At 59.0% G+C, this 55,591-nt stretch carries 59 protein-coding genes and 1 tRNA gene (1 of these 60 cut by a window edge); 25 read left to right on the top strand and 35 right to left on the bottom strand.

The features are described from left to right. Together NL64_RS21825 and NL64_RS21830 are read left to right on the top strand one after the other, a co-directional pair. Positions 1-2,932, top strand: a 2,932-nt coding sequence (locus tag NL64_RS21825; protein WP_034150132.1) for an RHS repeat-associated core domain-containing protein, incomplete at its 5' end; no start/stop codon positions are given. Then, positions 2,929-3,318, top strand: coding sequence for a hypothetical protein (locus NL64_RS21830; protein WP_034150133.1), 390 nt, complete (start codon positions 2,929-2,931; stop codon positions 3,316-3,318). The genes NL64_RS21825 and NL64_RS21830, both read left to right, overlap by 4 nt. 493 nt (positions 3,319-3,811) lie before the next feature. Here the strand turns inward: NL64_RS21830 and NL64_RS21835 are convergent, their stop codons facing one another. From NL64_RS21835 to NL64_RS21870, 7 genes are all read right to left on the bottom strand, one after another. After that, entirely contained in the window at positions 3,812-4,030 is a 219-nt protein-coding gene (locus tag NL64_RS21835) for a hypothetical protein (protein WP_034150134.1), read from the bottom strand. 106 nt (positions 4,031-4,136) lie between these two features. Further along, the gene (locus NL64_RS21840) at positions 4,137-4,319 is read right to left on the bottom strand and encodes a hypothetical protein (RefSeq protein WP_034150135.1); all 183 of its coding nucleotides are present in this window, start codon (positions 4,317-4,319) and stop codon (positions 4,137-4,139) included. 127 nt (positions 4,320-4,446) lie between these two features. After that, entirely contained in the window at positions 4,447-4,815 is a 369-nt protein-coding gene (locus NL64_RS21845; RefSeq protein WP_437176932.1) for a glycine zipper domain-containing protein, read from the bottom strand. A 206-nt stretch (positions 4,816-5,021) separates the two neighbouring features. Continuing rightward, a complete protein-coding gene (locus NL64_RS21850) occupies positions 5,022-5,390 on the bottom strand; it encodes a hypothetical protein (protein ID WP_034150136.1) in 369 nt (122 codons plus the stop codon). Positions 5,391-5,701: 311 nt separating this feature from the next. Continuing rightward, entirely contained in the window at positions 5,702-5,890 is a 189-nt protein-coding gene (locus NL64_RS30680) for a hypothetical protein (protein ID WP_034150184.1), read from the bottom strand. 147 nt (positions 5,891-6,037) lie between these two features. Continuing rightward, positions 6,038-6,358, bottom strand: coding sequence for a YbjQ family protein (locus tag NL64_RS21860; RefSeq protein ID WP_034150137.1), 321 nt, complete (start codon positions 6,356-6,358; stop codon positions 6,038-6,040). 440 nt (positions 6,359-6,798) lie between these two features. Then, a tRNA-Ser gene (locus tag NL64_RS21870) sits at positions 6,799-6,888 on the bottom strand. Between the two features lie 307 nt (positions 6,889-7,195). Here NL64_RS21870 and NL64_RS21875 point away from each other — a divergent pair. The 3 genes from NL64_RS21875 to NL64_RS21885 all read left to right on the top strand — a co-directional run bounded on the left by NL64_RS21875 (position 7,196) and on the right by NL64_RS21885 (position 9,953). Next, positions 7,196-7,885 carry a crotonase/enoyl-CoA hydratase family protein gene (locus tag NL64_RS21875; protein ID WP_034150139.1) on the top strand — a complete coding sequence of 230 codons (690 nt, stop codon included), beginning with the start codon at positions 7,196-7,198 and terminating at the stop codon, positions 7,883-7,885. A 214-nt stretch (positions 7,886-8,099) separates the two neighbouring features. After that, on the top strand, positions 8,100-8,822 hold the full coding sequence (locus NL64_RS21880) for a lysophospholipid acyltransferase family protein (protein WP_034150140.1): 723 nt from the start codon (positions 8,100-8,102) through the stop codon (positions 8,820-8,822). Positions 8,823-8,981: 159 nt separating this feature from the next. Beyond that, on the top strand, positions 8,982-9,953 hold the full coding sequence (locus tag NL64_RS21885; protein ID WP_034150141.1) for a magnesium and cobalt transport protein CorA: 972 nt from the start codon (positions 8,982-8,984) through the stop codon (positions 9,951-9,953). A gap of 113 nt (positions 9,954-10,066) precedes the next feature. Here the strand turns inward: NL64_RS21885 and NL64_RS21890 are convergent, their stop codons facing one another. The 3 genes from NL64_RS21890 to NL64_RS21900 form a co-directional block, all read right to left on the bottom strand. Continuing rightward, entirely contained in the window at positions 10,067-10,795 is a 729-nt protein-coding gene (locus NL64_RS21890; RefSeq protein WP_034150142.1) for an amidotransferase, read from the bottom strand. 94 nt (positions 10,796-10,889) lie between these two features. Next, complete coding sequence (locus tag NL64_RS21895) at positions 10,890-13,034, bottom strand: 3-hydroxyacyl-CoA dehydrogenase NAD-binding domain-containing protein (protein WP_034150143.1); 2,145 nt, start codon at positions 13,032-13,034, stop codon at positions 10,890-10,892. 24 nt (positions 13,035-13,058) lie between these two features. Continuing rightward, positions 13,059-14,264, bottom strand: a complete 1,206-nt coding sequence (locus tag NL64_RS21900) for an acetyl-CoA C-acetyltransferase (RefSeq protein WP_034150144.1) — start codon at positions 14,262-14,264, stop codon at positions 13,059-13,061. A gap of 648 nt (positions 14,265-14,912) precedes the next feature. Between NL64_RS21900 and NL64_RS21910 the strand changes: the two genes are divergently transcribed. Then, positions 14,913-15,734: a c-type cytochrome gene (locus tag NL64_RS21910; RefSeq protein ID WP_034150146.1), complete on the top strand. Its 822-nt coding sequence runs from the start codon at positions 14,913-14,915 to the stop codon at positions 15,732-15,734. 124 nt (positions 15,735-15,858) lie between these two features. On the opposite strand, the gene NL64_RS21915 is transcribed toward NL64_RS21910, so the two are convergent. The 4 genes from NL64_RS21915 to NL64_RS21930 form a co-directional block, all read right to left on the bottom strand. Then, entirely contained in the window at positions 15,859-16,668 is an 810-nt protein-coding gene (locus NL64_RS21915; protein WP_034150147.1) for a transglutaminase family protein, read from the bottom strand. Next, entirely contained in the window at positions 16,665-17,615 is a 951-nt protein-coding gene (locus tag NL64_RS21920) for an alpha-E domain-containing protein (RefSeq protein ID WP_034150148.1), read from the bottom strand. Before NL64_RS21920 ends, NL64_RS21915 begins: the two co-directional genes overlap by 4 nt. 12 nt (positions 17,616-17,627) lie before the next feature. Continuing rightward, positions 17,628-19,037, bottom strand: a complete 1,410-nt coding sequence (locus NL64_RS21925) for a circularly permuted type 2 ATP-grasp protein (RefSeq protein WP_034150149.1) — start codon at positions 19,035-19,037, stop codon at positions 17,628-17,630. A gap of 398 nt (positions 19,038-19,435) precedes the next feature. Continuing rightward, positions 19,436-21,109: a DEAD/DEAH box helicase gene (locus tag NL64_RS21930; protein ID WP_034150150.1), complete on the bottom strand. Its 1,674-nt coding sequence runs from the start codon at positions 21,107-21,109 to the stop codon at positions 19,436-19,438. 420 nt (positions 21,110-21,529) lie between these two features. Between NL64_RS21930 and NL64_RS21935 the strand changes: the two genes are divergently transcribed. Continuing rightward, on the top strand, positions 21,530-22,321 hold the full coding sequence (locus tag NL64_RS21935; RefSeq protein WP_034150151.1) for a crotonase/enoyl-CoA hydratase family protein: 792 nt from the start codon (positions 21,530-21,532) through the stop codon (positions 22,319-22,321). Positions 22,322-22,461: 140 nt separating this feature from the next. On the opposite strand, the gene NL64_RS21940 is transcribed toward NL64_RS21935, so the two are convergent. Beyond that, positions 22,462-23,217 carry a spermidine synthase gene (locus tag NL64_RS21940; RefSeq protein WP_034150152.1) on the bottom strand — a complete coding sequence of 252 codons (756 nt, stop codon included), beginning with the start codon at positions 23,215-23,217 and terminating at the stop codon, positions 22,462-22,464. A gap of 162 nt (positions 23,218-23,379) precedes the next feature. On the opposite strand from NL64_RS21940, the gene NL64_RS21945 reads away from it, so the two are divergent. Beyond that, on the top strand, positions 23,380-24,726 hold the full coding sequence (locus tag NL64_RS21945; RefSeq protein WP_034150153.1) for a class II 3-deoxy-7-phosphoheptulonate synthase: 1,347 nt from the start codon (positions 23,380-23,382) through the stop codon (positions 24,724-24,726). 123 nt (positions 24,727-24,849) lie between these two features. On the opposite strand, the gene NL64_RS21950 is transcribed toward NL64_RS21945, so the two are convergent. Beyond that, the gene (locus tag NL64_RS21950) at positions 24,850-26,079 is read right to left on the bottom strand and encodes a winged helix-turn-helix domain-containing protein (RefSeq protein ID WP_034150154.1); all 1,230 of its coding nucleotides are present in this window, start codon (positions 26,077-26,079) and stop codon (positions 24,850-24,852) included. 64 nt (positions 26,080-26,143) lie between these two features. Next, the gene (locus NL64_RS21955; protein WP_034150155.1) at positions 26,144-26,359 is read right to left on the bottom strand and encodes a DUF1127 domain-containing protein; all 216 of its coding nucleotides are present in this window, start codon (positions 26,357-26,359) and stop codon (positions 26,144-26,146) included. A 95-nt stretch (positions 26,360-26,454) separates the two neighbouring features. On the opposite strand from NL64_RS21955, the gene NL64_RS21960 reads away from it, so the two are divergent. Then, positions 26,455-27,309 (top strand): LysR substrate-binding domain-containing protein, encoded by an 855-nt coding sequence (locus NL64_RS21960; RefSeq protein ID WP_034150156.1) that lies wholly within the window; start codon positions 26,455-26,457, stop codon positions 27,307-27,309. On the opposite strand, the gene NL64_RS21965 is transcribed toward NL64_RS21960, so the two are convergent. Beyond that, on the bottom strand, positions 27,299-28,048 hold the full coding sequence (locus NL64_RS21965; RefSeq protein ID WP_034150185.1) for a sulfite exporter TauE/SafE family protein: 750 nt from the start codon (positions 28,046-28,048) through the stop codon (positions 27,299-27,301). The two genes, NL64_RS21960 and NL64_RS21965, sit on opposite strands and share 11 nt — an antisense overlap. A 115-nt stretch (positions 28,049-28,163) precedes the next feature. On the opposite strand from NL64_RS21965, the gene NL64_RS21970 reads away from it, so the two are divergent. The 4 genes from NL64_RS21970 to NL64_RS21985 all read left to right on the top strand — a co-directional run bounded on the left by NL64_RS21970 (position 28,164) and on the right by NL64_RS21985 (position 31,476). Next, positions 28,164-29,120 (top strand): LysR family transcriptional regulator, encoded by a 957-nt coding sequence (locus NL64_RS21970; protein WP_034150157.1) that lies wholly within the window; start codon positions 28,164-28,166, stop codon positions 29,118-29,120. Positions 29,121-29,188: 68 nt separating this feature from the next. Then, complete coding sequence (locus tag NL64_RS21975; RefSeq protein WP_034150158.1) at positions 29,189-29,650, top strand: MarR family winged helix-turn-helix transcriptional regulator; 462 nt, start codon at positions 29,189-29,191, stop codon at positions 29,648-29,650. Between the two features lie 359 nt (positions 29,651-30,009). Continuing rightward, positions 30,010-30,429, top strand: coding sequence for an organic hydroperoxide resistance protein (locus NL64_RS21980; protein WP_034150159.1), 420 nt, complete (start codon positions 30,010-30,012; stop codon positions 30,427-30,429). Positions 30,430-30,462: 33 nt separating this feature from the next. Further along, entirely contained in the window at positions 30,463-31,476 is a 1,014-nt protein-coding gene (locus NL64_RS21985; protein ID WP_034150160.1) for an alpha/beta hydrolase, read from the top strand. Positions 31,477-31,641: 165 nt separating this feature from the next. On the opposite strand, the gene NL64_RS21990 is transcribed toward NL64_RS21985, so the two are convergent. Both NL64_RS21990 and earP read right to left on the bottom strand, forming a co-directional pair. After that, positions 31,642-32,211, bottom strand: coding sequence for an elongation factor P (locus tag NL64_RS21990; RefSeq protein WP_007943632.1), 570 nt, complete (start codon positions 32,209-32,211; stop codon positions 31,642-31,644). A gap of 48 nt (positions 32,212-32,259) precedes the next feature. Further along, positions 32,260-33,402 carry an elongation factor P maturation arginine rhamnosyltransferase EarP gene (gene earP, locus NL64_RS21995; protein WP_034150161.1) on the bottom strand — a complete coding sequence of 381 codons (1,143 nt, stop codon included), beginning with the start codon at positions 33,400-33,402 and terminating at the stop codon, positions 32,260-32,262. A gap of 124 nt (positions 33,403-33,526) precedes the next feature. Here earP and NL64_RS22000 point away from each other — a divergent pair, with 124 nt between their 5' ends. Continuing rightward, the gene (locus NL64_RS22000; protein WP_034150162.1) at positions 33,527-33,937 is read left to right on the top strand and encodes a hypothetical protein; all 411 of its coding nucleotides are present in this window, start codon (positions 33,527-33,529) and stop codon (positions 33,935-33,937) included. 2 nt (positions 33,938-33,939) lie between these two features. Beyond that, positions 33,940-34,422, top strand: coding sequence for a GreA/GreB family elongation factor (locus NL64_RS22005; protein WP_034150163.1), 483 nt, complete (start codon positions 33,940-33,942; stop codon positions 34,420-34,422). A 6-nt stretch (positions 34,423-34,428) separates the two neighbouring features. Here NL64_RS22005 and cysB read toward each other — a convergent pair whose 3' ends face one another. The 5 genes from cysB to NL64_RS22030 form a co-directional block, all read right to left on the bottom strand. After that, positions 34,429-35,403 carry an HTH-type transcriptional regulator CysB gene (gene cysB / locus NL64_RS22010; RefSeq protein ID WP_007899921.1) on the bottom strand — a complete coding sequence of 325 codons (975 nt, stop codon included), beginning with the start codon at positions 35,401-35,403 and terminating at the stop codon, positions 34,429-34,431. A gap of 114 nt (positions 35,404-35,517) precedes the next feature. Beyond that, positions 35,518-36,021 carry a universal stress protein gene (locus NL64_RS22015; protein WP_034150164.1) on the bottom strand — a complete coding sequence of 168 codons (504 nt, stop codon included), beginning with the start codon at positions 36,019-36,021 and terminating at the stop codon, positions 35,518-35,520. A gap of 93 nt (positions 36,022-36,114) precedes the next feature. Further along, positions 36,115-37,020, bottom strand: a complete 906-nt coding sequence (locus NL64_RS22020) for a 5'-nucleotidase (RefSeq protein WP_034150165.1) — start codon at positions 37,018-37,020, stop codon at positions 36,115-36,117. Next, a complete protein-coding gene (locus NL64_RS22025; protein WP_052321281.1) occupies positions 37,001-38,002 on the bottom strand; it encodes a putative 2-dehydropantoate 2-reductase in 1,002 nt (333 codons plus the stop codon). Before NL64_RS22025 ends, NL64_RS22020 begins: the two co-directional genes overlap by 20 nt. Continuing rightward, entirely contained in the window at positions 37,999-38,385 is a 387-nt protein-coding gene (locus tag NL64_RS22030) for a thioredoxin family protein (protein ID WP_034150166.1), read from the bottom strand. The genes NL64_RS22025 and NL64_RS22030 overlap by 4 nt, the downstream gene beginning before the upstream one ends. Between NL64_RS22030 and NL64_RS22035 the strand changes: the two genes are divergently transcribed. Then, positions 38,384-38,827, top strand: coding sequence for a PilZ domain-containing protein (locus NL64_RS22035; protein WP_034150167.1), 444 nt, complete (start codon positions 38,384-38,386; stop codon positions 38,825-38,827). The two genes, NL64_RS22030 and NL64_RS22035, sit on opposite strands and share 2 nt — an antisense overlap. A gap of 128 nt (positions 38,828-38,955) precedes the next feature. Next, the gene (locus tag NL64_RS22040; RefSeq protein ID WP_034150168.1) at positions 38,956-40,032 is read left to right on the top strand and encodes a 3-deoxy-7-phosphoheptulonate synthase; all 1,077 of its coding nucleotides are present in this window, start codon (positions 38,956-38,958) and stop codon (positions 40,030-40,032) included. Positions 40,033-40,104: 72 nt separating this feature from the next. Here the strand turns inward: NL64_RS22040 and NL64_RS22045 are convergent, their stop codons facing one another. After that, a complete protein-coding gene (locus NL64_RS22045; protein ID WP_020800382.1) occupies positions 40,105-40,392 on the bottom strand; it encodes a GNAT family N-acetyltransferase in 288 nt (95 codons plus the stop codon). Positions 40,393-41,030: 638 nt separating this feature from the next. Here NL64_RS22045 and oprI point away from each other — a divergent pair. After that, positions 41,031-41,282 (top strand): outer membrane lipoprotei OprI, encoded by a 252-nt coding sequence (oprI, locus tag NL64_RS22050; protein ID WP_003199355.1) that lies wholly within the window; start codon positions 41,031-41,033, stop codon positions 41,280-41,282. A 124-nt stretch (positions 41,283-41,406) separates the two neighbouring features. Here the strand turns inward: oprI and NL64_RS22055 are convergent, their stop codons facing one another. The 3 genes from NL64_RS22055 to NL64_RS22065 all read right to left on the bottom strand — a co-directional run bounded on the left by NL64_RS22055 (position 41,407) and on the right by NL64_RS22065 (position 43,436). Continuing rightward, positions 41,407-42,378 carry a L,D-transpeptidase family protein gene (locus tag NL64_RS22055; RefSeq protein ID WP_034150169.1) on the bottom strand — a complete coding sequence of 324 codons (972 nt, stop codon included), beginning with the start codon at positions 42,376-42,378 and terminating at the stop codon, positions 41,407-41,409. Between the two features lie 102 nt (positions 42,379-42,480). After that, a complete protein-coding gene (locus NL64_RS22060; RefSeq protein ID WP_003226812.1) occupies positions 42,481-42,774 on the bottom strand; it encodes a hypothetical protein in 294 nt (97 codons plus the stop codon). A 56-nt stretch (positions 42,775-42,830) separates the two neighbouring features. Further along, positions 42,831-43,436 (bottom strand): arylesterase, encoded by a 606-nt coding sequence (locus tag NL64_RS22065; protein ID WP_034150170.1) that lies wholly within the window; start codon positions 43,434-43,436, stop codon positions 42,831-42,833. Between the two features lie 10 nt (positions 43,437-43,446). Here NL64_RS22065 and NL64_RS22070 point away from each other — a divergent pair, with 10 nt between their 5' ends. From NL64_RS22070 to greB, 3 genes are read left to right on the top strand one after another with little or no spacing between them, the layout of a single operon-like run. Further along, positions 43,447-44,130 carry an ABC transporter ATP-binding protein gene (locus tag NL64_RS22070; protein WP_034150171.1) on the top strand — a complete coding sequence of 228 codons (684 nt, stop codon included), beginning with the start codon at positions 43,447-43,449 and terminating at the stop codon, positions 44,128-44,130. Further along, entirely contained in the window at positions 44,130-46,634 is a 2,505-nt protein-coding gene (locus NL64_RS22075; RefSeq protein ID WP_034150172.1) for an ABC transporter permease, read from the top strand. The genes NL64_RS22070 and NL64_RS22075 overlap by 1 nt, the downstream gene beginning before the upstream one ends. A 34-nt stretch (positions 46,635-46,668) precedes the next feature. After that, entirely contained in the window at positions 46,669-47,166 is a 498-nt protein-coding gene (gene greB, locus NL64_RS22080) for a transcription elongation factor GreB (RefSeq protein ID WP_034150173.1), read from the top strand. A gap of 3 nt (positions 47,167-47,169) precedes the next feature. Here greB and NL64_RS22085 read toward each other — a convergent pair whose 3' ends face one another. The 3 genes from NL64_RS22085 to NL64_RS22095 form a co-directional block, all read right to left on the bottom strand. Further along, positions 47,170-47,478 (bottom strand): hypothetical protein, encoded by a 309-nt coding sequence (locus NL64_RS22085; RefSeq protein WP_034150174.1) that lies wholly within the window; start codon positions 47,476-47,478, stop codon positions 47,170-47,172. Between the two features lie 249 nt (positions 47,479-47,727). Beyond that, complete coding sequence (locus NL64_RS22090; protein WP_034150175.1) at positions 47,728-48,162, bottom strand: DoxX family protein; 435 nt, start codon at positions 48,160-48,162, stop codon at positions 47,728-47,730. A 44-nt stretch (positions 48,163-48,206) separates the two neighbouring features. Continuing rightward, positions 48,207-49,688: a transglycosylase SLT domain-containing protein gene (locus tag NL64_RS22095; RefSeq protein WP_437176931.1), complete on the bottom strand. Its 1,482-nt coding sequence runs from the start codon at positions 49,686-49,688 to the stop codon at positions 48,207-48,209. Positions 49,689-49,924: 236 nt separating this feature from the next. On the opposite strand from NL64_RS22095, the gene NL64_RS22100 reads away from it, so the two are divergent. The 3 genes from NL64_RS22100 to NL64_RS22110 all read left to right on the top strand — a co-directional run bounded on the left by NL64_RS22100 (position 49,925) and on the right by NL64_RS22110 (position 52,956). Beyond that, on the top strand, positions 49,925-50,734 hold the full coding sequence (locus NL64_RS22100) for a TatD family hydrolase (RefSeq protein WP_034150176.1): 810 nt from the start codon (positions 49,925-49,927) through the stop codon (positions 50,732-50,734). A gap of 205 nt (positions 50,735-50,939) precedes the next feature. Further along, positions 50,940-52,421: a methyl-accepting chemotaxis protein gene (locus NL64_RS22105; RefSeq protein WP_034150177.1), complete on the top strand. Its 1,482-nt coding sequence runs from the start codon at positions 50,940-50,942 to the stop codon at positions 52,419-52,421. Between the two features lie 169 nt (positions 52,422-52,590). Beyond that, on the top strand, positions 52,591-52,956 hold the full coding sequence (locus tag NL64_RS22110; RefSeq protein WP_034150178.1) for a terminase: 366 nt from the start codon (positions 52,591-52,593) through the stop codon (positions 52,954-52,956). Here the strand turns inward: NL64_RS22110 and NL64_RS22115 are convergent, their stop codons facing one another. From NL64_RS22115 to NL64_RS22125, 3 genes are all read right to left on the bottom strand, one after another. After that, positions 52,957-53,754 carry an acyl-CoA thioesterase gene (locus NL64_RS22115; RefSeq protein WP_034150179.1) on the bottom strand — a complete coding sequence of 266 codons (798 nt, stop codon included), beginning with the start codon at positions 53,752-53,754 and terminating at the stop codon, positions 52,957-52,959. 175 nt (positions 53,755-53,929) lie between these two features. After that, positions 53,930-54,688 carry a CHAD domain-containing protein gene (locus NL64_RS22120; protein ID WP_034150180.1) on the bottom strand — a complete coding sequence of 253 codons (759 nt, stop codon included), beginning with the start codon at positions 54,686-54,688 and terminating at the stop codon, positions 53,930-53,932. A gap of 120 nt (positions 54,689-54,808) precedes the next feature. Next, a complete protein-coding gene (locus NL64_RS22125) occupies positions 54,809-55,087 on the bottom strand; it encodes a hypothetical protein (RefSeq protein ID WP_034150181.1) in 279 nt (92 codons plus the stop codon). Between the two features lie 221 nt (positions 55,088-55,308). Here NL64_RS22125 and NL64_RS22130 point away from each other — a divergent pair, with 221 nt between their 5' ends. Next, positions 55,309-55,591 carry the beginning of a patatin-like phospholipase family protein gene (locus NL64_RS22130; protein ID WP_034150182.1) on the top strand. Its footprint extends 758 nt past the window's final position, so only the first 283 of its 1,041 coding nucleotides appear in the window; it begins with the start codon at positions 55,309-55,311; its stop codon lies off the right edge, out of view.

Raw genomic sequence — 55,591 nt, forward strand, 5'->3', positions numbered from 1 at the left:
CGCCGCAACCAACGCTGCCGGCGAAAGCGAACGCTACGACTACGACGAACAGCACGTCATCTTGCAGCGGCAATTGGCCGGTGGCGCGAGCTTCTATTGGGAGTGGGAACGTTCCGGCAAAGCGGCGCGCTGCATCCGCCATTGGGCCTCGTTTGCGCAAATGGACACGCGCTACACCTGGGACGACGACGGCGGTGTGCGGCTCAAACACGCCGACGGCAGCGAGGAAGTCTACGTCCACGACGGCCAGGCGCGCCTGGTGCGGCGGGTCGAGGCCGACGGGGGCGAACGACGCAAGGCCTACGACGCCGAGGGCCGGCTGATCGCCGAACAGGACCCGCTCGGCGCGGTCACCGAATACCGCTACGACGAAGTCGGACGGCTGGTGGCGCTGATTCCGCCGGAAGACGAGCCGACGTCCTACGAGTACCGCAACGGTTTCCTGCATGCGCGCTATCGCGGTCAGGCCAAGTGGACCTATCGGCGCAATGCCCAGGGCGACGTGACCTGGCTGATCGACCCGGACGGTCAGAGCACTTATCACGACTACGACGCGCAAGGCCGGCTGCGGGCGATTCGTTATCCGGATCACAGTCAGCATCTATTTGAGTGGAACGCATTAGGGCAACTGCTTGAAGAAACCCTGCCCGACGGTGGGCGCCGGCAGTTTGCCTACGATGCGCTGGGGCGGCGGATTACGGCGCAGGACGAATTTGGCGCGATTACCCGTTACCAGTGGGACGCGGTGGGTCGCCTGTTGCAGACCACGCTGGCGAACGGCGCCAGTCGCACCTTCAGCTACAACGCCTATGGCCGCATCACCGCCGAGCGTGACGAGCTGGACCGCGTCACCCGCTATGAATACGCCGACGATTTGCACCTGGTCAGCCGACGGATCAACCCCGACGGCAGCGAGCTGAAGTACCGCTATGAGCATGCGCAGTTGCTGCTCACCGAGATTGAGAACGAAGCCGGCGACTCCTATCGCCTGGACTACACGCCCGGTGGCTTGATCCGACAGGAAACCGGCTTCGACGGTCGACGCACGGCTTACAGCTATGACCTCAACGGCCAGTTGCAGGAGAAAACCGAGTTCGGCGATGACGGCTCGCAGCTGGTCACCGCTTACCTGCGCGATGCGGCCGGACGGTTGCTGGTCAAGACCTTGCCCGACGGCAGCAAGGTCGACTACCGCTACGACAGCCTCGGGCGTTTGGTCAGCGTTGACGATGGCCAGGACCATCCGCTGGAGTTTGAGTACGACGCCCACGACCGGCTGATTACCGAACATCAGGGCTGGGGCACGTTGCGCTACGGCTACGACGTCAGCGGCCAGTTGCAGCACCTGCGCCTGCCGGACAACAGCCGCCTCCAGTACCACCGCGCTCAGGGCGGCGCGCTGACTGCCATCGACCTCAACGGTTCGCGCCTGACCTCGCACAGCTTTGTCGGCGGCCGCGAGCAACAGCGTCAACAAGGTCTGTTGCGCAGCGATTATGCCTACGACGAACAGGGCCGCCTGCAAGCCCACGCCGTCAGCCAAAACCAGCATCCGCTGTATCGCCGCGACTATGCCTACAGCGCCAACGGCAACCTCCTGCAGATCGCCGACACCCGCCACGGCCAACGCCGCTACCAGTACGACCCGCTCGACCGCCTGACCCACGTGCGCCACGCCCGTGATCAGGACCCGGAACACTTCAGCCACGACCCGGCCGGCAACCTGCTGATCCACGACCGCCCCGGCCCCTGGCACCTCAAGGGCAACCGCCTGCGGCGCCACGGCGACCGCCATTATGACTACGACGCCTACGGCAACCTGATCCGCGAGCGCCGCGACCACAGCGTCACCGACTACCGCTACGACAGCCAGCACCGCCTCGTCGGCATCAACCTGCCCGATGGCAGCAGTGCAACTTACCGCTACGACGCCTTCGGACGCCGCATCGACAAAACCGTCGACGGCCAGACCACCCGCTTCTTCTGGCAAGGCGACCACCTCGTCGCTGAAAGCAGCCCGACTCACTACCGCAGTTACCTCTACGAACCGGGCAGCTTCCGGCCCCTGGCCCTGCTCGACGGCAAAGGCCCGAAAAAAGCCTGCCCGTTCTACTACCAACTCGACCACCTCGGCACGCCGCAGGAACTCACCGATTACAGCGGCGAAATCGTCTGGTCGGCCAAATACACCGCCTACGGCAAGCTCAGCCACCTGGCCCACGGCGGCGGCGAACAGCTGGACCAGCCGCTGCGGTTTCAGGGGCAGTACTTCGATGCGGAAAGTGGTTTGCACTACAACCGGCATCGGTATTACCAGCCGGATACAGGACGGTATCTGACGCCGGATCCGGTGAAGTTGGCGGGTGGGTTGAACGCCTATCGCTATACGCCGAACCCGACGGGGTGGGTGGATCCGTTGGGGTTGAATGATTGTCCGGGTGGGGATGGGTGTAAGAAGCCAGGGATTGCGGAACGGGATCCGGCTGGGAAGGTTAAGGTTGATGATGGAGAACCGAAAGCGCCCTCTCCAAAACCTCATAACCGTTATTTGTACCGGGGAGACTCTCGAGACTCCTGGGAAATTTTTGAGGCCGGTTTTGAGCCTCTAGGGGACAGTATGGATATTTACTTACACGCACATGACAACCGAAATCCTCCAAGCTTTTTTGTCAGCACGTCGACCTCGGAAACGGAGGCTATAAAATTTGCAACAGGATACGGTTTTGATGACGGCTTCGTTTACGTAATAAAAAATATTCGCGGGATAGATGTGAATAAAAAGCTCGGCATTCTATCGCCTCATAAGAAAGAGGTAGAAATAGCTATGCCGGGAGGAATAGATAGCAAAGATATTCTCGGTGTTACTCCTGTCCGTGCCGATGGTAGCTATGAGGGCTACTCAATCCCTAATCCTTATAGGAAGTGGCCATGAAAAAAGTCGAAATATCCATTCACACTAATGGGGTCACTCAGAAGACCTTAATCGAATGCGACCGTCAAAACCAGACGCTAGCTTTCATTATGGAAAATGGCTCAAAAAAGACCTACACAGCACATGACCTATATGCCTGCTTTGGATTGTTACGAGCCGACTTTCCAGAAACTAAATTTTTATGCAAAGGTGCCAAACTTAACGTTCATCCTTCACGAATGTCATCGCAAATGTCTGCAGGGGTAGTGGCATATGAACTCCACCTAGGAAAGCCATCCGAGGAGGATGATGTGGTGAACATATTCGACTATGAAGAAATCGATATTACAAACGACATTCAGCAACAACGGGATTTCTATCAGTGCTGGATAGACTCCTTGAGGTAAAAGAACTGCGTATCGGCTCGCGAACTAGCATGGGGTGCTAGCAGTCTGTAGAAAGCAAAACACTCAAAGCCCAGCAAACCGCTGGGCTCGAACATATAAATGTCATTCGCCACTCCCACCTCCAGCACGACCGGCCCCACCACCCGCACTCCCCGAACTCCCACCACTTCTCCCGGAACTACCGGACTCTCCAGACCCACTACTCCCCTTCGAATTCTCACCACTCATAACTCCACTCCCCGTCCCGGGGCTAGTACTACTCCCATTAGCATCACCACCATTCCCACCTTCAATAGTGCCAGGAGGCAGTGCATTCTCCGCCCCGGAACCGGCGTTCATTTCCGTCGAAGGCGGCATCCCGCCCTTATCCACTGGCGCACCGCTGCTACCGGCAAATGTCACCACTGCACTGAACGACAATAAAGTGACCACTGTCATAGCCGTGAGTTTTGACCTGTTCATGGTCCACTCCTTTCAAGGTTGTTGGACCGCATCAGCTGGGTTTGCCCGAGCCATCTTGGCCAGCTATATCCGGATCATCAGGTAAGGCCTCGACATCAGAATCAGCGCGCTTAACGTCTTCGTTGGGAACCTGCTCAACACCTGCATCATCATCGGGCGGACGTTGATCACGACTCAGAGGATCAGTCGGTGAGCGCAATGGATATTCAGGCGTTTCGTCGATATCAGCATCTTTCGGATCAGCATTCATGGTGCACCTCTCAAAGAGCCTGAAAGCAGGCCCTGAAGTTTCGAGTAAGGCGCGATGCTCGCGTTCGAGCCGGGAGACATCCGGTAAACCCGTTCGCAACCCTCGATCAAGCGTCGTCTTCATCCTCGTTTTCAAAATCAACATTGCCCACATCACCCGCATCATCGGAATCGTTAAGCGGAACAGTCGCATCGTCCATCAAAGAACCCGGATCCTCATTACCGGGATCGTTAATGAACGGCAGTCCGCTCGGGCCTTTTTCTTCTTTGCCTGCGGTCTCCGGTGTCATGGCGTGCCTCACATTATTCAGGGGTATATGAAGTTCGAGGGTTCACCACAGGTAAATGTTCCGGGACAAAGCACAGATATGAAAAACCCGGCGCTTGGCCGGGTTTGTGCGTCAGGGCGATGTCGAATCAGTGATGTTTGTTTTTGTGTTTATGCTTGTGTTTGTGGCCGCCACCGGAATGGGAGCTGTCATTGTCGCTCCCCAGATTGTTGCCGACCGCACCACCCGCAGCCCCGCCCAGGCCTGCGCCAATGGTCGAACCGGTTGAGCCGCCGAGGCTATTACCGATCACCGAGCCGCCCGCCGAGCCCAAGCCACCGCCGACCGCTGCTTCTGTGCGACTGCCCTTGGGCGCGCCGACCGCACTGCCTGCCGCGCCACCTACACCAGCGCCAATCGCTGCGCCCGTGCTGCCGCCCATTTGCCCGCCGACTACGTTGCCCAGCGCGCCGCCAAGGCCGCCGCCTACAGCAGCAGTGCCATCACCGGCGGCCATCGCCAGCGGCGTGAGAAAAAGTCCAAAAAATAACGTAGACAACGTCAAACGTACGGAGCCATTTACTTCCTTGCCTTTGGTAATCGCTGTCATAGCATGCCTCGTGTTCTTCGATGGGCTTAAAACTTTGAGCCGCTATCGGGAGAAACGTTCATAAACCAAAAAGCCCGGCATCGAGCCGGGCTTTTTGAATGGACCGTTCAGGATCAGTGACGCTTGTGACCTTTGGCCAGGTTGCTGCCAACGCCGCCGCCCAATGCGCCACCCAGGCCTGCGCCGATGGTGGAACCGGTCTTGCCGCCGAGGCTGTTACCGATCACCGAACCACCGGCAGCGCCCACACCGCCGCCGATGGCAGCGCTGGTACGGTGGCCTTTCTTGGCGGCAACAGCACTGCCTGCTGCGCCTGCCACACCAGCACCAATCGCAGCGCCGGTGCTGCCGCCCATGCTCTGGCCCACGACATTACCCAGCGCGCCGCCCAATCCGCCACCAATTGCAGCAGTGCCGTCGCCAGCCATTGCACCTTGAGCAACCAGAAGACCCAGAACCAGAGCAGGCAGAGTGAAACGCATGACAAAAAACCTCAAAAATAAGATGAAAATCAAAGGGGTCGCGATTGAATGCTTTAGAGGGAACAAAGTCCAGACATACGCGCTCAACCATCGCGGATGGCGACGGTTGGACAGCGTTTATGGAAAAGGTTTTATGACAGGCAAAAAAAAGCCCGCTGGGGAACGGGCAGGATGTTGCTTTCTAACGGATGAGTTGAGCCTACGTAGACGCCTGTGAAAACTTTGTGAAAAAACCCGGGGTTAAAAAATTGTTCACACATTCATCAGGCACAAAAAACCCCGCTCAATGGCGGGGCATGCTTGGGGATCCATTACTTCCTGGCCGGAGCCGTCACCCTGGGGAGAAATTTCCCCTTCTGCACTCGGCCCGCCCTGGTCTTGATCTTGTCGACCTCTGTCTGGTCCTCGCCGAAGCTGGCAACGTACGCAGTCTGTCCACACTGCACACAATTGTTGATCGGAAACTCTGCACCGTCGTCTTCGATATACGGATCAGCCATCTCTTCACCCCTCTTCAAAAGCGGGATCGACACCGGCAAGCCCTTTTGCCTGAATAAATATCGACCACCAAGGTTTTTGAGACTAGCCGGTCACGACCGGACTTGTAATTCACATATCAAAATGCCCGACGAAAGGACCTATCTTCATTACCTTAATTTGACCGCCGTACCGGTCACAAATACCACCACCATCCCGCCTTTGCCGGCCGGCATACTGATCTCAAAATCAAGTCCCACCACAGCATCCGCCTGAAGTGCCCGCGCCCGCTCCTTGATCTCGTCAGTGGCCTGAATACGCGCCTCCTTCAATGCGCGCTCCAGCGTCTGGGAGCGGCCACCGAAAATATCGCGCATGCCGGCGAACATATCGCGGATAACGTTGACGCCCTGCACCGACTCGGCGCTGACAATGTCCAGGTAAGCCGTGATTTGTCGGCCTTCGATTGTATGGGTCGTGGTAGTAATCATTGAGTTTCCTTTTTATGGCTCCGAGGGCTAAACCCACCCAAACCCTTTCGCCACTATCGCGGCCAGACCAAGCGTTTCGGTGATAAGTGCACTGAAGAGAATTCGAAATTCAGACCGGGTTTCGTTGCGATGCTCCCGAACATCTATACGAATGCCATCGAGGTCACGCCGGATATATTCCACATGCGTCTCAAGCTTGACTACTCGTGGCTCCATCCCGGGTTCTCCTTTTGAGCCTGATCGCGTTTTCATTGACGCTAGCGTACCCCGGTCCAGCTTCAGATGCGTCTCTATCCCAAGTAAGAAACTTCCACCCTTAATGGGCTAGCCAAGAGCGTCGTGGGAAAATACCCGGAGCGCTGAACATTCCAAAATCCAACACCCGAACGCACAAAACCCCTGGCTTCTTTCGAAACCAGGGGTTCTGTTTACATCGAATTTGGCGGTGAAGGAGAGATTCGAACTCTCGATACAGTTTCCTGTATACACACTTTCCAGGCGTGCTCCTTAAGCCACTCGGACACTTCACCGTATCTCTTCAAACAAGTTCTGTCTGTCGAGGCGCGCTAATGTAGTCGAAAGCTTTTCTGATGGCAAACATTTTTTTCAGAATTTTCATGCGGTTAACGCGATTAGTCGTTTCGGTCGCTACAGGGCATGACAAACCGGCCAATCTCCGGCTTCGCGCTCCCATCTATATAGACGGCGATTCGCGGCTGGCGTGGCTGGATGCGTTCGGAGGACGGGAAAACGGTGACTGGCGAGTCAGTCACGGCGCTTTACCTGGCCTTTAGTGGTGGGTAACGTCTGCCCTACTTTATTGAAAGGAATAGCGTCATGAGTGAGTTGATTTCCTACCATCTCGAAGACGGTATCGCGACCCTGACCCTGAGCAATGGCAAGGTCAATGCCATTTCTCCGGACGTGATTGCTGCCTTTAACGCGGCGCTGGATCAGGCTGTGACTGATCGTGCGGTGGTGATCATTACCGGTACGCCTGGGATTCTCTCGGGCGGTTACGATTTGAAGGTGATGACCTCCGGCCCTAAAGAAGCCGTGGCGTTGGTGACTTCCGGCTCGACGCTGGCCCGTCGCCTGTTGTCGCACCCGTTCCCGGTGATCGTGGCTTGTACTGGGCATGCGGTGGCCAAGGGCGCGTTCCTGTTGTTGTCGGCAGATTACCGCATCGGTGTCGATGGTCCGTTCAGCATCGGCTTGAACGAAGTGCAGATCGGTATGACCATGCACCACGCGGGTATCGAGCTGGCTCGTGATCGTCTGCGCAAGTCCGCCTTCCATCGTTCCGTGATCAACGGTGAAATGTTCAATCCGCAGACTGCCGTGGACGCCGGTTTCCTGGATGTCGTGGTCTCGGCCGAGGAACTGCAAGGGGCCGCGCTGGCGGCGGCGCGTCAGTTGAAAAAGATCAACATGACGGCGCACAAGAACACCAAGTTGAAAGTGCGCAAGGCGTTGCTGGAAACCCTGGACAACGCGATCATCCAGGATCAGGAACATTTGGTTTAAGCCCAAAACTGTTCCGCCGAAAAGCCCGACCATCGTGTCGGGCTTTTTCTTGCGCCTTACGTAGAAAAGCTTACAACCGCTCTAGATCGCGCCTGACCCATAGGTCGGAAACATGCGTACAAACATCGTCTATCTCCTACCTCTATAGTGGCAATTGCCGAAAACAGTGCACATCCGTACACTGCGCCACCTTTTGTCCCGGTGGGGCCTGAAAATGCTGTTTGTTTTACGTATGTCATTGATGGGCCTTCACTTTATTGTGGCGGGTGTGCTGGGTGTCATTCTCGGTCTGTGCCGCCCTTTCAATCCGGACAACAGTCGTTTGTGTGCCCGCCTGTATGCGTGGCCGGCGATGTGTATTTTGCGTTTGCGGGTGAAGGCTGATGTCGGACCGTTGATGGATAAACCCGACAGCTGCGTCATCGTTGCCAACCATCAGTCCAACTATGACTTGTTTGTGTTCGGCAACGTCGTCCCCCGTCGCACCGTGTGTATTGGCAAAAAGAGCCTCAAGTGGGTGCCGTTGTTCGGTCAGTTGTTCTGGTTGGCCGGCAATGTGTTGATCGACCGCGGCAATGCGCAGAAAGCCCGTCAGTCGATGTTGACTACTACCAACACCTTGCAAAACGAAGACACCTCGATCTGGGTATTCCCGGAAGGCACGCGCAACCTCGGCGAAGAACTGCTGCCGTTCAAAAAAGGCGCGTTCCAGATGGCCATCGCTGCCGGAGTGCCGATCGTGCCGGTGTGTGTCAGCAGTTACGTCAAGCACATGCGATTGAACCGCTGGCGCAGTGGGAAAATTCTGATCCGCTCGCTGCCCGCGATTCCTACCGCAGGTTTGAGCATGGACGACATGCCGATGCTGATTGCCCAGTGCCGTGAGCAGATGCGCGAATGCATCGACTCGATGGACCGGCAACTGCAACCCGCTTGAAAGAAACCCGCCTGGTGCGGGTTTTCTTTTGCCTGCAAACTTTTGCCTGCGAACTCGGCAGATTTCACTGACTCTCAAGTAGCAGACAAGGCTAAGCTCAACGCTGCCTGCCACGGCCATTCGCCATTGAAAGCTGCCAATAAGAAGTGAACCAACATCATGGGTAGAGTTGTTGCTGCTGCGGTTTACAGCGCTGGTAAGAAAGTCACCAATATCACCCTCGACGAAGGCGCGGCCTGGGCTGCAAAGCCTGGTCACTTCGTCTGGATCGGTCTCGAAGAGCCGAACGAAGAGGAACTGTACAACTTGCAACGCCAGTTCAACCTGCATGAACTGGCGATTGAAGATGCCTTGGAGAAACATAGTCGGCCGAAACTGGAAACCTTCGGCGATGCGCTATTCATCGTCACGTATTCGCCGATTATGGAGGACGGCAAACTCAAGTTTATCGAGACTCATATCTTTGCCGGCAATGGCTACATCATTACTGCACGCAATGGACATTCGGCGTCCTACGCCTATGTCCGACAGCGTTGTGAGGCGCGTCCACTGTTGCTGGAGCACGGGGAAGACTTCGTACTCTATGCGATCCTCGATTTCGTGATTGAAAACTATCAGCCGATGGGCGAAGCCATTCATGCCCAAATTGATGAGCTGGAGCGCAACGTCATGTGCGGCTCGCTGAATGAGCGCGATATTCAGAATTTGCATGGTCTGCGCAGGGATGTATTGCGGTTGCGCCGTTACGCGGCGCCGATGGTAGAGATCGGCGAGGAACTGCAAAAACTAAGCTTCCCGTTCATCGACAAGAACATGCGCCCGTACTTTCGCGACGTGCAGATTCATGTCACGCGACAGATGGAAGACCTGACGACGCTGGCGGACATTGCCAGCCAGACCATCGAGGTTGGGGTGCTGCTGGAAGCGTCACGTCAGAGCGTGGTGCAGCGCAAGTTTGCGGCGTGGGCGGCGATTCTTGCGTTCCCGACGGCGGTGGCCGGGATTTACGGGATGAACTTCCAGAACATGCCGGAGTTGACCTGGCATTACGGGTATTTTGGGGTGCTGGGGTTTATCGCGGTGGGGTGTGTGGGGTTGTGGGCGAGCTTCAAGAAGTCGGGGTGGCTTTGACAGCTGTTGTGGTGAGGGAGCTTGTTCCCGCTCGGTAGCGAAGCGGACCCTAAAACGGGCCTGCTGCGCAGTCCAGCGGGAGCAAGCTCCCTCGCCACAGTGCTGAATCGGGCTTATACCGACTGCGATTCCGGCTTGTGCGCCACAAACCGCATCATCCACTCGGCAACTGTAGTGCCGTGGTGCTCACTCTCCAGGCTCGCCATGCCTTTCGAATAAATCTGTTCGCCTAACGCCTGCTGTCGAATCTCCAGCAGCGCCCGCGAATAGTCGTGAATGAATTCAGGATGCCCCTGGAAGCACAGCACCTGATCGTTGATGTGATACGCGGCAAACGGGCAGAAATCGCTGGAAGCGATCACTGTGGCGTTTTCCGGTAGCGAAGTGACCTGATCCTGGTGACTGATCAACAGGGTCAGTTCTTCTCTAACCGGGCTCATCCATGGTGCCTTGGCGGCGAGTTTGTAATTATGGGTGCCGACGCCCCAGCCTTGCGTCGCACGCTCACTCTTGCCACCCAGCAGCAACGCCAGCAACTGATGACCGAAGCACACGCCCAGCAGCTTGTCGCCGCGCTCGTAGCGGGTCAGCAGATACGTCCTGAGGGTTTCGATCCAAGGGTCGGTGCCAAAGGAATCGGCCTTGCTGCCGGTGACCAGATAGGCGTCAAACGTCAGGTCATCGCTGGGATATTCGCCTTGCATCACGTTGTAGACGGTGAATTCAGCGGCGATGGGTTGCTGCGAAAACAGGTGTTTGAACATCTGCCCGTAGCCCTGATATTGGTCAACCAATTCCGGACGCAGGATGTCGGTTTCGAGAATGCAGATGCGTAACGACATAAAAAATACCTGACACGTGATGGGAATAATGCACACCTCAGAGCCTGCCTCGAAACACCGTGACAAGGCAAGCCCTGGAATGTGTCACTGATCCCTAAAACGCCTCCCCTTTTGCCGCTTTCTCCAGCAGCAACGCAGGCGGCGCGAAGCGTTCTCCGTATTCCCCGGCCAGATACTGGGCACGGGCGACAAAGTCCTTGATCCCATATTGATTGATGAACTGCAGCGCACCACCGGTCCACGCGGCAAAACCAATGCCGAAGATCGACCCGACGTTGGCATCCGCCGTCGAGGTCAACACGCCCTCCTCCACACAACGCACGGTTTCGATGGCTTGCACGAACAACAGCCGATCGCGCACATCCTTCGGTGAAATCTGTCCATCAGCCTTTTCAAAACGGGATTTCAGTTCCGGCCACAGATGCTTCTGGCCACCGGCCGGGTACTCATAGAAACCACCTCCAGCCGCCTTGCCCGGACGCTTAAATTCGTTGAGCAGCAAGTCAATCACCGCAAACGCCGGGTGCTCAATCAGCGGTTTCCCTTCTGCCTGAAGGTCTTTGGCGGTTTGCTGGCGGATATGGCTCATAAGGCTGAGGGAAACTTCGTCAGAAATCGCAAGCGGTCCTACAGGCATGCCCGCCTTGCGCGCCTCGGTCTCGATCATTGGCGCACTCACCCCTTCGCCCAGCATGGCGATGCCTTCGTTGGTGAACGTACCGAATACCCTCGAGGTAAAGAAGCCACGGCTGTCGTTGACCACAATCGGGGTTTTCTTGATTTGCAGTACGAAATCGAAACCGCGAGCCAGGGTTTCGTCGCTGGTATTGGCGCCCTTGATGATTTCCACCAGCGGCATCTTTTCCACGGGGCTAAAGAAGTGCAGGCCGATGAATTTGCTTTGATCCGGCACCGCCGTCGCCAGCCCGCTGATCGGCAGGGTTGAGGTGTTGGAAGCGATCACTGCGTCCGGGCCGACGACACGTTGCGCGGCCAGTGACACTTTGGCTTTCAGCTCACGGTCTTCAAACACCGCTTCAATGATCAGATCGCAACCGACCAGATCGGCATCGTTTTCGCTGGTGTGAATGCGAGACAAAACGGCTTCGCGCTGCTCGGCATTCATTTGGCCACGCGCGACTTTCTTGTCCAGCAATGCCGCCGAGTGCGCCTTGCCTTTCTCCGCTGCCGCGAGGTTGATGTCCTTGAGCACCACCTCGATCCCCGCCGAGGCGCTGACAAAGGCGATACCAGCGCCCATCATCCCGGCACCGAGCACACCGACTTTTTTCGTGACGTATGGAGCAAAGCCCTGCGGCCGCGAGCCACCGGCATTGATTTCGTTGAGCTGGAACCAGAAAGTACCGATCAGGTTTTTCGAAACCTGGCCGGTGGTCAGTTCGGTGAAGTAGCGGGTTTCGATCAGGTGCGCTGTGTCGAAATCCACCTGGGCGCCTTCTACGGCCGCGCAAAGGATTTTCTCCGGCGCGGGCATGCAGCCCTGGGTTTTACTGCGCAAGATCGACGGCGCAATGGCCAGCATTTGCGCCACTTTCGGGTTCGATGGCGTGCCGCCCGGGATCTGGTAACCCTTTACATCCCAGCGCTGCACCGCCGTCGGGTTGGCCAGAATCCACGCTCGTGCCTTAGCCAGAAGCTCGTCATGATCCGCCGCCAGCTCATCGATCAAACCCGCCTGCAACGCCTGTTGCGGCCGCACCTTTTTGCCTTCGAGCAAATATGGCAGGGCTTTTTCCAGGCCGAGCATGCGCACCATGCGCACCACCCCGCCACCGCCCGGCAGCAGGCCGAGGGTCACTTCCGGCAGACCGAGTTGCACGGAAGGATTGTCCAGCGCCACACGGTGATGACAGGCCAGGCAGATTTCCCAGCCACCGCCGAGCGCCGCACCGTTGATCGCGGCGACCACCGGTTTGCCGAGGGTTTCCAGGGTGCGTAATTGGCCCTTGAGGGTCAGCACCATGTCGTAAAAGGCTTTGGCTTCGGGCTTGCCGACCTTGATCAACTCATTGAGGTCGCCGCCAGCGAAAAAGGTTTTCTTGGCCGAGGTGATGATGACGCCGGCGATGGCTTCCTTGTCGGCCGCCAGACGAGCGACGCAGTCAGCCATGGCCTCGCGATAAACCGCGTTCATGGTGTTGGCGCTCTGGCCCGGCATGTCGATGGTCAGGACGACGATTTGGTCCTGGCCTTTTTCATAACGTATGGCTTGGGTCATGTCACTTGTCCTTGAATTCGGGGCTCAGAGGCGTTCGATGATGGTGGCAATGCCCATGCCGCCGCCGACACACAGGGTCGCGAGGCCATAGCGCAAGTGCCGGGCTTCCAGTTCATCGAGCAAGGTGCCGAGAATCGCGCAACCGGTGGCACCCAGCGGATGGCCCATGGCGATGGAGCCGCCGTTGACGTTGACCTTGTCCGGGTCGACCGCCATGTCCTTGATGAACTTCAACACCACCGAGGCAAAGGCCTCGTTGACCTCGAACAGGTCGATGTCCTCGACCCGCAGCCCGGCCTTGGCCAGCGCCTTTCGGGTGGCCGGCGCGGGGCCAGTGAGCATGATGGTCGGATCGGTGCTGGTGACCGCTGTAGCGACAATTCGCGCCCGTGGTTGCAAGCCCAGTGCACGTCCCTTGGCCTCGGAGCCGATCAGCATCAACGCGGCGCCGTCAACGATCCCGGAACTGTTGCCGGGGGTGTGGACGTGATTGATCCGCTCCACATGGCTGTAGACCCGCAATGCGGTGGCGTCGAATCCCATTTGCCCCATCATTTCGAAGCTCGGCTTGAGCTTGCCCAGGCCTTCCAGCGTTGTATCAGCACGAATGAATTCATCGTGATCGAGCAGGATGATGCCATTCTGGTCCTGCACCGGTACCAGTGACTTGTTGAACGACCCATTGGCCCGCGCCCGTGCAGCTTTCTGCTGGGAGTGCAGAGCGTAGGCGTCGACGTCATGTCGACTGAAGCCTTCAAGCGTGGCAATCAAATCGGCGCCCACGCCTTGCGGGGTGAAGTGGCTGTGCAGATTGGTTTCCGGGTCCAGCGCCCAGGCCCCGCCATCACTGCCCATCGGCACCCGCGACATTGACTCGACGCCACCGACCACCACCAGATCCTCGAAACCGGAACGAACTTTCATCGCCCCGAGGTTCACCGCTTCCAGCCCCGAAGCGCAGAAACGATTGATCTGCACACCGGCCACGCTGACATCCCAATCGGCCACCTGAGCAGCGGTTTTGGCGATGTCGGAGCCTTGATCGCCAATGGGCGTTACGCAGCCAAGCACCACGTCGTCGACCTGACTGGTGTCGAGCGCAGTTCGCTGCTGCAGCGCCGTGAGCAGCCCGGCCACGAGGTTCACCGGTTTGACACTGTGCAAGGCGCCATCGGCCTTGCCTTTGCCACGGGGCGTGCGTAACGCATCGAAAATCAAAGCTTGGGTCATGGCTTCCTCGATCTTGTTGTTGTAGTTCAGACATCGCGGCTTATGTAGGAGCTGCCGCAGGCTGCGATCTTTTGATCTTTGAAGAGGCTCCCACCATATTCCGAGCAGGCAAGGATTCAATGACCGCAACGCTCAGCAATGTTGACGCACACGCTCAGACGGACGGTAGTCAGCTATCGGAAAGGCAGAGGAAGGACTCGCAGGTGTCTAGCAAAAGGCCGCCCAAGAAGCTGGCAATAGGCCTCATTCCTTTTTAATAGCAACGAGTAAGAACACCATACTAAATGGATCTAAACCACGGGTGACGCGGGCTCTAAGGTGAACATGTACGAAGTTGTCGTCGGGTTTTGCCGAGGCGCTCGTCCAACAGGAAGTGCAACGTTTGCCGTCATGGATATGTGTAGGCAAGCATCAGGAAATAACAAAAAAAAAGGCGGTCAGCCATGTTCAAACAATCGAAAGTACGTCAAGCCGGGCTCATTCTTTTCGCCACCACGCTGTTGTTGATTTTGCCGAACCTGACCAAGGTGATCGGCTAGTCGCTGGTTAAAAATACGGCGCAGGATTTTTACATCGCCACTTAGAAATGTGACTGGCTCGCTACCCGGGCCGGCGTGGCTGTGCCAACCTTTGCGGCACTTCCACGACATGGACGGCGATCATTTGAAAACGCTCATTCTGTTCGGGGCCTTGCTGCTCAGCACGCCCCTCTATGCCGCACAGCTGAAACTGGAGCTGGGCGCGAGCAGTCGCACCTGGCAGACCGAGGAGTTGCTCAAGCATCCTCAAGCGCAGACCATTACGATCTCCAATGACGTTTCCTATAAGCGGGATATGAACTATCGCGCTGTGCCCTTGGCCGCGTTGTTGACCGGCATCAAACCTGAAGATCACTTGCAAGCGGTTGCGCTCGATGGATTTGCTGCGGAGTTGTCGGCCGCGCCACTACTCAATACTCAGGGCGCACGCGCTTGGTTGGCAATTGAAGACCCGTCCAAACCCTGGCCGCCGCTGTCCGAAGGCAAGCACAGCGCCGGGCCGTTTTATCTGGTCTGGACCGACCCGCGAGCGGGCAACATCAGCCCGGAGCAATGGCCGTTCGAGGTCGCCAGCATCAAGCGCATGGCGCCGGTGGCGGAGCGGTTCCCTGCCCTGCTGCCCGATCCTGCGTTGAAGGCGGACGATCCGGTGAACAAGGGCTTTGCGCTGTTTCAGAAGAACTGCCTGGCCTGTCATCGACTCAACGGTGCCGGAGATGCGCAATTCGGGCCTGATCTGAATATTCCGTACAACCCGACCGAATACTTTGGCGCGGATTTCCTCAAGCGCTACATCCGTGACCCACAGAGTTTGCGCCAGTGGCCCCAGGCGAAAATGCCGGGGTTCTCGGCCGAGATATTGCCGGATGAGGATCTGGGGATGTTGGTGGGGTATTTGAAGCACATGGCGGGGCGCAAGGTTAAGCCCTGAGAACACTGCACCCTGTAGGAGCTGGCTTGCCAGCGATAGCGGTCTCACATTCAACATTGATGTCGACTGTGATGACCTCATCGCTGGCGAGCCAGCACCTACAAGGGATGTGCGGTGATCTTGATTACTGCTGCTGGACGGAAATCACCGGTTTCGGCGTCGGTGTGACGAACACCTTCGCATGCATCTGCTCACACCCTCCACCCCTGCGCATCCCGCGCACCGGGCAGGCATCCAGGTAATCCAGACCCACTGCCAGTTTCAGGTGACGCTCCGGTCGCGCCAGCTGATTGGTCACGTCGAAGCTGTACCAGGCGTCATCGAGCCAAGCTTCGGCCCACGCGTGACTGGCCAAATGTTCGCTGTTTTCACTGTACAAATAACCCGACACGTACCGCGCCGGAATGCCCAGGCTACGGGTGCAGGCGAGGAACGCGTGCGTGTGGTCCTGGCACACACCCGAACGCCCGGCGAAGGCCTGGGCGGCGCTGGTGTCCACCTCAGTGGAACCCGGCGTGTAGGTCATGTGCTGATTAAGGCCATGCATCAAGTCGATCAGCGCCGTGCGGTCCCGACGTTGCTTGCATTCCTTTTCAGCGAACGCGCGCAGGGCCTGGTCTGGTTCGGTCAGACGGGTGAAACGCAAAAACGGCAGCGCCGACTGGCTCTCATGCTCGGCCTCGCGCAGTTCGTCGATGTCGACCTGACCACGAGCGCCGATGATGATTGCCTCGTGCGGTTCGTCCATAGTCAGCACATGCAGGATGTTGCCGAACGGATCGAGTTGCGCGCGCACCGGTCGCGGCAAGTCCAGCTGCCAACTGAGCACATGCTGGCGCTCGCTGTCGTGGGGAGTCAGTCGCAAATACTGGATGCTCGCCCGCACCTGATCCTCGTAGTGATAGGTGGTCTCGTGGCTTATGGAAAGTCTCATGCAGCCTCCAGGTAGGAACTGTGAATCGCGTTGCCCAACTGGCGCACCAGCGGGATGAACTCGGTCAGCCAGGCGTGCAGGCCTTCGTCGAGAATTTCGGTGATGCCGGTGTAACGCAGTCGCGCGTCGATTTCTGCAGCGAGGCGTTGTGCAGGACGGCCGTTGGCCCCCGGTAACTGAGCGAGGATCTGGTCGATTTCTTCGGTACAGGCGCGCAGGGAGCGCGGCACATCTGCGCGCAGCAACAACAACTCGGCCACATGCCGGGCGCCAGGGGCGTCGCGATAGATCTCGGTATAAGCCTCGAAAGAGGACAAGGCTCGCAGCAAGGCACTCCACTGGTAATACGCGTGGGCCGTGCCATCGCTGACCGCTTCGGCCTGGTCGCCGGCCATTTCGTAGCGGGCGTCGAGCAGGCGCAAGGTGTTGTCCGCCCTTTCGATGAACGTCCCCAGACGTATGAAGCGGAACGCGTCATTACGCATGATCGTGCCGTAGGACGCGCCACGGAACAGGTGGGAACGTTCCTTGATCCACTCGCAGAAACGGCTCATGCCGTAACGGCTGAGGCCTTGCTCGGCAATCCCGCGAATTTCCAGCCAGGTTGCGTTGATGTTTTCCCACATGTCAGCGGTAATTCGCCCACGCACCGCATGGGCACTGGCCCGCGCCGCGCCGAGACAACTGTAGATACTGGCCGGGTTGGCTGCGTCCAGCGCAAAAAAATGCAGCAACCGTTCGGCATGCAACTCGCCGTGACGTTCGAGGTAATCGTCCAGGGTACCGGTGATCAACAACGGCATGGCCAGTTCGTGCAGGCCATCACCGCGACCATCCTGTGGCATCAGCGACAGCGAATAACTGATGTCGAGCATCCGTGCGAGGTTTTCCGCTCGCTCCAGGTAACGCGACATCCAATACAAATCCGAGGCAGTTCTACTTAACATGGCAGGCTTCCTTCAATCCTCGACCACCCAGGTGTCCTTGGTTCCGCCGCCCTGTGAGGAATTCACTACCAGGGAGCCTTCGCGCAGGGCGACACGGGTCAAACCGCCGGGCACAACCCGGGTTTCGCGGCCAGACAATACAAACGGACGCAGGTCGATATGGCGTGGCGCGATGCCGTTTTCGACAAAGGTCGGACAGGTCGATAGCGACAACGTCGGTTGCGCAATGTAGGCATGGGGCTTGGCGATGATCCGCGCGCGAAAAGCTTCGATTTCCACTGCCGTCGCCGCCGGCCCCACCAGCATTCCGTAACCGCCGGAGCCTTGGGTTTCCTTGACTACCAGTTCTGGAAGATTGGCCAGTACGTGGGAAAGTTCAGAGGGATTACGACACTGCCATGTAGGCACGTTCTTGAGGATCGGCTCTTCATCCAGATAGAAGCGGATCATGTCCGTGACGAACGGATACACCGACTTGTCGTCCGCCACCCCGGTGCCGATGGCATTCGCCAACACGACATTGCCGGAGCGGTAAGACGACAGCAGCCCTGGCACGCCGAGCATCGAATCCGGGTTGAACGCCAGCGGGTCGAGGAACGCATCGTCGAGGCGGCGGTAAATCACATCCACCGCTTTTGGCCCGTCGGTTGTGCGCATGAACACCTTGTCATCACGCACGAACAGATCCGCGCCTTCCACCAATTCAACACCCATTTCCCGCGCCAAAAATGCATGTTCGAAGAACGCACTGTTGAAGCGCCCCGGCGTCAGCACCACCACGCTCGGGTTATCAATCGGGCTGGAGCTTTTCAGGGTGTCGAGCAGCAGGTTCGGATAGTGGTCAATCGGCGCGATACGCTGCGCCGCGAACAACTCCGGGAACAACCGCATCATCATCTTGCGGTCTTCGAGCATGTAGCTCACGCCACTCGGTGTACGAAGATTGTCTTCGAGCACGTAGTAGGTGCCGTCGCCATCGCGCACCAGATCGACGCCAGAGATGTGCGAATAAATATCCCGGTGCAAATCCAGACCCTGCATCGCCAACTGGTACTGCTCGTTGGCCAGCACTTGCTCGGCCGGAATGATGCCGGCCTTGATGATGCGTTGTTCGTGATAGAGGTCGGCGAGAAACATGTTCAACGCCTTGACCCGCTGGATGCAGCCACGCTCGACCACTCGCCATTCGCTGGCGGGGATGCTGCGCGGGATAGTGTCGAAGGGAATCAGGCGCTCTGTCCCCTGCTCATCACCGTAGAGCGTGAACGTAATCCCGGCGCGATGAAATAACAGATCGGCCTCGCGTCGCCGTTGTGCCAAAAGCTCGTCAGGCGTTTCGGCCAGCCAACGGGCAAACTCCCGATAATGCGGGCGGACCTGGCCGCCGGCATCGTACATCTCATCAAAATAGGTGCGGATCATGCCGTACTCCTTGTCACCCGGACATCTAGGCATCGCAAGGCCCGTGCCATCGGCAGAAACGCTTTGATATCAATCAGTTGGATAAGCCGTGCGCAATCACCGCACCAATCCTGTGCAGTAAATGCCCCAACCTGATCGCCCCCGCTTCATTGCAAGGCGAAGTCGTCGCCTATCACCAGCATAGCCAGAGTTGATTTCACTGCCCGGCAGTCGGTGCGGATAATCCGTTTATCCACTGAATCAGTGATCTTTCTTCCCTTTTAGCCGCCTGTTTTGGGCGGTTTTTTTTGCCTACTGGAAATGTTGTGAAATAAAGCAGGATCAAGAAATCGCAGGCATAAAAAATCCCCGAACCAGTCGGGGATTTTTTATGTTCGATCAATCAGCCCGAGGGCGGATCAATCTTCGCGATAGCGACGCAGCTTCAACTGCTTACCGGCAACGCGAGTGTCCTTCAGCTTGGTCAGCAACTTCTCCAGACCATCTTCCGGCAGCTCGACGAGGCTGAAGCTGTCACGCACCTGAATGCGACCGATCGCTTCACGCGCCAGACCACCTTCGTTGAGGATGGCGCCCAGCAGGTTCTTGGCAGCGATGCCATCACGCGCACCCAGCGCGGTACGGCAACGAGCACGGCCTTCGCCCAGTGGCATTGGTGCGCGACGCTCGCGGTCACCACGCTCTGGACGATCACCGGAACGCTCTGGACGATCGCCACGCGGTGCGTTGTTCGGCACCAGTGGACGTTCTTTCTCGATAGCGGCCAGGTTCAGCGCTTGACCGTTGGTAGCCTTGCGCAGCAGGGCTGCGGCCAGGGCACGCGGGCTGCAACCGATGTCGGCGGTCAGGCGATCGAGCAGATCACCGTGGGTCGATTCAGCTTCAGCCACCAGCGGCGACAGGCTGTTGGTCAGTTTCTTGATGCGCGCATCCAGAACGGCTTGAGCGTCCGGCAGGCGAACTTCAGCAACCTTCTGACCGGTTACACGCTCGATCACTTGCAGCATGCGGCGCTCACGTGGAGTCACCAGCAGCAGTGCACGACCTTCGCGACCGGCACGGCCGGTACGGCCGATACGGTGAACGTAGGATTCCGGATCGTACGGCATGTCAACGTTGAATACGTGAGTGATGCGCGGAACGTCCAGGCCACGAGCCGCAACGTCGGTCGCCACAACGATGTCCAGACGGCCATCCTTGAGGGAGTCGATCACGCGCTCACGTTGGTTCTGGGCAATGTCACCGTTCAGCGCAGCGGCTTTGTAGCCTTTGGCTTCCAGGGCGCTGGCCAAATCCAGAGTCGCTTGCTTGGTACGCACGAACATGATCAGCGCGTCGAAATCTTCCACTTCCAGCAAGCTGAGAACGGCAGAAGTCTTCTGGTCAGCGTGAACCAACAGGTGAGCCTGTTCGATCGCGGTAACGGTCTGGGTCTTGGTCTGGATCTTCACGTGTTGCGGATCGCGCAGGTGGCGTTCGGCAATGGCACGGATCGATTGCGGCAAGGTGGCCGAGAACAATACGGTCTGACGGGTTGCTGGCAGAGCCTTGAAGATAACTTCGAGGTCGTCCATGAAGCCCAGCTTGAGCATTTCGTCGGCTTCGTCGAGAACCAGGTGGTTCACGGTCGCCAGTACTTTTTCGTCACGACGCAGGTGGTCGCACAGACGGCCCGGAGTGGCGACAACGATCTGTGCGCCATTACGGATTGCTTTCAGTTGTGGGCCCATCGGCGCGCCGCCGTAGACAGCCACAACAGTTACGCCTGGCATTTGCTTGGCGTAGGTTTCGAAAGCGGTTGCAACTTGTAGCGCCAACTCACGAGTTGGGGCCAGGATCAGGGCTTGCGGCTCGCGCTTTGCAGGATCGATGCGATGCAGGATCGGCAGGGCAAACGCAGCGGTTTTACCTGTACCGGTTTGCGCCTGACCAATCATGTCGTGACCGGCCATGATGATCGGGATCGATTGCTGCTGAATAGCCGATGGCTCTTCGTAGCCAGTCGCGGTGACGGCTGCAAGAATATTCGGATTAAGATTAAAAGCGGCGAAGCCGCCGGTTTCCTGGGTCATGGGTCTGCCTCTAAGTGCATCCGCAAAGACCCATGCTCCAAAGCTGCGCGTGCCGTGTTGAGACTCAAGAGTCGCCCTGGCAGCTTTGTCGGCGGGGATTTGCGAAAACGAATGAATGAAAAGAATCGTCAAGGAAGAGTCCGCAGTACGGACGTGCAGCCGAAGCTGACTTCGGGGAATTGCTCTACCTAAACGCGGCCCGGCTAAAGGCCGGCGCGCACTATACCGGAATTTGCCGAAAAAGGGAGCTTTTTTTATAGCAAAACTCCTGCAAACGGCGTTCTGTCACAGGCTTTGCGGATAATCGTGCGAGCGTCTATTTTTCAAAGGCCCGACCCAGCGGGCGATGGCGCTAAAACGGTTCACCTTCCAGACACGGACCTTTGGTCTGATCGCCCTTCCCGCCCGAGGAAATGCACCATGAAAGAGCTCGACACCTGTCGCGTGAGCCGTGAAAAACGTGGTCACGTCCTGTTGATCGGCCTGGATCGGGTCGCCAAGCGCAACGCCTTCGATCTCGACATGTTGAATGAACTGAGCCTGGCCTATGGCGATTTCGAAGCCGATAGCGAGGCACGGGTGGCGGTGGTGTTCGGCCACGGCGAGCACTTCACTGCCGGACTGGACCTGGTCAACGCCAGCGCTGCACTAACCGAAGGCTGGCAGGCGCCACCCGGTGGCTGCGATCCATGGGGTGTGTTCGCCGGGCCGAGGGTGAGCAAACCGGTGATTGTCGCCGCGCATGGCTACTGCCTGACCATCGGTATCGAGTTGATGCTGGCCGCCGATATCAACCTGTGCGCCAGCAATACCCGTTTTGCGCAGATGGAAGTGCAACGCGGCATCTTCCCGTTCGGCGGCGCCACTTTGCGCCTGCATCAAGTGGCAGGTTGGGGCAACGCCATGCGCTGGATGCTGACCGGCGACGAATTCGATGCCCATGATGCCTTGCACCTGGGGCTCGTGCAGGAAGTCATGGCCAGTGAAGATTTGCTGCCACGGGCGATTGAGTTGGCGGAACGAATTGCCCGGCAGGCGCCGCTGGGGGTTCAGGCGACGTTGATGTCGGCTCGACAGGCGCGCTATGAAGGGGAAACCGCGGCGATCCGGGAATTACCGGCGCTGGTGAAGAAGTTGTTGGTTAGCGAGGATGCGCAGGAAGGCGTGCGATCGCTGGTGGAGCGGCGGCCCGGCGTCTTCAAAGGCTGCTGACTTATCTTTGTGGCGAGGGAGCTTGCTCCCGCTGGGCTGCGAAGCGGCCCCAAAAACCCTGGAAATCAACACAGGTTTTGTGAGTGCTGCGCACTCAAGCGGGAGCAAGCTCCCTCGCCACAATTAATAACCTTCCCGAATCAAGTCGCCGGACGGATGCACTTGATCAACGACTGCAAAGAATACCCCAATCGCGGCGCCAGCCCTTCGGCCCGGGCAATCAAACCGTCCATGTCCAGTTGCTGATCCAGCTCCGAAGGCACGACCAGGATCACATTGCCCTCCTTCACCGGCAGCTCCCAGTAATGCCGATGGTAGAGCCCGCGCAGCAACGCGGCGCCCAGTGGCTTGCCATCATCGGTAGCCCATTGATTGATCACCAGCCAGCCACCTGGATTCAGGCGTTTCTGACAGTTTTCCAGGAACGTCCAGGCCAGGTGGCCGACACCCGGACCGACATCGGTATAGAGGTCGACAAAGATCAGGTCCGCCGGCTCGGCGGTATCAAGCAACTCCAGCGCATCGCCGACGCGGATATACAGTCGCGGATCGTCATCCAGCCCCAGGTATTCAATGGCCAGGCGCGGCACGTCCGGGCGCAGTTCGATGGCCTCGACATCTTCCAGCGGCAGGAACTTGAGGCAAGCCTGGGTCAGCGTACCGGCGCCAAGGCCAAGGAATAGCGCGCTTTCCGGCTGTTCGTGGCACAACGCACCAATCAACATCGCCCGCGTGTAATCGTATTCGAGCCAGCTCGGATCAGCCGTGAACACGCAGCTTTGTTCGATGGCGTCACCGAACTCCAGAAAACGGTAATCGGCCACTTCCAGCACGCGAATCACGCCGAACTCGTCCTGCACCTCGGCGAGCAAATGCTCGACGCGCTCCTCAGTCATTTCGTCTCCTGATCGTTGCCGGGCCTTCTTGGGCAAACAGCAACGCGCTAAACCGCAACATGAAGCGGCAAAGGCGCGATTGTCCGCGAAGCGACGGGAACAGGTCACGCACTAATTTGCTGATAACATGAACGCCCGAGCGTAAAACAAACCGAGACCGTGATGAGCCAACCCTGGAGCCCTGACAGCTGGCGCGCCCTGCCGATCCAGCAACAACCTCAATACCCCGACGCAGCGCATTTGCTGCACGTCGAGCAAACGCTGGCCAGCTATCCGCCGCTGGTGTTTGCCGGTGAAGCCCGGGAATTGCGCCGTCAGTTTGCCGAAGTGACCCAGGGTCGAGCGTTCCTGTTGCAGGGTGGCGATTGCGCCGAAAGCTTCGCCGAGTTCTCCGCGGCGAAAATCCGCGACACCTTTAAGGTGTTGCTGCAAATGGCGATTGTCATGACCTTCGCCGCCGGTTGCCCGGTGGTCAAGGTCGGGCGCATGGCTGGCCAGTTCGCCAAACCGCGTTCGTCCAACGACGAAACCATCGACGGCGTGACCCTGCCGGCCTACCGTGGCGACATCGTCAACGGCATCGGTTTCGACGAAAAAAGTCGCGTGCCGGACCCGGAACGTCTGCTCCAGTCGTACCACCAGTCCACCGCGACTTTGAACCTGCTGCGCGCCTTCGCCCAGGGCGGGTTTGCTGATCTGCATCAAGTGCACAAGTGGAACCTGGATTTCATCGCCAACTCGGCGCTGGCGGAAAAGTACAGCCACCTCGCCGACCGCATCGATGAAACCCTGGCCTTCATGCGCGCCTGTGGCATGGACAGTTCGCCGCAACTGCGCGAAACCAGTTTCTTCACCGCCCACGAAGCGCTGCTGCTGAACTACGAAGAAGCCTTCGTACGTCGCGACAGTCTGACCAACGACTATTACGACTGTTCGGCGCACATGCTGTGGATCGGCGACCGTACCCGTCAGCTCGACGGTGCCCACGTCGAATTCCTGCGCGGGGTGAAGAACCCGATCGGGGTCAAGGTCGGTCCGAGCATGAACACCGACGACCTGATCCGCCTGATCGACATTCTCAACCCGGACAACGATCCGGGTCGCCTGAACCTGATTGCGCGGATGGGCGCAAACAAGGTCGGCGATCACTTGCCGCAACTGATCCGCGCGGTGCAGCGTGAAGGCAAGCAAGTGCTCTGGAGTTCCGACCCGATGCACGGCAACACCATCAAGGCCAGCAGCGGCTACAAGACCCGCGACTTCGCGCAGATTCTTGGCGAGGTAAAGCAGTTCTTCCAGGTTCACCAAGCGGAAGGCACCTATGCCGGCGGCATTCACATCGAGATGACCGGGCAGAACGTCACCGAGTGCATTGGTGGTGCGCGGCCGATTACTGAAGATGGTTTGTCGGACCGTTATCACACCCATTGTGATCCGCGGATGAATGCCGATCAGTCGCTGGAATTGGCGTTTTTGATTGCTGAGACCCTGAAGCAGGTTCGCCGGTAAGTTTTTTATCGCCTGACCGGCCGTCATCGCGGGCAAGCCCGCTCCCACAGGATTCGTGCCGTAAAGCTAATTTTTGATCTGCGCGGTCATTGTGGGAGCTGGCTTGCCCGCGATGGCGTCAGATCAGTCGACACCGATTTGGGCCAGTGCCACCCGCAACCGCGCCGCACTCGCCCGCGGGCAATTCAACTGAACCTGCGCCAGCCCCAGCCAATCCGCCATCCGCCGCAGATTCACCGCCAACGCCAGCATCCCTTCTTCGTCCAGCCCGAGTTCCTCCTCGTGCACCGCATGCACCGCCAACCGCCCCGCCGCCCGCTCCGCACGCAGATCAACCCGCGCCGCAATCCGCTCATTGTGCAGAAACGGCAAGACGTAATAGCCATAGACCCGCTTGTCCTGCGGCGTGTAAATCTCCAGTCGATAGCGAAAATCGAACAACCGCTCGGTGCGACTGCGCTCCCAGATCAGCGAGTCGAAAGGTGAAAGCAACGCGCTGGCCTCGACCTTGCGCGGCACCTTGGGCTTGGGCAGGCAATACGCCAGTTGCCGCCAGCCCTGGACTTCGCAAGCAAGCAACTGACCCGCCTCGACCAGTTCCGCCAGACGCGGGCGACTGTCTGCCGGGTTCAAGCGAAAATAGTCACGCAAGTCTTTCTCGGTGCCGACGCCCAAGGCTGCTGCCGCATGCAATAGCAGACCGCGCTGGGCTTCTGCCTCGCTGAACAGCGGTTGCGCCAGAATCGACAAAGGAATCACCCGCTCGGGCAGGTCATAAAGCCGCTCGAATCCGCGCCGCCCCGCCACGGTCACTTCACCGGCGGCGAACAACCATTCCAGCGCATGCTTTTCCGCGCTCCAGTCCCACCAGGGGCCCGCCCGCTCCTGCCGGGTCGACAGACTGCCCGCGCCCAGTGCGCCCTGCTCTCGAACGGAGGCCAGCACCCGGCGGATCGTGTCTTGTTGCTCACGACCAAAACGCGCCAGTTGCTGATAGATGTCTTCGCCATTACTCGCACGCTGCATGCGCCAGCGCATCAACGGGTACATCGACAGGGGCAGCAACGACGCTTCATGCCCCCAATATTCGAACAAGGTACGGCGTCGGCCCTGACTCCAGGCAGCCTGGTCGAGCAGGTCGGAAGAGTAGTTGCCGAGGCGGGAAAACAGCGGAAGGTAGTGCGAACGCACCAACGCATTGACGGAATCGATCTGCAGAATGCCCAGCCGCTCGATCAGGCGGTTGACTTGAAGCGGTTTGACCGTCGCCGGCGACTGGCGCCCGTTGAACCCTTGGGCAGCCAGCGCCAGACGCCGAGCCTGTTTGACGGAAAAGGACAGTGTCGCGGGCATGAGCATCTCCTTGTCTGCTCGCAACCTACCTCACCGAAAGTCGGTTTGTGTAGTTGAACTTTGCTCATTTGTGCATCGGGTCATCCCAGAACGGGCGGATGGCTTCGTGCTCGACATCGGCACGGCTGAGCCCGATGTCCTTCAACGCTTCGTCACTCATGCCCGCCAACATTTCACGTTCACGGTGCAGTTCGTACCAACGATTAAATTTGTGCAGCAAATCGGATATCAGGTGGATGGAATGTTTTTCTACGTCGACATAACCTTTTTGACCTTTCATCTTGTTGCCCTCCGTTTGGATGGCTTCAGTCTCGCCCCAGGTCTAAGATCAATCCAACGAATGTTTCTGATGTCACACATCTCGGAGATTGATGAATGTCTGCCTACCCGAGTATCGACACCGAAGTGCTGCGCACCTTTGTCGCCATCGCTGACCAGGGCGGTTTTACCCGCGCGGGGGAACTAGTCAACCGGACCCAGTCGGCCGTGAGCATGCAGATGAAGCGTCTTGAAGAAGACGTGTTGCAGCGCCAACTGTTCCAGCGCGACGGCCGTCAAGTGCGGCTGACCGCGGAAGGCCAGGTGCTGCTGGGTTACGCCCGGCGCATCCTCAAGTTGCACAGCGAAGTGTTCAACACCCTGCGCGAGCCACACATGGTCGGCATGGTTCGCATCGGCACGCCGGATGATTACGTGATGCGGTTTCTGCCGGGGATTCTGCGGCGTTTTGCCCAGTCGTATCCGCTGATCCAGATTGAAGTCCACTGCGAATCATCAAAACAATTGCTGTTGCGCCAGGATCTGGACCTGACCATCATCACCCGCGAGCCGGGCAACGAGATTGGTCAGTTGTTGCGCAAAGAGCGTTTTTTCTGGGCCGAGGCGCAATGCTTCAGCGCTCACGAACAAACACCGCTGCCGCTGGCGATGTTCAACAGCGATTGCTTCTGCCGCTTATGGGCCTGCAATGCCCTCGATGCCATGGGCCGCGATTACCGCGTGGCGTACAACAGCGACAGTCTGTCGGCGATCATGGCGGTGGTCAGCGCCGGGCTCGCTGTGACCGCGCAACTGGAAAGCCTGGTCACTTCGGACATGCGCATTCTCGGTGAAGCCGAAGACCTGCCGGTGTTGCCCGAGGCCAGCATCATGCTGCTGCGTAACCTGCACAATCCGTCGCCGATCACCGAATGCCTGGCCGAACACATCGTCGAAGGTTTCAAACTTTAAAGGCGAGCATCACCGCGCAGAGCACCAGGAAGCCGCAGAACAGTGAACGCAATAACCGTTCCGGCATGGCGTGGGCGATCTTCACCCCCCAGCTGATGCTCAACAGGCCGCCAATTGCCAAAGGCACACCGATCATCCAGTTCACTTGATGGTGCACGGCATAAGTGACGAGGGTGACGCCCGTACTCGGCAACGCCAGCGCCAGCGACAAGCCCTGCGCCACTACTTGGGTGGTGCCGAACACACTGGTCAGCACCGGCGTAGCCACCACCGCCCCGCCCACGCCAAACAACCCGCCCATGGTGCCGGATGCCGCGCCGAGCACACCCAGCCACGGCCATGAATAGTTCATCTGCGCAGAAGCTGGCGCACTGGCGTAGAACATTCGCACCAGGTTGTAGGCCGATAGCGCGATCAGGAATGCGACAAATCCTACGCGCATGGTTTGCGCGTCAATGCCCACGGCCCAGATTGATCCAAGCCAGGCGAAACAGAATCCCATCGAGGCCAGCGGCAATGCGTGGCGCAATTCGATGCGGACGCGCTGGTGATAGCGCCACAGCGCCAGCATCACGTTCGGCACCACCATCACCAGCGCCGTGCCTTGGGCAATTTGCTGGTCGAGACCACACAGCACACCTAACAGCGGAATGGCGATCAAACCACCGCCGATGCCGAAAATCCCCCCAAGGGTTCCCAGGGCGGCGCCAAAGACCAGGTACAACAAAAACTCAATCACAGCGACTTCCCCTTCATTCATTCCAGACGTTTCATCCTACGCAGTTGCTTCTGGCGGGGAAACGCACAGCAACGCACAATGGCTGTGCCAATCTCGCACAAGCGTTGAATTCACCATGAATCCTAACCAACTGACCGATCAACTGGGCCTGTTTCTGGACGTGCTGGAGACCGGCAGTTTTTCCGCTGCTTCGCGTCGCCATCCGCTGACGCCCTCCGCGGTGGCTCGGCGCATCGACAGTCTGGAAAACGCTGTCGGCAGCCAGTTGTTCATTCGCAGCACTCACGCTGTGCGCGCCACCCCGGCGGGACTGGCGTTTGCCGAACGGGCGCGGCGGATCGTCGCCGAATTGCGCCTTGCCAGGGCGGAGGCCGTGTCCCTCAGCAGCGCGCCGGAGGGTTTGATTCGGGTCGATGCACCGGCAGCATTCGGGAGGCGACATTTGGCCCCGGTGATTGCCGACTTTCTGATGCTCTATCCGGGTCTCGACGTGCAATTGCACCTGATCGACAGTTTCGTCGACATGCAGGGCTTGAACCTGGGCAAGGTTGATCTGGTATTGCGCGCCGGACAAATGGCCGACACTCGTTTAGTCGCAACGCCACTGGCGAGCATGGTGCGCATTGCCTGCGCCAGCCCCGATTACTTAAAGCGCCGCGGTGTGCCCAACGATCCGACACAACTGATTGAACACGATGGACTCGACTGGGACGGCCTCGCCCCGCCCTTCGCCTGGCGCTTCGAACGGGACGGTCAGATGCAACTGCACCGTCCTTCGCGCATCCGAATGAGCGCAAACAATGCCGAGGCACTGGTGTGCGGTGCACTGACTGGCCTGGGCATCGCGCATTTACCGACCTGGCTGGCCAGCGAATACCTGCTGCGCGGCGAACTGTTGCCGCTGTTCTGCGAACACGGGCTGCCGAAACCGGAAAGCGCCGGGATCTACGCCTTGCGACTGGAGCAGCAACCCAACTCTCGCAGCCGCTTGCTCCTGGAATACCTGAAAACCCGTTTCAGCCCGATCCCGCCGTGGGATCTGGTGCTGCAAAACCATCTGGGCCGCCACTAGTCCAGAATTGTCTGGCGCCTTAAAGATTTGCCCGCTAGATTCTGAAGATCACTGATCAAGGCTTCGAAATGACCACCAAGCGCAACACCCCGGACACCTGCGACGACCTGCTGCTGGACAATCAGGCCTGCTTCGCCCTGCATTCCACTTCGCTGATGATGACCAAGGTCTACAAACCCTTGTTGCAGGCGCTGGGCCTGACTTATCCGCAATACCTGGCGATGATGGTGCTGTGGGAACAGGATGGTTTGACCGTAGGCGAAATCAGCTCGCGCCTGTTGACCGATCCCGGTTCGCTCACGCCGCTGCTCAAACGCCTGGAAGTCGAAGGCCTGCTCAGCCGCACCCGAAGCCGTGAAGACGAGCGAGTGGTAATCGTCGAACTCACCGAACAAGGCCGCGCCTTGCGCGACAAAGCCCGGGACATTCCACAATGCATTCTCGGCGCCAGCGGGATGACGCTGGAGCGACTGCAGAAGCTGCAGGCGGAGCTGCAAGCGCTGCGCAAGCACCTTCAAGACAGCCTCTAATCTCCAACCCCACAAAAATCCCCCTGTAGGAGCGAGCCTGCTCGCGATCGCGGCGTGTCATTCAGGACAGATGCTGGATGTGACACCGCTATCGCGAGCAGGCTCACTCCTACAGTTGTTATGCGTTCGTGCTGGAAAATCAGCTACGCGGCAAAAAAAATTTCCCGCTGAAGAAATCCACCTCAAACGCTCTAAATCGCAACTTCCAGCCAAGCCCATTAAGACACAACATCAGTAACTGCTAATTTTTTCAAAAATTTATCTTGCGCACTAAATATTCGCGCGATACATTCACCTCGCACTTACTTAGCGCGCAAACATTTAGCGCAAACAAATCAAACCAGAACGAGGCTTTCACCATGCAAACTCTCTACACCGCAATCGCAACTTCCACCGGTGGCCGTGACGGTCGTGCGATTTCCAGTGACAGCATTCTCGACGTCAAACTCGCCACCCCGAAAGAACTCGGCGGCGCTGGCGGCGCGGCGACCAACCCTGAGCAACTGTTCGCCGCCGGCTACTCCGCCTGTTTCATCGGCGCGCTGAAATTCGTCGCCAGCCAGACCAAACGCAGCATCCCGAACGACGCCTCGATCACCGCGCATGTCGGCATCGGTCAGATCCCCGGCGGTTTCGGTCTGGACATCGACCTGCACATCAGCCTGCCGGGTCTTGAGCAATCCGACGCGCAAAGCCTGGTCGACGCAGCCCACCAAGTCTGCCCGTACTCCAACGCCACCCGTGGCAACGTTGATGTGCGTCTGCACGTTACCGTCTAACCGCTGACTTCCAGGCCCGAACAGGAAATGAACATGAACACTTTCAGCAAAGTCTTGACCGGTACCCTTCTCGCCCTGTCCATTCACAGTGCATTCGCCGGCGACGTTGAACACAACACCCAGGCGTTCCTCGATGTGTTGAATGCCGGCACCGGCAAACCGATGGAGCAAATGACGCCTGCCGATGCGCGCGCCGTTTTGGTCGGTGCGCAGGCCGGGGTGAAGCTGACGTTGCCGAAAGCCGATATCAGCCAGAAGACCATTCAAGTCGACGGCCAACCGCTGAGCCTGACCATCGTCCGGCCAGCCGGGGTGAAGGGCGAGCTGCCGGTGTTCATGTTCTTCCACGGCGGTGGTTGGGTCCTCGGGGATTTCCCGACCCACGAACGACTGGTACGTGATCTGGTAGTGGGTTCAGGTGCGGCGGCGGTGTTCGTCAATTACACCCCATCGCCGGAAGCCCATTACCCGGTGGCGATCAACCAGGCATACGCCGCGACCCAATGGGTGGCCGAGCACGGCAAAGAGATCAACGTCGATGGCAAACGCCTGGCCGTAGCGGGCAATAGCGTCGGTGGCAACATGGCGGCGGTGGTTGCGCTGATGGCAAAAGACAAGGGCACGCCGGCCATCAAGTTCCAGGTTCTGCTGTGGCCGGTGACCGATGCCAATTTCGATACGGCTTCCTACAACCAGTTTGCCGAGGGTCACTTCCTCACTAAAAACATGATGAAGTGGTTCTGGGACAACTACACCACCGACGCCAAGCAGCGTAACGAGATCTATGCCTCGCCGTTGCGGGCAACCCCTGCGCAACTCAAGGGCTTGCCACCGGCGCTGGTGCAAACGGCGGGTGCCGACGTCCTGCGCGATGAAGGTGAAGCCTACGCGCGCAAACTCGATGAGGCGGGCGTGCCAGTGACCTCGGTTCGCTACAACGGCATGATCCACGACTATGGGTTGTTGAACGTGGTGAGTCAGGTGCCGGCGGTGCGGTCGGCGATGTTGCAGGCTTCGCAAGAGCTGAAAGAACACCTGAAGAAATAACACCATCTGTAGGAGCCGGCTTGGTGCGGGCGGCGTTCCGACGATGGCATCCTCAAGACCGCTATCGCCAGCAAACCGGCTCCTACAGGTTTGCGCTGTGCCCCAATCAATGGGCACAAAAAAGCCCGACTCAATGGTCGGGCTTTTTCATTCCTGAAGCTGTGCTTATTTAGCACGGCCTTTGTAGGAACCGCCTTCGCGGGTATCGATCTCGATCATGTCGCCGATTTCGATGAAGTCAGCAACCGACAGCTCGGTACCGTTCTTCAGTTTGGCAGGCTTCATTACCTTGCCGGAAGTGTCACCGCGAGCGGAACCTTCGGTGTAGTCAACCTGACGCACGATGGTGGTCGGCAGTTCTACGGAAACCAGACGCTCTTCGAAGAAGATCGCTTCGCAAACATCGGTCATGCCTTCTTCAACGAAAGGCAGAACGGCTTCGATGTCTTCAGCGTTCAGCTCGTACATGGTGTAGTCGGTGGTGTCCATGAACGTGTAGGTGTCGCCGCTGATGAAGGACAGGGTCGCTTCTTTGCGGTCGAGGATTACGTCGTCCAGTTTGTCGTCGGCGCTGTAAACGATCTCGGTCTTGTAACCGGTCAGCAGGTTTTTCAGCTTGGTCTTCATGATCGCGCTGTTACGACCCGACTTGGTGAATTCAGCTTTCTGAACCAGCCAAGGATCGTTTTCGAGACGGATCACGGTACCGGGTTTCAGTTCTTTACCAGTTTTCATTGCGAATATCCGAATTTGGATGGGATTTACAAAAATCTAGGCCGCGTATCATATCCAATTTACATAAAACTGTACCAGCGCTGCGGCAAGATCGGCCTGCAAGGCTTGTTCCAGACACCACGCTTCGGCGTGTTTTTCCAGCTCTGGCCAGTGTTTGCGCGTCGATTGCCAGTGGTCGGTCATTTTCTCACCCGCGTTCCAGGCCCGCCAGAGACCGCTCATCGCCTCGGCCGCCGGCGCAGAAAGCGCTTGCGTATAGATCGCCAGGAAGGCTTCCAGCTTGTCCAGATGGACATCTTCTTCTTGCTGATAGATGTGCCAGAGCAACGGCCGGCCGGACCACTGGGCACGAACAAAAGAGTCTTCGCCGCGCACGGCATTGAAATCGCAGCACCACAACAAGTGGTCGTATTGATCCTGTCGGACGAACGGCAGCACTTGCACGGTCAAGGCATCACGCACGTGCACCGCACCTGCCTTCAGACCCTCAATTGCGAGCCAACGCTCGACATCCCCGAGAATCCGCCCCTCCGGCACCAACAGATGAGTGGGCGTCGAATCACCGGCCATTGCATCCAGCCAACTGGCCAGTCCGGCATTTTCGTAGGCAAACAGTGAGATCAGCTGCGCACCTTGGGCGCGATCAATCCCCAGGCTTTGCAAGAAGGTTCTTTGCTGCTCGGGGTTTTGCTGAAATGCCCTACGGCGTTCGAGCAACCGGCTTTCACGCAGCAAGCCACCGGTGCCCTTGCGGAACCCCGGGAAGAAAAAGAACTTCTGCACATTCTTGTACTTCACCGATGGCAAGCCATGGCAGCCGACCACCCAATCCTCGGCACTCAGGTAATCGAGGTTCATCCACAGTGGCGTTTGTTCCCGATCAGCCATGGCGTCCATGTAGGCACTCGGCAGTTGACAGGCGAACGCGGCGATCACTACATCAACAGCTTCGGCAGGCTGCCAGTCCGCGGGCCACTGCCGGACTTCAACACCCTGTTGCCATTGCTGCGATGCGTGAGGATCGATTTCCGGGCAGAGGCGCTCGAAAGCGCGCAGATCATCGACCCACAAACGCACCGCCAGCGAATGCTCGGCAACCAGTTGTCGGGCCAGACGCCAGGTCACGCCAATGTCGCCAAAGTTGTCGACCACGGTGCAAAAAATATCCCAGCGGGTTTTCGTTTCAGACATTCCAGGCTCCCGTTGGCAAAGGCACCGATTGTCCGCATAAATTACTCCGTGCAGAAGAGCCGACGACGATTAATCTTCGTGCGACAATCGCCAAACGCCCGCGACCCACCGCCAGGAGGCAGCCATGCCCTATCGCCCTACCCCGCGTCGCTCTATGTCCATCCAGCTCAATGCCCTGCAACTGACCGGCAGCATCGCCCTCGGTCTGTGGCTGGGGTTCCTCGCGATCGCGCTGACCTGCTGGCTCGCTTCACGCTTTCTGTTCAACGAACAAATGGCTCCCGTGGCCCAGGCGATCGAGCAACTGGCCAAACCGCCTGTGGTGGCGCAACCGGTGCCGGATATCCCGCCACAGAGTCCTCTCTTCGAACAGTACGAAGAAAACCTGCGCAAGAACGAGCAGGCGCAACGACTCGATCAGGCGCGTAGCAGCAACCGCAATCTGTCGAACCCCAAATGCCAGTTCTGGCTGCAACAGGACCAGACGGCACCAAGCGAAAAAAGTCGCGCCAACGTCCAGCAATTCTGCGATTGATCATGAATAAACAAAGCGTCCACCAACTGATTCTCGACAAGCTGCGGATTGATCTCGATATTGCCGAGCGCGCTGCGCAAACCGCCTACGAGACCGCGACCCACGAAGAAAACATCGCCGAGAACAAGTACGACACATTGGGTCTGGAGGCATCTTATCTGGCCGCCGGGCAGGCCAAACGTGTCGAAGAGATTCGTCAGTCACTGGCGCTTTGCCAGAACCTGCTGCTGCGTCCTTACGACGAACAGCGTGGCATCGAAGTCGGCGCGCTGCTTGGCCTGGAAGACGAGAAGGGTCGCGAGCAGTGGCTGTTTCTGGCCCCAGATGCGGCAGGGCTGAAGGTCGATCTGGTGGGGCAGTTGATTACCGTCATCACCCCGCGTTCACCGCTGGGCAAAAGCTTGCTGGGCAAGTTCGAAGGCGATGAGGTGGAGATCCTGGTGGCGGGCGCTCGGCAACAGTTTGCTGTCACCGAGGTTATCTAGAGAGGCTTAATGGACCGGCAGCTCGACACCGTCGAACAGCTCTTCCAGTTCCTGTTTGTTGTGGCACTGAATGGCCTTGGCCATGACTTCGCGGGTCAGGTGCGGGGCGAACTTCTCGATGAAGTCGCACATGAAACCACGCAGGAAGGTGCCGCGACGGAAGCCGATCTTGGTGATGCTTGACTCGAACAGTTCGCTGGCATCGAGCACCACCAGGTCGCTGTCGAGTTTGGTGTCGACCGCCATTTTCGCGACGATGCCTACACCCAGGCCCAGGCGAACGTAAGTTTTGATCACGTCGGCGTCGGCGGCAGTGAACACCACTTTCGGTGTCAGGCCGCGATGGCTGAAGGCTTCGTCGAGCTTCGAACGGCCAGTGAAACCGAACACGTAGGTCACGATCGGGTATTCGGCCAGGGCTTCGAGGGTCAGCTTTGACAGCTTGGTCAGCGGGTGCCCCTGAGGCACGACCACGCAACGGTTCCAGCGATAGCACGGCATCATCACCAGATCGCCGAACAGTTCCAGCGCTTCGGTGGCAATGGCGAAATCCACGGTGCCGTCAGCGGCCATTTCGGCGATCTGCATCGGCGAACCCTGGTGCATGTGCAGGGCAACGTCCGGATATTGCTTGATGAAATTGCTGATCACCGGTGGCAACGCGTAACGCGCCTGGGTGTGGGTGGTGGCGATCGACAGGGTGCCTTTCTTCTCGTTGGAGAATTCCTGGGCGATCTGCTTGATGCTTTCAACCTTGCGCAAAATCTCGCCAGCGGTGGTGATAATGCGCTCGCCGGCCGGGGTGACGCGGGTCAGGTGCTTGCCGCTGCGGGCGAAGACCTCGACACCCAACTCGTCTTCCAACAGACGGATCTGCTTGCTGATGCCTGGCTGCGACGTATAGAGGCTTTGGGCTGTAGCGGAAACGTTGAGGTCGTGGTGCGCCACTTCCCAGATGTAGCGCAGTTGTTGAAGCTTCATATGAATCCCTCAAAGCAGATAGACGCCACGGGCATCAGCGACGGTATATATAACTATATTAATGGTTTGAAGAATAAATCTAGAACTTTTTATCAGATTGCCACTATTCGTGCTCTAGCGATCCCCTTGGCGACGACGTTGCACCAGCGGCACCAGGTAAACCGGCACCTTGGACAGCTGCAACACCCGCGCGGCGGTCCGGCCCAACGGTGTTTCCGCCCCGGCGCCATGGCTGTGGCTACCTAGGATCAACAAATCCACAGAGAGTTTCTGCGCCTGGTCGAGAATCACCTGCGACGGATCGCCCTGCAGCACCCGCACCGCCTGAATCCGCTTCAGGTCCTGCGCACCCTCCTCACCCAGTTCCTCGCGAAAACTGTCGAGCACCCGCTGCTCGATATTGGCGATCACCGTGTTCAGACCCTGACTATGAAATTCGTTCAGCGCCTGCTCGTCCAGATAGCTCTGTAGCACCGATTCGGCAAACAATCCCATGGGTTCAACCGCATGCACCACGTACAGGTCGGCATTGAATGTCCGGGCCAGTTCCAGGGCGTGCTGCATCACCACGGGTGCGTACAGGCCGAGGTCAGTCGCATACAGCATCGAGTGAATCATATGACCTCCTTGTGCCGACATGACGGAGATTTGATTCAGCTTAGCAGTGCCTTGGCGAGTACGACGGCCCGCGTAACGCGTTGAACCGTGGGCTTAAACCTTTAGCTCGTTGCTTATGCCATGGGGCACATGGCCGGTGGCGACCACTTCACGGGCCAACTCGCAATGACCGGCCTGATCATCGAAAAACACGTCGGCGGCGAACGCTTCGAGAAACGCCGATTTGGTCAGGCCGCCGAGAAACAGCGACTCATCCAGACGAATGTCCCATTCGCGCAAAGTGCGGATTACCCGTTCGTGGGCCGGCGCCGAACGCGCCGTCACCAGCGCGGTGCGGATCGGACAGGCGTCATCGGGGAACTCGCGCTGCAACAGATTGAGCGCGGCGAGGAAGCCCTTGAACGGTCCGCCGCGCAATGGCTCGCGCGCCGCTTCCCGCTCACTGGCCTGGAACGCTTCCAGACCACCGGCCTGATAGACGCGCTCCGATTCGTCGGAAAAAAGCACGGCATCACCGTCGAAGGCAATGCGCAATTCATCGCTGGCGGCGCGGCTGGCGCCACCCGAGAGAATAGTCGCGGCAGCAAACCCGGCGTCGAGTGCACTGCGCACGTCTTCGGCATGGGTCGACAGAAACAGGTCGCAACCGAAGGCCTTGAGGTACGGATAAGGACTGCGCCCACCGACAAACGCCGCACGGGAAATCGCCAGCCCGTAGTGATGGATCGAGTTGAACACGCGCAGCCCGGTGTCGGCACTGTTGCGCGAGACCAGGACCACTTCGACCCGGGCGCGGCCGAGGCTGGCATTGAGGTTGAGGAGTTTCTGCACCAACGGAAAGGCATCGCCGGGCTCGAGGATTTCGTCCTCGTGTTCGATCTGATATTGCCGGTAGGCTTCGACGCCGCTCGACAGGTAGACCTTGTGGCTTTCGCTCAAGTCGAACAGTGCGCGCGAAGAAATCGCCAGCACCAGCTTGTCATCGATGGTCTTTGCCATGCCCTTCCCCCTCAGGTAAATCGACCTGGCGGTTGCGTCGATCGATAAAACTCAAACTGCGATACAAGGCCTCGATGCGCGGCATCTCACACCCCGCCGCTTTGGCTGCCGCCAGTGGACGAGCGTAAATGGCCGCCAGTTCCAGCGGTCGCTTGTGCAGGAAGTCGTGGTACATGCTCGGCCAGTAATCGGGCATTTTCTCGGTCATCATGAACAGGTGCTCGGCATAACCCGTTGGCACGTCGTGGCCGCAAGCGATTGCGCCCTGCACCACTTCGGCCATCAGCGCCTTGACCATTTCCCGGCTATCCGTATCGGCCATCAACGGCGTGGTGCCCGCCCCAAGCAACACCGACAGACCGTTATAGGGAATATTCCAGACCAGTTTTTGCCAGCGCGCCTGATGCAGGTTCGCCATGCCTTGTGAGTCGATGCCCGCGGCACGGAACAGCCCAACGCCCTCCTCGACAATCGCTGCACGCGTTGCTTCGTCGGTGGCAGGACCGCTGTGGTAGCCGACATGCACCGCGCCGAGTGCCTGATGGGTAATCACGCCAGGCCCTTCACGATGCACGCAGATATAGCAGAGCCCGCCCAGAACATGCAGCGAATCGGGAAGCAACTCGCGCAGGCTGTCTTCGACATCCAGCCCATTTTGCAACAACAGCACGTTGGCATTCGGCGCAGCGGCCTGAAGAATGGCGGGAGCCAGGTCCGCATTGCTGGTGGTTTTCGCCCCGACCAGCAGCCAGTCGCACGGCGGCATGTCCTCGGCCGTTGAATAGGCCTGAACCGGATTCAAGGTCATGGCGCCAAAGGGCGCACTGTCTACATGCAGCCCGCGTTCAGCGACGGCGGAAAATTCACTGCGCAACAGAAAGTGCACATCGAAACCGGCACGCGCCAGCATCACGCCGTAGAAACCACCGATCGCACCGGTCCCGATAATACCGATAGTCGGTTTGGCAACTGCCCCCATCATGGCAACTCCTCTGCTGTTCGACTCAACGCCTGACGGACCGCCCGATTGAGTTCGGTGGCCGTCAGGCGCGAATGCAATGCCCCGAAGAACTCGCCGTCGCGCACCACAAACAGCGCCGGCAAATGAAAGACCTGATACCGCTCGACCACCCCGCCGTTGTTTCCGGCATCGATCCAGCACAATCGATCGACGTCCAGACCGAGTGCCGGCAACTGCTCACGGGCAAAACGGCAACTGGAGCAACCCACGCTGGTGAAAATCACCAGCGATACACCGCTCATCGTCAGCAGCCGTTGGTCGGCGTCGAAATCGGTCAGTTCCAATTCGACCACTATACTGCGGGAAAGAATGTCAGATGGCCGACACAGGGAGTCCGTGTTCATGGGACGTTTTATTCCTCATCCTGACGATGTGCCCGTCGAATTAACGTTGCTGACACCTGAGTGTATTTCACGGCAACAGCTGCACACTACCAGCCTCGGGGGCATGGCTTGCAACTATCACCGCGCCTGGCGCCACGGCACGGCGCTCGAAGTGCGCATGCCGACCTTGAATCCGGATTTACGCATCCTGGGCTATGTCGCGTGGTGTCTGCGACGCAAGCATGGCTATCTGGTGGGCATCGCGTTCGTCGATGAGCAGACGCTGTTCAGCGCCCGGATGGGCGAGCAGGTTTGCCAGATCGAACGCTACTGCCGCCAACACGATGCGCACAACGACCTGCAGGAGATTCAGGCCCTGGCCCTTGAATGGGTCCAGGAACATGCCGACGAGTTCTCCCAAGACACGGTCCACAGGCAATTTGCGCAGTCAATGCTGGATTAAAGCGCTGCCTGCCCATTGTCGAGCCACGGTGTAACGCGCTAAGGTTCGGCTCCCCGACGCGCTTAATTTGCTGTGCTCCGCCGCGCGGGTTCGCTGGCGGCCGGCACCCGTGACCTGACGAGTAAACGATGGCTGATTTACCGATCAACGACCTAAACGTCGCCTCCAACGAGACGCTGATCACTCCCGACCAGCTCAAGCGCGATATCCCGCTGAGCGACGCTGCCCTGCGCACCGTCACCAAGGGCCGCGAAGTCATTCGCAACATCCTCGATGGCAACGACCATCGCCTGTTCGTGGTGATCGGGCCTTGCTCGATCCACGACATCAAGGCCGCGCACGAATACGCCGAGCGCCTGAAGGTTCTCGCCGCGGAAGTGTCCGATACCTTGTATCTGGTCATGCGCGTGTACTTCGAGAAGCCGCGCACCACGGTCGGCTGGAAAGGCTTGATCAACGACCCGTACCTGGACGACTCGTTCAAGATCCAGGACGGTCTGCACATCGGTCGTCAGTTGCTGCTGGACCTGGCCGAAATGGGCCTGCCCACCGCCACCGAAGCCCTCGACCCGATCTCCCCGCAATATCTGCAGGACCTGATCAGCTGGTCGGCCATCGGCGCGCGCACCACCGAATCCCAGACTCACCGTGAAATGGCGTCCGGCCTGTCCTCGGCGGTCGGCTTCAAGAACGGCACCGACGGCGGCCTGACCGTCGCGATCAACGCCCTGCAATCGGTTTCCAGCCCGCACCGCTTCCTCGGCATCAACCAGGAAGGTGGCGTGTCGATCGTCACCACCAAGGGCAATGCGTACGGTCACGTCGTGCTGCGCGGTGGCAACGGCAAACCGAACTACGATTCGGTCAGCGTTGCCCTGTGCGAGCAGGCGCTGAACAAAGCCAAGATCAAGCCCAACATCATGGTCGATTGCAGCCACGCCAACTCCAACAAGGATCCGGCCCTGCAACCGCTGGTGATGGAGAACGTCGCCAACCAGATCCTCGAAGGCAACCAGTCGATCATCGGCCTGATGGTTGAAAGTCACCTGAACTGGGGCTGCCAGGCGATCCCGAAGGACCTCGCCGACCTGCAATACGGCGTGTCGATCACCGATGCCTGCATCGACTGGACTGCCACTGAGAACACCTTGCGCAGCATGCATGCCAAGCTCAAGGAAGTGCTGCCGAAACGCGCTCGCACCTGATCGCGCGTTTCGCCAGACAAAAAAACGCCGGGCTAAACCCGGCGTTTTTTTATGCGTTCGTTTTATTGAAGGTCACTGGCTCAGCTTGGCGGCGTGCCGCTGGTGACGCTCCATGTAGCGCTCGACGTAGGAGCACGATGGAATCACGGTGTAACCCATTTCCTCGGCATACTGCAGCGCCTGCTCTGTCAGTGCCGCGGCAATGCCACGACCACGCAGTGCGTTGGGTACAAACGTGCGATAGATATCCAGGGTCTGTTTTCCCAGATCCATATAAGTCAGGTAGGCACGATGACCGTCCACATTGGTCTCGAACTGATGACCAGCCTGGTCATGGTGGATGGACAACGCCTCGCTCATCACTACTCCTCGCGGGTCTTGGATTCCGACCCCTACCTTACCGATGTTTTTCCGGCGAAGGAACATCTACGCCACCCCGTGCCTGAATCGACACCGAGAAGAGCTGCACCAATCTCGCGCAACCGAGCACGTACAAATAGTAGGCACCATTGGCAAAAATGCTCAAGGTACGCTCGTCATCACGCAGGTTGGCGGGTGCTGCTCCGGGGCACGCAGGAACGGCGTCGACCGAAGATTCCTCGAGGTCGATAGCCTGAACATTGCCGGATGTTGAGACTTAAGACGAGCGCTCTATCTTAAAGTCACCAGAACATGGAGAAAGATATGAGAGGCATCGCGCAAAATCCGAACAAAAGTGTAGACGAATCCATCTAGGCGGACTTAGCCAAGGCTGGAAAAAAGAGCTTCTAGCGTGGGGAACTTTTCCTTGGCGGCTCGCTCAGATCGGGCCTTGTAGCTGGATATTTTTTAAACAACGCAGTTAAAAGTTGCTCGAAAAAGAATCAACGCCTACAATTTTTTTTGCTTCTTGCTTTACGTCAGTTTACTTACGACAAGTAATGGGTAGTATGTACGCCGGCTAATTCCTCACTCTGAGGAGATAGCTAATTAATGGAAAGTCCTTGAAGGGGAACACGATGAACAACGTTCTGAAATTCTCTGCTCTGGCTCTGGCCGCAGTTCTGGCTACCGGTTGCAGCAGCGCATCGAAAGAAACCGAAGCACGTCTGACCGCTACTGAAGACGCAGCTGCTCGCTCCCAGGCTCGTGCAGACGAAGCTTACCGTAAAGCTGATGAAGCTCTGGCTGCTGCTCAAAAAGCACAACAGACTGCTGACGAAGCTAACGAGCGTGCTCTGCGCATGCTGGACAAAGCTAGCCGCAAGTAATAATCCTTCGGGATTGTTATCAAGCCGACCCATTTTTTGGGTCGGCTTTTTTATTGCCTGGGGTTTTGTCCTGGCCATAAAAAACCCGCCGAAGCGGTCAGCTTCGGCGGGTTCTTTTCAAGCATTACTGCAGCGGATCGATCGGTGCGCTCGTGACCATCGACGTCGAAGTATTCGGCACGGCGATTTCCACCGGCAAACCATCTTCGGCAGCGACAACGTCACGCACCACATCCCAGTTCATGCGCAGGTTGTTAGTGATGTCTTCACGCTTGAGCATCGCATTGATCACGGCGGTGTGCTTGTCGACCACCGACGGGTTGCCGTTATCGTCCAGCGGCGTATGCGCCTCCAGATAGACCTTGCCGCCACTCACGCCGAACTTGTACGGGTCGTTGATGATCCGCACCGACGTACCGACCGGCACCATGCTCGCCATTTCCAGCACGTTGTTGTTGAACATCCGGAAGCAGCCGTGGCTGGTACGCATGCCGATGCCGAACTTCTTGTTCGAGCCGTGGATCAGGTAGCCAGGCGTGCCCAGATTGAATTTGAACGGCCCCAGCGGGTTATCCGGGCCGGCCGGCACCACATTCGGCAACGGGTCACCGTCGGCGGCGTGCTCTGCCTTGATCGACGCTGGAGGGGTCCAGGTCGGGTTAGGCGTTTTTGCAGTGATGGTGGTGTGGGCGATTGGCGAGCCCCAACCCTCACGACCGATACCCAGCGGGAATGTGTAGACCACATTCTTGCCTTTCGGGTAGTAGTAGAGACGGTATTCAGCCAGGTTGATCACGATGCCTTCACGCGGGCCCGGCGGCAGGATGAAACGGGTCGGCAGAATGATTTCGGTACCGGCACCCGGCAACCAGGCGTCGATGCCAGGGTTGGCCGCGACCATCTCCGTATAGCCCAGGTCGTAGGCAGTACCAAGGTCAGCGAAGGTATCTTCGTACTTGGCCTTGATGACTTGCACCTGGCCGACGATGTCTTCACCGGGCGGTGGCAGGGGCAGCTCCAATGCTGCGGCGGGACCTGCTACACAGAGGGCGGCAAGTGTCAGGCAGCGGGTGACGGCAGGAAAGCGCGGCAACATCCGGAAAATCCTTCGCATGATCAACAGAGGGTATAGGCGCGGGATTGTACACCGCCGCCTGGAATTTCGGGGAGTTGGCCGATAGCTTGCTATCTTTGGCCCTTAAAGCTCGAAACGCAGTTCCGGCCAGATCGGCGATGTGCCGCGTTTTTGCGACTCGAGAATGGCCCGGCACAGGGAGCACAGGCGCTGGTCCTGGAACACCCGGCGATCGACGCTCGACCAGCGAGGCTGTGCCGGCAACAGGCTGCCGCACAAGGTCCGGTCGGCCGAGCCACCCAGTTCCAGCTGACGCGTCACCAGATGCACCCGCACTTCCTGGCAGGCGAACAGATCCAGCTGTTCGTCAGGCTCGATCAGTTGATAGGCAAATAGTGACCAGGCGGGACGCGGCATCGGGGGCTCCAAATCGGGGGCGCCACCTTAGCCGAAAGCCCGCGCCTAGAAAAGAGTCATAACAGCGGTTTTAAGGTAGGCCAGACATTATCCAGTAACTTGTCCTGAGCCCCGGCCGCCGGGTGTATGCCATCGGCCTGCATCAAGTCCGGATGACCGCCCACGCCTTCGAGAAAAAACGGCACCAGCGGGATTTTCCTGTCGCTCGCCAGATTGCTGTAAACGTCAGCGAAGGCCTTGGTGTATCGCACGCCATAATTGGGCGGTAACTGCATGCCGAGTAGCAGCACCTTGGCGCCACTGGCCTGAGCGTTGTCGATCATCGAAGCAAGATTTTGTTGCAATTGCGTTGGCAGCAGTCCGCGCAGTCCATCGTTGCCACCCAACTCAAGGATGACCAGCTCCGGCTTATGCTCTGCAAGCAGCGCCGGCAGCCGCGCCTGGCCTCCGGCACTGGTGTCGCCGCTGATGGACGCATTGACCACCTTATCGTCGAAACCTTCGTGCTTGAGCCGTTGTTCAAGCAACGACACCCACCCCAAGCGGGTATCCAGGCCGAAACCGGCGCTGATACTATCGCCAACGATCAGGACTGTACCCGCCGCTGCGTTCTGGGCCATGCACATCAAGGCCAGGCCAGCACTCAAAAACCACACACGCATCGGATTCTCCATGGGCGCAAGCATTCTCACCGCGAAGAACCTCAGCAAAGTGGTCCCCAGCGCGGAAGGTGAACTGACTATCCTGCACGAACTCAGCCTGGAACTGAACAAGGGCGACAGCCTGGCCATCGTCGGCGCTTCCGGTTCCGGCAAATCCACCCTCCTCGGCCTGCTGGCCGGCCTCGACCTGCCGAGCAGCGGCGAAGTCACCCTCGCCGGGCAAGGCCTGAGCAACCTCGATGAAGACCAGCGCGCGCGCATTCGTGCCGAGCATGTGGGTTTCGTCTTTCAGTCTTTTCAGCTGCTCGACAGTCTCAACGCCCTTGAAAACGTCATGCTGCCGCTGGAACTCGATGGCCGCAAAGATGCCCGAGGACGCGCCACCGAGTTGCTTCAACGGGTCGGCCTGGGCCAACGCTTGACTCATTCGCCACGCCAGCTCTCCGGCGGCGAACAGCAGCGTGTGGCAATTGCCCGCGCGTTTGCCGCCGAGCCCGACGTGCTGTTCGCCGACGAACCGACCGGCAACCTCGATAGCCACACCGGCGAGCGCATCAGTGACCTGCTGTTCGAACTCAACAAGGAACGCGGCACGACTTTGGTGCTGGTGACCCACGATGAACGCCTGGCGCATCGCTGCCGGCGCCTGATCCGCCTTGAAGCCGGCCTGCTGGTCGCCCCTCTGGAGCCTTGATGGCACGCCTGCCGCTGTTACGCCTGTTCAGCCTCGCCATCCGCCAACTGCTGCGCGACGCCCGCGCCGGTGAGTTGCGTGTGTTGTTTTTCGCCTTGCTGGTCGCCGTGGCCGCGAGTACCGCCATCGGCTACTTCGGCGCCCGCCTGAACGGCGCCATGATGCTGCGCGCCACCGAGTTTCTCGGCGCCGACCTGCTGCTCGAAGGCAGTTCACCGGCACGACCCGAACAGATCAAAAGCGGCACCGAGCTGGGACTCGAACACGCGCAAGTGGTGGAGTTCTCCAGTGTCATCGCCACGGACAACGGCATCCAGCTGTCCAGCATCAAGGCGGCCGATAGTGTCTACCCGTTGCGCGGCGAACTGAAAAGCGCCCCAGCCCCATTCGCCACGGAAGTGCCCGGAGGCGGACCGAAACCCGGTGAAGCCTGGGTCGAAGCACGCTTGCTGACGGCGCTGAATCTGAAGATCGGCGACAACATCGATGTCGGCATGAAAACCCTGACACTGGCGCGGGTGCTGACCTACGAACCCGACCGTGCCGGCAACTTCTACAGCCTGACGCCCCGGGTGCTGATCAACCTCGACGACCTCGCGTCGACCGGCGTGGTGCAACCTGGCAGTCGCGTCAGTTACCGCGAACTCTGGCGCGGCAAGGCCGAGGCGCTGGAAACCTATCGCCAACTGATCAAACCCGGTCTGGCCGCCAACCAGCGCATCCAGGACGCCCGCGACGGCAACCGGCAGATTGGCGGCGCGCTGGGCAAGGCCGAGCGTTACTTGAACATGGCCAGTCTGGTGGCGGTGTTGCTGGCCGGTGTCGCGGTGGCGCTGTCGGCGACGCGTTTCGCCACTCGCCGCTTCGATGCCAGTGCGCTGTTGCGTTGCCTGGGTCTGTCGCGCCGGGAAACCATGGTGCTGTTCAGTTTGCAGCTGACCGTGCTCGGCCTGCTCGCCAGCCTCAGCGGCGCGGTCATCGGCTGGTTGGCGCAGCTTGGGCTGTTTGCCTTGCTTCACGATTTGCTGCCGACCGATGTACCACCGGGCGGACTGTTTCCAGCCATCGCCGGGATCGGCACCGGGCTGGTGGCATTGGCCGGTTTTGCCTTGCCGCCACTGGCGGCGCTGGGTCGAGTTCCACCGTTGCGCGTTTTACGCCGGGACATGCTGCCTATCCCTTCCAGTACATGGATGGTCTACGGCGCAGCGTTGGGCGCCCTCGGATTGATCATGTGGCGCCTGAGCCTGGACCTGCTGCTGACCTTCGCCCTGCTCGGCGGCGGCGTGATCGCGGCGCTGGTGCTCGGCGGTTTGCTCTTGCTGCTGCTGAAAAGCCTGCGGCGCATGCTCGCCCGCGCCTCCCTGCCGTGGCGCCTGGGGTTGGGTCAACTGCTGCGCCATCCATTGGCCGCCGCGGGACAGTCATTGGCATTCGGCTTGATCCTGTTGTCGATGGCGTTGATCGCCTTGCTTCGCGGTGAGTTGCTGGACACCTGGCAGAACCAGTTACCGAAGAACGCGCCGAACTATTTCGCGCTGAACATCCTTCCGGCGGACAAACAGGCCTTTGCAGATCGCCTGATGGAACTGTCGGCGCAATCAGCTCCGCTGTACCCGGTGGTGCCGGGACGGTTGATCAGCATCAACGGCGAACCGGTGCAGCAAATCGTCAGCAAAGAGTCGGCGGGTGATCGGGCGATCCAGCGCGATTTGAGCCTGACCTGGGCAGCGGACCTGCCAGCGGGTAACCAGATCACCGCAGGCAACTGGTGGCCGGAGCAGCCACCGGATGAAATCCCCGGTGTGTCGGTTGAAGGCAAAGTCGCTGAAAGCCTGAAGCTCAAGCTCGGCGACCACTTGGTGTTTACCGTCGGCGGGGTCAATCGCGAGGCGAAAGTCACCAGTCTGCGGGAGATCAACTGGGACAACTTTCAGCCGAATTTCTTCATGATTTTCCAGCCCGGCACCCTGAAGGATCTGCCGGCGACTTACCTCACCAGCTTCTATCTGTCGGCGGGTCATGATCAGCAGATCGTCGATCTGTCCCGGTCGTTTCCGGCGGTGACAATTCTGCAAGTCGAGGCCTTGCTGGAGCAGCTGCGCAGCATCCTCGCCCAGGTCACACTGGCAGTGGAGTACGTGTTGTTGTTTGTGTTGGCGGCGGGAATGGCGGTGCTGTTCTCCGGCCTGCAAGCGACGCTCGATGAACGCATCCGCCAGGGTGCGCTGCTGCGGGCGTTGGGAGCGGAACGGCAATTGCTGGTCAAGGCACGCCGGATCGAGTTTGGCCTGCTGGGCGCGGTCAGTGGATTGTTGGCGGCGCTGGGCTCGGAAGTGGTGAGCCTGGTGCTTTACCGCTACGCCTTTGACCTGCCCTGGCATCCGCATCCATGGCTGTTGGTGCTGCCACTGATCGGCGCGGTGCTGATCGGCGGCGCCGGCGTGTTCGGCACCCGTCGTGCCTTGAACGCCAGCCCGCTGACAGTGTTGCGCGAGGGTTGATAGACTCAACCCTTCTCAATCCCAAGAAGTCGCCATGAGCCGTTATCGCCCTCCCCGCACCGCCGGCACCGCGCTGATCACCCCCGAAGGTGAAGCGCGGATGCGCGCCGAATTTCACGAGCTCTGGCATGTGCGCCGACCGCAAGTGACGCAGTCGGTCAGCGAGGCGGCGGCCCAGGGTGATCGCTCGGAAAACGCCGAGTACACCTACGGCAAAAAGATGCTGCGCGAAATCGACAGTCGCGTGCGTTTTCTCACCAAACGCCTGGAAGCCCTCAAGGTGGTCAGCGAAAAACCCAGCGACCCGAACAAAGTGTATTTCGGCGCCTGGGTCACCATCGAGGATGAGGACGGCAAAGAGTCGCGCTATCGCATCGTCGGGCCGGATGAACTGGATTTGAAACAGGGCCTGATCAGCATTGACTCGCCACTGGCGCGCGCCTTGATCGGCAAGGCACTGGACGCCGAAGTTCGGGTCCAGACGCCAACCGGCGAGCAATGCGTGTATATCGTGGCGATCGACTACCCCTAGGCCTTAACGGCGGGTGATCAGCCCTTGTCGGGCAACGCGGGTCAGTTGCTTGATCATTTCCGGGGCGTCTTCGAAGCTGGGCGATTGAATCACCGCCAGGTCGAAACTGTCGCTGGCAAAGCGCGCCAGGGACTCACCGTCTTCGACGAACTGGATCAGGAACGCTGCCGGCCCACCGGTACGACGTGGCCAGCCATCGAGGTAGCGCAAGAGCGTCGGCTGGTGTTTACCGCCAAGCAGGATTTTGGGATTGCGCTGGGTGAGATGTGCCGTGATCGGCGCGGGGCGTACAACGGGGCTTAGTGCATTCATCGTGTCGTGTCTCTGCCTCAAAAGTCTGCATGGCAGGTGAGAGGCAACACCGAACCAGCGCTTTAGCGGTATTTCAAAGCCTGTTTCCAAGCTTCTATCGGCAACTGGATGAGTCACCTGGCGCCCCGCAAGTAGCTGTTTAAATCGGCGCATGAGCAGCATCCTAGAGAAGCTGACCGGACAGTGTCAAGAATGACGCGCAACAAAAAAGGCCCGCGTAATGCGGGCCTTTTCGTTGAGCCAGAGCGGTCAGCCAGCGATGGCGCGGTCGGCCGACAGCTTGCCGGCGCCTTCGATCAGTACCGCGATGCTGCCACCCAGCAGAGCCAAGGCGAACTCATAACCGTTGTTGGCCATGAACAAACCGTTGCTGATATGCACCGAGAAGATCGCCACCAGCGACAGGAAGGTCAGGCCCAATGCCGCCGGACGAACCAGCAAGCCAATGATCAATGCCAGGCCGGCGAAGAATTCGGTGCCGCCCGCCAGCGTCGCCATCAGGTAGCCCGGCGCCAGGCCGATGCTTTCCATGTACTGCGCGGTGCCAGCCAGACCATAGCCACCGAACGCCCCGAATAGTTTCTGCGAACCGTGGGCAGCGAAAATGACACCGACGAAAATTCGCAGAACGGTCAGGCCGTAGCCAGCGCGGGTAAACAGAACCTTGTTGATCAGTGAGCTCATGCTGTGTCATCCATTGTGAGAGTGTGTTGGGATTGGTCGCCATATTAATCAGTAAACATAATATTTAAAGCGCAAAAAACCGCTATAACACATCTGTTTATTCGATCACTTCCGCAGAGCAACCTTTTGCCCTGGGGCTCCAACGACTCTCGCTCCCGATCGAACGCCAAATAGTACTTGTTCACGCTATTAACATAGCTGACAGGTCCCATTCCCACCTGCTCCATGGCAATGCGCTCGACCTGAAAAAACCACTGATTGGGATTCAAGCCCCGCCGCCGTGCCTCGGCACGCATTCCTTGAACCCGCTCCGGCCCAATGTTGTAGGCCGCCAGCACGAACGCCATGCGCTCGCGCTCGTTGAGTTTCGGACTGGCGAAGAATTTGCGGCGAATCATCGCCAGGTACTTGGCCCCGGCCTGCACGTTCGCATCCAGCTCCTGAATGTTGTTGACCCCTACTCGCTGCGCCGCTGACGGGGTGATCTGCATCAGGCCGGTCGGCCCGCCATTACCTCGGGCGGTGGATTGCAGCCCGGACTCCTTGAACGCCAGCGCTGCCAGGTTCAGCCAGTCCATGCCTTGGGCGTCGGCGTGTTTCTGCAGAACCGGCCGAAGCTTTTCCAGACGCTGTCGATCGGCTTTTGCCAATGGATAGTGCACTTGATAGAGACGCCGATAGATCCGCAGGAAGGCGACGTCCTGATCCGACGGTTTTTTGTAGGTGGTTAGAAAGCGGTCGATACTGGCGCGCAGCATTGAGGCATCGCGACGCACGAACCAGAATTCCTCGCCCGGCTCACTGATCAGCACCTGTCGATCGATACGCAACTTGGGCAGGATCTTGCCCCAGCGCTCGGCGATCGGTTGTTCGACGATGGTCAGGTGGAAAATCCCGCCCTGGACCATCTCCAACACGTCCTCGACCGCCAGGCTTGGGTCGACCCACTCCACCGTCACGGGCGGCAGTTTGTGCAGGGCGAGTTTTTGATTGATCTGGCTGACGGCATCCCCGGCGGCGCTGCCGGTGGGTAGCGCCAGGGTTTTTCCCGACAGCTGTTCGAGGCGGGTATAACGACGCTCGCCTTTGATGCCCACCAGGACCAACGGAATGTCGCTGGCAATCGGTTCACTGGTGCTGACGGCATAGCCCGCTCGCAGATCCAGCAATTCTCCTGGCGCCACCAGATCACCCTCGCCGCGTTGCAACGCGCCGAGCAATTGATCCTTGGCTTTGGGAATGATCTTGAGGGAAATTTCCTGACCGTCACGGGCGTGGCCGTTGAGGTATTGCTCGAAGGCGCGCAAGCGGTGGTACTCGACACCGATGGCCTGGCCCTGGACTTCGCCAGAACTGTTACGGCTCTGGTTGACCAACACCCGCAGCACGCGGCTGCTGCGAATTTCCGTCAGGTCGCGCACCTTGCTCGCCGGCACGGCTTGCAGCGGCCCGGGCAGACGCGCGACCGCCGACATCGGCAGCAGCAGCGAACAACACAGCAGTAGCAAAACCGAGGGACGAATCATCCACTCTCCGGAAAGAATTCGGGTCGATCACATGATTGCGTTCATGAAATCAATCGACAGAAACAGAGCGCTTGAAGCGCCTGCAAAGTGCGAAAGACTGGCACAGTGATGGCACATTAACCACCCTGCCCTGTCCCGCGGCCTCAAGAGACAGCCATAACTCGTTGTAGTTCTTGGTTTTTCTTATAAATCTACAGCTCTGATATGCTTTCCGGCCTTTGGTCCGAGGTAGCACCATGCAACTCATCGATATCGGCGTCAACCTGACCAACCCCAGTTTTGCCGACAAGCACCAGGCGATACTCGACCGTGCCTACGCCGCCGGGGTCTGCCAATTAGTGCTCACCGGCACCCATGTCGAGAGCAGCGAACAGGCGCTGGAGTTGTGCCAGCAACTGGATGAAAGCGCTCAACGGCTGTTCTCCACCGCCGGCATTCACCCCCACGCGGCCAGCGACTGGAACGCCGACAGCGCACGACGTCTGCGCAGTTTGCTCAAGGAGCCGAACGTGGTGGCCGTGGGTGAATGCGGGCTGGATTTCAATCGCGATTTCTCGCCGCGCCCGCAGCAGGAAAAAGTCCTCGAAGAACATTTGGCACTGGCGGTCGAGTTGCAAATGCCGGTGTTCCTGCATGAGCGCGATGCCAGTCAGCGCTTGCTGGACATCCTTCGCGACTACCGAGACCAGTTGCCCGCAGCGGTGGTGCACTGTTTCACCGGTGAACAGAAAGCACTGTTCAGTTACCTCGACATGGATTTGCACATCGGCATTACTGGCTGGATCTGCGACGAGCGCCGGGGCACCCATTTGCATCCGCTGGTCAAGGAAATCAAACGCGGCCGCCTGATGCTGGAAAGCGATGCGCCGTACTTGCTGCCGCGCAGCCTGCGGCCCAAGCCGAAGAATGGTCGTAATGAGCCGGCGTTTTTGACCGAAGTATTGCGCGAAGTGGCGCTGCATCGCGGGGAGAGCGAGGAAGATCTGGCGGCGCACACCACCGCGTGTGCACGGGCGTTTTATGGATTGCCCATAATTCCTCAGTAACCATGAATCCCTGTGGGAGCGGGCTTGCCCGCGATGGCGTAGTGTCAGCCAACATCGTCAGCGCCTGATACATCGCTATCGCGGGCAAGCCCGCTCCCACAGGTTGATGGGTTGCCTGTTGATCCATATCAAGATTTGGCTTTCTGAATAGCGGCAAGATGCTGGCACCTTGCCAATGCTGTTTCCGCTATCAGAGAAGACCTCCATGGGTGCCTGGCTTAGCAATATCTCGCTTAAGTACAAATTCTGGGCGGTGAATGCCGTCGCCTTCGTGACCACACTGCTTTTGGTGCTGTTCGCCGTACAGCTCGAACAACAGGCCCGCAGCCATGCCGCCCAGCTATCCGCCCAGGCCCAGGCTAAATTGCTCAGCGCCTGGCCTGCCGGGCAGCCGCTGCCCCAAGTCGATAACGTGCTGACATTCAGTCGCGGGCACGCACCGTCGCTGAATGGGCAGTCGATCCTGGAACTCAGCGATGCAAAGGGCTGGGTCGATATCAATCCAATGCCGTTATTCGGTGACAACCTGCTGCTGGGGGCCGAGGTGTTCACTCGCGCGGACGGCCAGCAGGTCGCGGTCATTGCCCATGGCCCAAGCCTCAGCCAAGTGTTCGGCGAACGTTTCACCCATTATGCGGCGGCAGTGTTCATTCTGATGCTGGCGATGCTTGGCGCTTCACAATTGCTGATCCGCTTCCTGCTCAGTCAGCTCAACACCTTGAAAGACGTGATGCTCCACGTCGAGCGAAGCGGCGACCTGTCAGCCCGGGTGCCGCTGACATGCAGCGATGAGGTCGGGCAGATGGCGAACGCCTTCAACGCCATGCAGGCCGGGTATCAACGCGTGGTCAACACCGTCGCCAGCACCGCCCGCCAACTGGATGACGGCGCCGCACGGCTGGCATCGAGCATGAACGAAGTGCGCCACGGCATGCTCGGCCAACAGAGCGAAACCGATCAGGCAGCCACCGCGATCAACGAAATGACCGCCACCGTCCATCACATCGCCCAGCACGCTGGCGCCACCCGCGACCTCTCGCAATCCGCCGACACCCTGGCCGGCAGCGGGCAGGCAGTGGTGATGCGGGTGCAGAAGTCGATTGCCGGTTTGTCCACCGGGGTGCAGCAGACGGCCGAGATGATTCAGCGTCTGGCCGAAGACAGCCAGAAGATCAACGGTGTGGTCAGTGTGATTCACAGCATTGCCGAACAGACCAATCTGTTGGCGCTGAACGCCGCGATTGAAGCGGCCCGGGCCGGTGAAATGGGGCGCGGCTTTGCCGTGGTCGCCGATGAAGTGCGTAACCTGGCCAAGCGCGTACAGACGTCCACTGACGAAATCACCGTGATGGTCGCCGCATTGCAGGCCGGTACGCGGGACGCCGTGGATTTCATGCAGGAGAGTTCATTTAAGGCCGACGACTGCGTGCAGCAGGCGCAAGAGGCTGGCGTGGCGCTCACGGAAATCACCGGCGCGGTGGCACAGATGCGTGAAAGCAACACGCAGATTGCGGTGGCGGCCGAGCAGCAGAGCCAAGTGGCGGAAGAGATGAACCGGGCGGTGGTGAGCATTCGTGATGTGACCGAGAACACCGTGCGGCAGACCGTGAGTTCGGCGACGACCAGTAATGAATTGGCAGCATTGGCTGGCGAGTTGAGCAAGGCCATCGGGCAATTGAAGCTTTAGCGTCAAAAGATCGCAGCCTGCGGCAGCTCCTACAGGGATCGCGTTGCTGCCGTGCGATCTTTTCTGCCCATCAGATCTATTGCGCTGATAGCCAACCTTGATTCGCCGCCCGCCTCGGCCGGGCCTATTCTTCAATCAATGTGTTCAACATGGATCGAGGATTAGCATCATGGGTAAACGTCACCCCAACCTTCCCGCCTGGCAATGGCGTGCCTACCCGAACAATCACCAACACCCGACCAATCTGGTGTTGCACTTGATTGCCGTGCCGCTGTTCATCGTCGCGTTTCTGTTGATTGTTACCGGCGTGTTCGGCCTGAAGTTCGCCAGTATCGCTATCGGTGTGATCGGCGTGCTGGCCGCGTTGGGCTTGCAACGTCATGGCCACAGCCTGGAGGTGCAGGCCTCGGAGCCGTTCACCGATCGTAAAGATGCGGTGTCACGCCTGTTGGTCGAACAGTTCCTGACTTTTCCACGGTTCTTTCTCAGCGGTGGCTGGTGGCGCGCCTGGCGTGAGCGCCACCGTCGTCACTGATCAGGCGAACACCGTCACCGTCTGCCGACTCATGGCAATCAAGCGACCTTGCGCATCCCACAACTTCGCCGCCGCATGGCCATAGCCGTCGGCGGCGTGCTCGGTTTCGACGAGGTATTTGCACCAGTCCAGCGTGCTCAGTTCGAGCAACGGCTGGACGAATTCGATGGTCCAGGTCAGCGTGCTGCCCATCGCCGGTTTCTTCAGAAACGGCATCAGCGCCGGCGGCCAGGCGTCTACCAGCGCCAGGATGTGCGACTCGCTGAGCGCTTCTTCCTTCACATCACCGCGCAAACGTACCCAGCCGCCCATCTGCCGTGATGTATTGCCGGTGAACGGCAGACCACCGACGCTCCAGCGCATCGCCAGATGCCGCATGAATTCCGGCGTCACACCCTTGATGTACGGCAATTCCTGGCAGTCGTCCCAGTGCTTCATTTCGGGGGCTGGCTCAGCCGTCACGGCCACTTCCGAAGGACGCGAGGCGCCGAAGCTGCCCTGGATCAACGTCACCACCTGACCCTTCTGCATCGCTCGACCCAGCACCTGGCTGACAGCCTTGCCTTCGCGCAACACATCGACTTCAAAACTGACCGGTACTTCTGGCTCGACCGGCCCCACGAATGTGACCGCCAGCGAACGCACCAGACGATCCGCCGGCACCTTCGCGCGCATGGCTTCGTACTGCAAGGCGGCCACCAGGCCACCGAAACTGGCGCGCCCCTGCGCCCATCCGGCCGGGATAGACAATTCCAAGGGCTGGCGGCGGACGGCGTCTAGCAGATCGGAAAAGCGCATGAAAACCTCAAGGGCAGAAATATGAATGAAAGGATCTTAACCAGCCCGCGAGGTTGGCACAGTGATTATTCCGGCCAAATTGACTGACAGATGAGCCGTGTAGGAGCTGCCGATGGCTGCGGCGAAGATCAAAAGATCGCAGCCTTCGGCAGCTCCTACAGGGATCGCGGTGGGTTCAGGACTTGAAGCAAGCCTTGATGAGTTTGTCGAGGACACGGTCGGCGCGTTGTTCGGCTTCGGCCATGGTGGTTTTCCAGGCGGCGATGCAGGGCTGCAGATCCGCTTCGTGTTCGGCGATGGCCAGCCATTGCCAGCAGTCGTGCCAATCGCCCAAGGCGCCTTGCGCCGCTTTGAGCCTTGGCAGCGCCGGTTTCGGCAGGCGATCGAGCTCGGGGTAGGCCTCGATGCCATAGCGCACACGCTTGATCAGCAAGCGCAAACGATGACGGTCGTGGGCCGGGTCGTGCAGGGCTTCATCAAGTTTCTTCCATTGCTTGGCCAGGCGCTTCTCGATTTGCTTGCGCAGCCCCTTGAGCAGTCCCTGACGCTGAGCGGCCCGCAGGAACCGCGGGAACGCGTCGCAGATCAACAACAATTGCGCAAGCTCGGTACTCGCCGCCACCGCCGGATAAGCTTCGGCCATCTGCGCCATGCGCCGCTGTGCCGCTTCGGGTTGATCGTGCTCGAGCAAGTACGCCGCCAGCACTTCGCGATCGCGCAACGGCGTGGTCAGATCACCGACATGAGACGCCGCCGCTTCCAGCTGTTCAACACCGGGCAAGCCGCGCAATGGCCGCAGCAGGCTGCGCATGCGGCGAACCGTAGTGCGCAGGTCGTGCAACGCTTCAGGGTCGGTACGGGCGTTCAAACGCGCCTGACAGGCCAACAGACGAACTTCCAGGCCCAGGACGTGAGCTACCAAGCGGTCGATCATGGCGTTTACTCCGTAAACAACACTTCCAACCCTGTAGGAGCTGGCTTGCCAGCGATAGCGATCTCAGGGTCGCGGGATATTCGAGGGCCAATCGCCGGCAGGCCGGCGCCTACAGTTCAGTTAGCGCCCTGCGCGAGACTCACGAATATAGAAACGTGCCTTCTCGGCTTTCTTGGTGCAGCCTTCGAATCCTTCAAACTGCTGCTGGGTCTTGGCCGCGGTCAGCAGCGACAGGGCCTTGGAGTAGCTGACGGTCCCGGCAAAACCTTCCGCCTTGGCCAGGTCCAGTTCATGCCACGCGGCGTCCAGGTTGCTGCCGCAACTGTCACGGTAAGCGGTTTTACCGGCACAACCGGCAAGTGCCAGGGCAATCAATGGCACACAGATCCAAGCTTTCATCACTCACACCTCAAAGATAGGTCAAACATTCGTGCAGGTAGGACGGTCTGGCACGGGAAAAGTGCCGTCCATCGCCAGCGCAACTATAGCGCCCGCGAGAATATTCTTCTGCCACCATGGAGTATCGAAAAAACGACGCAACCCAATCGCCGAACGACCTTAACGATTGAAGCACGCCCCTCGATGGGTGCATTGTTGAACCATTCAAACGAGGGCGATTCATGAAGAAGCGTGTCGCACTGGTGCTGGGCTCAGGTGGAGCCCGTGGTTATGCCCATATTGGAGTGATTGAGGAGATCGAACGGCGCGGCTACGACATTGCCTGCATCGCCGGTTGCTCGATGGGTGCAGTGGTCGGCGGGATCTATGCCGCCGGCAAACTCAACGATTATCGCGACTGGATCGAGAGCCTGGATTACCTCGACGTGTTGCGCCTGGTGGACGTCAGTTTTCGCCTCGGGGCGATTCGCGGGGAAAAAGTCTTCGGGCAGATCCGCAAGATTG

The organism is Pseudomonas fluorescens (genome assembly GCF_000802965.1).
GTDB lineage: Bacteria > Pseudomonadota > Gammaproteobacteria > Pseudomonadales > Pseudomonadaceae > Aquipseudomonas > Aquipseudomonas fluorescens_A.

Bases quoted from the DNA above. Each gene is read 5' to 3' on its own strand.
- NL64_RS21830 (WP_034150133.1), top strand. From the start codon at position 2,929: ATGAAAAAAGTCGAAATATCCATTCACACTAATGGGGTCACTCAGAAG.
- NL64_RS21835 (WP_034150134.1), bottom strand. From the start codon at position 4,030: ATGAATGCTGATCCGAAAGATGCTGATATCGACGAAACGCCTGAATAT.
- NL64_RS21840 (WP_034150135.1), bottom strand. From the start codon at position 4,319: ATGACACCGGAGACCGCAGGCAAAGAAGAAAAAGGCCCGAGCGGACTG.
- NL64_RS21845 (WP_437176932.1), bottom strand. From the start codon at position 4,815: ATGGCCGCCGGTGATGGCACTGCTGCTGTAGGCGGCGGCCTTGGCGGC.
- NL64_RS21850 (WP_034150136.1), bottom strand. From the start codon at position 5,390: ATGCGTTTCACTCTGCCTGCTCTGGTTCTGGGTCTTCTGGTTGCTCAA.
- NL64_RS30680 (WP_034150184.1), bottom strand. From the start codon at position 5,890: ATGGCTGATCCGTATATCGAAGACGACGGTGCAGAGTTTCCGATCAAC.
- NL64_RS21860 (WP_034150137.1), bottom strand. From the start codon at position 6,358: ATGATTACTACCACGACCCATACAATCGAAGGCCGACAAATCACGGCT.
- NL64_RS21875 (WP_034150139.1), top strand. From the start codon at position 7,196: ATGAGTGAGTTGATTTCCTACCATCTCGAAGACGGTATCGCGACCCTG.
- NL64_RS21880 (WP_034150140.1), top strand. From the start codon at position 8,100: ATGCTGTTTGTTTTACGTATGTCATTGATGGGCCTTCACTTTATTGTG.
- NL64_RS21885 (WP_034150141.1), top strand. From the start codon at position 8,982: ATGGGTAGAGTTGTTGCTGCTGCGGTTTACAGCGCTGGTAAGAAAGTC.
- NL64_RS21890 (WP_034150142.1), bottom strand. From the start codon at position 10,795: ATGTCGTTACGCATCTGCATTCTCGAAACCGACATCCTGCGTCCGGAA.
- NL64_RS21895 (WP_034150143.1), bottom strand. From the start codon at position 13,034: ATGACCCAAGCCATACGTTATGAAAAAGGCCAGGACCAAATCGTCGTC.
- NL64_RS21900 (WP_034150144.1), bottom strand. From the start codon at position 14,264: ATGACCCAAGCTTTGATTTTCGATGCGTTACGCACGCCCCGTGGCAAA.
- NL64_RS21910 (WP_034150146.1), top strand. From the start codon at position 14,913: ATGGACGGCGATCATTTGAAAACGCTCATTCTGTTCGGGGCCTTGCTG.
- NL64_RS21915 (WP_034150147.1), bottom strand. From the start codon at position 16,668: ATGAGACTTTCCATAAGCCACGAGACCACCTATCACTACGAGGATCAG.
- NL64_RS21920 (WP_034150148.1), bottom strand. From the start codon at position 17,615: ATGTTAAGTAGAACTGCCTCGGATTTGTATTGGATGTCGCGTTACCTG.
- NL64_RS21925 (WP_034150149.1), bottom strand. From the start codon at position 19,037: ATGATCCGCACCTATTTTGATGAGATGTACGATGCCGGCGGCCAGGTC.
- NL64_RS21930 (WP_034150150.1), bottom strand. From the start codon at position 21,109: ATGACCCAGGAAACCGGCGGCTTCGCCGCTTTTAATCTTAATCCGAAT.
- NL64_RS21935 (WP_034150151.1), top strand. From the start codon at position 21,530: ATGAAAGAGCTCGACACCTGTCGCGTGAGCCGTGAAAAACGTGGTCAC.
- NL64_RS21940 (WP_034150152.1), bottom strand. From the start codon at position 23,217: ATGACTGAGGAGCGCGTCGAGCATTTGCTCGCCGAGGTGCAGGACGAG.
- NL64_RS21945 (WP_034150153.1), top strand. From the start codon at position 23,380: ATGAGCCAACCCTGGAGCCCTGACAGCTGGCGCGCCCTGCCGATCCAG.
- NL64_RS21950 (WP_034150154.1), bottom strand. From the start codon at position 26,079: ATGCCCGCGACACTGTCCTTTTCCGTCAAACAGGCTCGGCGTCTGGCG.
- NL64_RS21955 (WP_034150155.1), bottom strand. From the start codon at position 26,359: ATGAAAGGTCAAAAAGGTTATGTCGACGTAGAAAAACATTCCATCCAC.
- NL64_RS21960 (WP_034150156.1), top strand. From the start codon at position 26,455: ATGTCTGCCTACCCGAGTATCGACACCGAAGTGCTGCGCACCTTTGTC.
- NL64_RS21970 (WP_034150157.1), top strand. From the start codon at position 28,164: ATGAATCCTAACCAACTGACCGATCAACTGGGCCTGTTTCTGGACGTG.
- NL64_RS21975 (WP_034150158.1), top strand. From the start codon at position 29,189: ATGACCACCAAGCGCAACACCCCGGACACCTGCGACGACCTGCTGCTG.
- NL64_RS21980 (WP_034150159.1), top strand. From the start codon at position 30,010: ATGCAAACTCTCTACACCGCAATCGCAACTTCCACCGGTGGCCGTGAC.
- NL64_RS21985 (WP_034150160.1), top strand. From the start codon at position 30,463: ATGAACACTTTCAGCAAAGTCTTGACCGGTACCCTTCTCGCCCTGTCC.
- NL64_RS21990 (WP_007943632.1), bottom strand. From the start codon at position 32,211: ATGAAAACTGGTAAAGAACTGAAACCCGGTACCGTGATCCGTCTCGAA.
- earP (WP_034150161.1), bottom strand. From the start codon at position 33,402: ATGTCTGAAACGAAAACCCGCTGGGATATTTTTTGCACCGTGGTCGAC.
- NL64_RS22000 (WP_034150162.1), top strand. From the start codon at position 33,527: ATGCCCTATCGCCCTACCCCGCGTCGCTCTATGTCCATCCAGCTCAAT.
- NL64_RS22005 (WP_034150163.1), top strand. From the start codon at position 33,940: ATGAATAAACAAAGCGTCCACCAACTGATTCTCGACAAGCTGCGGATT.
- cysB (WP_007899921.1), bottom strand. From the start codon at position 35,403: ATGAAGCTTCAACAACTGCGCTACATCTGGGAAGTGGCGCACCACGAC.
- NL64_RS22015 (WP_034150164.1), bottom strand. From the start codon at position 36,021: ATGATTCACTCGATGCTGTATGCGACTGACCTCGGCCTGTACGCACCC.
- NL64_RS22020 (WP_034150165.1), bottom strand. From the start codon at position 37,020: ATGGCAAAGACCATCGATGACAAGCTGGTGCTGGCGATTTCTTCGCGC.
- NL64_RS22025 (WP_052321281.1), bottom strand. From the start codon at position 38,002: ATGATGGGGGCAGTTGCCAAACCGACTATCGGTATTATCGGGACCGGT.
- NL64_RS22035 (WP_034150167.1), top strand. From the start codon at position 38,384: ATGGGACGTTTTATTCCTCATCCTGACGATGTGCCCGTCGAATTAACG.
- NL64_RS22030 (WP_034150166.1), bottom strand. From the start codon at position 38,385: ATGAACACGGACTCCCTGTGTCGGCCATCTGACATTCTTTCCCGCAGT.
- NL64_RS22040 (WP_034150168.1), top strand. From the start codon at position 38,956: ATGGCTGATTTACCGATCAACGACCTAAACGTCGCCTCCAACGAGACG.
- NL64_RS22045 (WP_020800382.1), bottom strand. From the start codon at position 40,392: ATGAGCGAGGCGTTGTCCATCCACCATGACCAGGCTGGTCATCAGTTC.
- oprI (WP_003199355.1), top strand. From the start codon at position 41,031: ATGAACAACGTTCTGAAATTCTCTGCTCTGGCTCTGGCCGCAGTTCTG.
- NL64_RS22055 (WP_034150169.1), bottom strand. From the start codon at position 42,378: ATGTTGCCGCGCTTTCCTGCCGTCACCCGCTGCCTGACACTTGCCGCC.
- NL64_RS22060 (WP_003226812.1), bottom strand. From the start codon at position 42,774: ATGCCGCGTCCCGCCTGGTCACTATTTGCCTATCAACTGATCGAGCCT.
- NL64_RS22065 (WP_034150170.1), bottom strand. From the start codon at position 43,436: ATGCGTGTGTGGTTTTTGAGTGCTGGCCTGGCCTTGATGTGCATGGCC.
- NL64_RS22070 (WP_034150171.1), top strand. From the start codon at position 43,447: ATGGGCGCAAGCATTCTCACCGCGAAGAACCTCAGCAAAGTGGTCCCC.
- NL64_RS22075 (WP_034150172.1), top strand. From the start codon at position 44,130: ATGGCACGCCTGCCGCTGTTACGCCTGTTCAGCCTCGCCATCCGCCAA.
- greB (WP_034150173.1), top strand. From the start codon at position 46,669: ATGAGCCGTTATCGCCCTCCCCGCACCGCCGGCACCGCGCTGATCACC.
- NL64_RS22085 (WP_034150174.1), bottom strand. From the start codon at position 47,478: ATGAATGCACTAAGCCCCGTTGTACGCCCCGCGCCGATCACGGCACAT.
- NL64_RS22090 (WP_034150175.1), bottom strand. From the start codon at position 48,162: ATGAGCTCACTGATCAACAAGGTTCTGTTTACCCGCGCTGGCTACGGC.
- NL64_RS22095 (WP_437176931.1), bottom strand. From the start codon at position 49,688: ATGATTCGTCCCTCGGTTTTGCTACTGCTGTGTTGTTCGCTGCTGCTG.
- NL64_RS22100 (WP_034150176.1), top strand. From the start codon at position 49,925: ATGCAACTCATCGATATCGGCGTCAACCTGACCAACCCCAGTTTTGCC.
- NL64_RS22105 (WP_034150177.1), top strand. From the start codon at position 50,940: ATGGGTGCCTGGCTTAGCAATATCTCGCTTAAGTACAAATTCTGGGCG.
- NL64_RS22110 (WP_034150178.1), top strand. From the start codon at position 52,591: ATGGGTAAACGTCACCCCAACCTTCCCGCCTGGCAATGGCGTGCCTAC.
- NL64_RS22115 (WP_034150179.1), bottom strand. From the start codon at position 53,754: ATGCGCTTTTCCGATCTGCTAGACGCCGTCCGCCGCCAGCCCTTGGAA.
- NL64_RS22120 (WP_034150180.1), bottom strand. From the start codon at position 54,688: ATGATCGACCGCTTGGTAGCTCACGTCCTGGGCCTGGAAGTTCGTCTG.
- NL64_RS22125 (WP_034150181.1), bottom strand. From the start codon at position 55,087: ATGAAAGCTTGGATCTGTGTGCCATTGATTGCCCTGGCACTTGCCGGT.